A 41980-nucleotide genomic window follows, 5' to 3' on the forward strand; every position below is an offset into this window, starting at 1 on the left:
CACAACGAGACCGCGCGGCTGGGCGACTTGATCCGCAAGGCGAACATCACGCTCGACTGAACCCAAGCCAGCAAGAAAGCAGCGAATGATCATTGACTGTCATGGTCACTACACCACCGCGCCGCGGCGCCTCGAGGAGTTCCGCCTGTCGCAGGCGGCGTTCTTCCACGACCCGGCACGCCTCGCGGCGCTGAAGCCGCCGCAGATCACCGACGACGAGTTGCGCGAAAGCATCGAGACCGGCCAGTTGCGCATCCAGCGCGAACGCGGCGTGGACCTGACGATCTTCTCGCCGCGGGCGGCGGGCATGTCGCACCACATCGGCGACGCGAAGACCGGCGAGGTCTGGTCGCAGCTGTGCAACGAGCTCATCCACCGCATCTGCGCGATGTTCCCGCAGCACTTCGCGGGGGTGTGCCAGTTGCCGCAGTCGCCGGGCGTCCCGGCCGGCAACTGCGTGGCCGAGCTGCGCCGGTGCGTGGAGCAGCTCGGCTTCATCGGCTGCAACCTCAACCCCGATCCCTCGGGCGGCTACTGGAAGGACCCGCCGCTCACCGACCGCAGCTGGTATCCGCTGTACGAGGCGATGGTCGAGCTCGACGTGCCGGCCATGATCCACGTCAGCGCGTCGTGCAACCCGGCCTTCCACACCTCCGGCGCGCACTACCTGAACGGCGACACCTCCGCCTTCATGCAGCTCGTGGAGGGCAATCTGTTCCGCGACTTCCCGACCCTGCGCTTCGTGATCCCGCACGGCGGCGGCGCCGTGCCCTACCACTGGGGCCGGTACCGCGGCCTGGCGCAGGACATGAAGAAGCCGCCGCTGGCCGAGCACCTGATGAACAACGTGTTCTTCGACACCTGCGTGTACCACCAGAAGGGCATCGACCTGCTCACCGGCGTGATCCCGGTGCGCAATGTGCTGTTCGCCTCGGAGATCATCGGCGCGGTGCAGGGCATCGACCCCGAGACCGGCTTCCACTTCGACGACACGCGCCGCTACATCGAGGCCGCCGCGCTGGCGCCCGAGCAGCGCCAGCAGATCTACGAAGGCAATGCGCGGCGCGTGTACGGGCGGCTGGATGCACGGCTGCAGCAGGCCGGGCTGCTCCAGGGCGAATCGGCCGCGTCGCTTACTTGAACTGCTCCGCGGTCACGCCCAGCTTGCGCAGCTTGTCGAACAAGGTCTGCCGCGGGACCGACAGCGCGGACGCCGTGGCCGACTGGTCCCCATGGTGCTTGCGCAGCGCCTCGACGATGACGGCGCGCTCGAAGGACTCGACCTGCTGCGGCAAACCCTGCGGCAAGGCTGCCTCGCTGGCGTGCAGTTGCGTCAGGCGCCCTTCCCCCAGCAGCCCGAGCACGAAACGGTCGGCCACGTTGCGCAACTCGCGCACGTTGCCGGGCCAGGCATAGGCCATCAGGTCGGCCAACTGGGCGCTGCTCAGCACCGGCGCGATCCGCTCGAACCGGCTGGCCGCCAGCAGCGTGAAATGCTCGAACAGCAGCGGGATGTCCTCCCGGCGCTCGCGCAGCGGCGGCAGTTCGATGAAAGCCACGCCGATGCGGTAGTACAGGTCGGCCCTGAACTTCTGCCTGTCGCTGAGTTCCTTCAAGTCGTCCTTGCTCGCCGCCACCACGCGGCAGTCGAAGTGAATGGTCTTGTTGGAGCCGATGCGCTCCACCGAACGCTCCTGCAGCGCTCGCAGCAGCTTGATCTGCACCGCCATCGGCATGCTCTCGATCTCGTCGAGGAACAGCGTGCCGCCATTGGCGTATTCGAACTTGCCCACGCGTACCCGGCTGGCGCTGGTGAAGGCGCCGGGCTCGTGGCCGAAGAGTTCGCTCTCCGCCAGCGACTCGGGCAGGCCGCCGCAATTGAGCGGCACGAAGTGCTGCCGGCGGCGCTTGCTGTAGTCGTGCAGGCAACGCGCCACCAGTTCCTTGCCGGTGCCGGTCTCGCCGTAGATCAGCACGTCGGCGGAGGTCTCGGCCAGCGTCATCACCGTGCGGCGCACCTGCTGCATCTGCGCCGAGCGGCCGATCAGCACGGACTGGATTCCGTTCCAGTTTTCCAGCGCCTCGCGCAGCGTACGCACCTGCAGCGTGAGTTGCCGTCGCTCGATGGCGTGGCGCGTGATGGCCACCAGACGCTCGGTGGTGAAGGGCTTCTCGATGAAGTCGTAGGCACCGTCGCGCATGGCTTCCACGGCCATCGCGATATGGCCGTGGCCCGTCATCAGGATGACGGGCAGCTCGGGGTCGGTCTTGTGCAGTTCATGCAGCCATTCGGTGCCGGTCATGCCGGGCAGGCGCACGTCGCACACCACGACGGCGGCCACGCCGGGGCTGATTCGGTCCCGCGCCCGTTCGACGCTGGAAAACGCTTCGACATCCAGGCCGGCAAGGCTCAGGACCTGGGTCGTGCTGATGCGCACGTCCTCGTCGTCCTCGACCAGCAGCACCCGGATGGCAGGGACATCACTCACTGTTCATCACTCCTGTGGATGGGGTCGTCAGGCTTGCTCGCAGGCAAGTCGATGGCGAAGCATGCGCCGCTCGCCTCCAGGTTGGCCGCGCGCAAGGTACCGCCCATGGCGCGGACCAATTGTGCAGAGATCACGAGCCCCAGGCCCAACCCCGCCCCCGCTGGCTTGCTGGTGACGAAGGGCTCGAACAGTTGCGACAGGATGTCGGGCCTGATGCCGGGGCCGGTGTCGCTCACCTCCAGCAGCACGCGCTCGCCCTGCTGCCTGGCCCGGAGGTGCAGCGTACGACGCGGCGCCTTGTGCATCGCGTCGATGGCGTTGCGCATCAGGTTGACGAGCACGCTGCCCAGGGCCGCCTCGTCCGCCATGACGCCGAGCGTGCCGGGCTGCACCTCGACTTCGACGGCAATGCCCTGGTCCATCAGCGCGTCGGCCAGCATGCCCTGTGCTTCGTCGATGGTGTGCGCCAGGACGACCGGCACGACCGGAAGCTCGCTCTTGTGCGCAAAGGTCTTGAGCTGCGAGGTCAGGCGCGCGAGCCGGTCGACCATGCTGCGGATGCGCTTGAGGTTGCCGCGCACGTCGTCGTAGCTGTTCTTGTCGAGCAGGATCGCCGCGCTTTCCGACAGGGCGCGCATGGCGGTGAGCGGCTGGTTCAACTCGTGCGCCAGGCCGGCCGACATCTGCCCCAGCGCCGCCATCTTGCCCGTGTGCACCAACTCGTCCTGCGCAGCGCGCAGTTGCGCGGTGCGCGCGACCACGGTGGTTTCGAGGCTGTCGTGCGCTGCCTGCAACGCCGCCTGGTTCGCCAGCTTGTGCCGCACCGCGCGACGCCGCTGCCACAGCGCCACGCCGACGAGCAACAGCACCGCCATCGCCAGGCTCGCGGTGATCGCCGCATTGCGGGCAGCCAGGCGCAACGGCGCCATGTCGTCGAACACCACGAGTCGCCACGGCGCGCCGCGCAATGCACGCTCGGACAGGAGCTGGTCCCTGCCATCGAGCGATATCAATTGCACCTCGGGCGCCAGCGCTTCCTTCTGCGTCCATTGCAGCGGGAGGAGGCTCGCTTCGCCGTACGGCCGGGAGCGCTGCACGTCGGCGCGCTGCTGGTCGTCCAGGGGCCGCAGCGGCCTGAACTTCAGGTCTTCCCGCGTCGAGAGGATCACCACCCCGCGCTCGTCGAACAAGGCCACGTCGCCCGGCAGCTTGCGCCACGCGCGCTCGGCCTCCTCGAGGTTGACCTTGACGGCCACCACCCCGCGCGACGACGGCTCTCGGCGCAGTGCGAAGGAAAGGTAGTAGCCAGGCCGCTTGCTGGTGATGCCCACGCCGTAGAAGCGCCCCCTGCCCTGGCTCATCGCATCGATGACGTAGGGCCGGAAGGAAAAGTCCTGGCCGACGGTCGTGCCCGGCTTGTCCCAGTCCGACGCGGCCAGCGAGGTCCCGGTGCTGTCGAGCACGTAGAGCATCTCCGCGCCGGCCGCGGCATTGACGCCATCGAGGTAGTGGTTGACTGAATCGCGCAACCCGGCATCGGACGGCGCGCCGAGCAACGCGGGCACGATGGGCGTCATCTCCAGCAGCGCGGGCAGGTAGTCGAAGCGGGCCAGTTCGGCATCGAGGCCGGTCGCGAGCATGTCGAGCCGGTGGGCAGACGCCTCACGCACGCGAGCCAGGCCGGCCTGCATGGCGAGCTGGTGTCCCGCGAAGGCGGCCAGGGCGACCAGCGCCAGTGCGGCGCACCAACGTGTGAGGCCAAGCCAGAGCCTGCGGTTGCTGCGGGGTGGATCGAGTGGCCGGACCGGCTCCCTGGGCTTCATCGGACCGTTATTGCACAAGCCCGGGCCGTCCGCATCGGTGGCAGCCCGACGCTGGCCAGGATGTGCCGCTGAGAAATCGAACCGAGCAGATCAGCGCTCTCGAAGTCGCTGCCGAACCTTGAGATCACGGCCACCTGCTCACCCGATCCAGGGATCGGCATATTCAGACAGGCGCTTTGGAAGGTGATTGGTCAACGCGCGCCCGCGGGCATGTGCACTTCCGACGCGTCGAGCACCATCTCCGGCTCATCCGCATCAGCCGACGTTTCCCCGTTGAGTTGCTGCGTCAGGCGCCGCGTGTCGAGATCGCCGGTCCACTTGGCGACGACCAGCGTGGCCACGCCGTTGCCGATCAGGTTGGTCAGCGCCCTTGCCTCGGACATGAAGCGGTCGATGCCGAGGATCAGCGCGAGGCCCGCCACCGGCACATGGCCCACGGCCGACAAGGTGGCGGCCAGCACGATGAAGCCGCTGCCGGTGACGCCGGCAGCTCCCTTGGAGGTCAGCAGCAACACGGCCAGCAGCGTGAGTTGCTGGATCCAGGTCATGTCGGTGTTGGTGGCCTGGGCGATGAACACCGCCGCCATCGTGAGGTAGATCGAGGTGCCGTCGAGGTTGAACGAATAGCCGGTGGGAATCACCAGGCCCACCACCGACTTCTTCGCGCCGAGGTTCTCCATCTTGGCCATCATGCGCGGCAGCACCGATTCGCTCGACGAGGTGCCCAGCACGATCAGCAGTTCTTCCTTGATGTAGCGGATGAACTTCCAGATCGAGAAGCCATGGAACCTGGCGATGCTCCCGAGCACCACGAAGATGAACAGCAGGCAGGTGGCATAGAAGGTCGCCATCAGCTGGCCCAGTTGCAGCAGCGAGCCCACGCCGTACTTGCCGATGGTGAAGGCCATCGCGCCGAAGGCACCGATGGGCGCCACCTTCATGATGTAGCCGACGATGGTGAACAGCACGTGCGAGCCCTTCTCGATCACGTCGAATATCAGCGTGCCACGGCCGCCGAACCTGTGCAGCGCAAAGCCGAACATCACGGCGATCAGCAGCACCTGCAGGATCTCGCCCTTGGCGAAGGCATCGACCACCGTGTTGGGGATCACGTTGAGCAGGAAGTCGGTGGTGCTCTGCATCTTGCCCGGGCCGGTGTAGGCCGCGATGCCCTTGGTGTCGAGCTGGCTCACGTCCACGTTCATGCCGGCGCCGGGCCGCACGATGTTGATGATGACGAGGCCCACGAGCAGCGCGATGCTGCTGACGATCTCGAAATACAGCAGCGCCAGGCCGCCGGTCTTGCCGACCTTCTTCATGTCCTCCATGCCGGCGATGCCGACCACCACCGTGCAGAAGATGATCGGCGCGATGATCATCTTGATGAGCTTGATGAAGCCATCGCCGAGCGGCTTCATGGCCGCGCCGGTCTCGGGCCAGAAGTGGCCGAGCAGCACGCCGATGACGATCGCCGTGATGACCTGGAAGTACAGGGACTTGTAGAGGGGTGGCTTGGACTGCGGCTGAGGGGTCACGAAGGTCTCCTGGAATGGTTATGGCCTCGGGCGGCACACTTGCACTGCCGGATTACCAGCAATCGACATGCCACTGCGGTTCGGGGCGGAAATCCGCTGCAACTGGTTGATTCCATTGGGTTTTGGCGGCAAGGCCGTGGCGGCGGCTGCCGACCTTCCGACAGCAGCGCGGCCCGCCCGTCCGAATTGCCGGACCGAGGACCTGGGGCAAACCCTGAGCGTCACAATGCGCCCCGTGGAACTCAACCAACTTCGCTCATTCCTGTCCGTCGCCCGCACCGGTCAACTCGTGCGGGCCTCCGAGCAACTGCACCTGACGCAATCGGCGCTGTCGAAGCAGATCAAGGGCCTCGAGGACGAGCTGGGCGTGCTGCTCTTTGCGCGAACACCGGGCGGCATGGTGTTGACGGGTGCGGGTCGGCGCCTGCTCCCGTTGGCCGCGAAGACCGTCGAAGCGGCGCAGGAGATCGGCGCGCTGGCCAAGTCGATGCGCGGCACCGTGTCGGGCGCGCTGAAGCTGGGCACGATCATCGACCCGGAATCGATCCGGCTCGGTCCCCTGCTCGCGACGCTGCTGGAGCTTTATCCGCATGTGGATGTGTCGCTGGTCCACGGCATCTCCGGCGGCGTGGTGCAGATGCTGCGGGAAAGGCAGGTGGACACCTGCTTCTACCTGGGCACCTTGAAGGACCCGGAGATCGCGGTCCGCCAACTGGCGCTGGAGCACTATGTCGTGGTCGGGCCGGCGGCCTGGGAGACGCAATTGCGTGAGGCCGACTGGCCGGCCCTCGCGGCGATGCCGTGGCTGGCCACGCCGGCCGGCAGTTCGCAGCACGGACTGGTCGACCAGATGTTCGCGGAGCGGGGCCTCGCCTGCCACACCGTGGTCGAGGCGGATCAGGAGGCTTCGATGATCGAACTGGTCCAGACCGGCGTGGCGCTGGGCCTCATGCGCGAGCGCATCGCGGCGCCGGCCTTGCGCAACGGGCAGGCGGTGCTCTGGCCGGGGGTTCGGCTGCCCTGTCCCTTGTCCTTGCTGTACTTGCGCTCGAACGAGGACTCGATGACCTTGCAGGCCCTGCTGGCGGCGGCGCAGGTGGTGTGGCCCGCGGAAGCGGAGGCGTCGGCCTGACGCGCAACCGTCCTTCTTCGACACCACGTTCCGGATGAAGCGGATGGCCGCGCCATCCATCGCCAGGTAGGCATAGGGTTGTGCGCTGCTGTAGATGGCGAAATCGCCCGCGGCCACCGTCTTGGCGCCCTCTTCCAGCGTGATCTGCGCACGGCCTTCGATCACGTAGACCATTTCCTGCCAGCCCTCGGGATCAGGTTCCGCGCAGCGTCAAAATGATCGCCGAGGCTGAAGCGTTCTTTGCAGGTCCTGGCACAAAGTTTCGGCATGGGGCAACCGCGCCTTCTACACGACCGCCGGAGACTCAATTCAGCCGCTCCAGGCGTTTCGCGACACCGAATGCGGCCCCCGACTCACGCCCAAGAACTCATCCCCTTGCGACCACCCGCGCCCCAACCCCAGCAAGCCCCACGCGACCCCGGTCAGCATTGTGCGGTGGTTGTCGACCTCATCAATTTTGTGGAGACTGTCGGTTGACCTCTGGGCCGAGCGGCTCGATAAGCACTGCTCCTGGAGGAGACCCAGCAGTGTCAGAAGAAAAGAAAGTCAACCATCTCAGCATCTTCCTCATCAAGCAGCTATATGCAAACAGCCACCAAGCCCTGAGAACCGAGGCCTGCGCACCACCTGTCGAAGTCGCCATCGGAGGTCACGGCGCGGGACAGCTTTTTGTCAGGAAGAACCCGCCCTCGCCGCCGAAATGGTCGGCGTTGTTCAAGGAATTCATCGATCCGAAGGATCTCGCCGTACCAGGCGTCGCTGCTGCCTTTTTCATAACGATCAACGAACGCTGCTTTGTGCTCGCCTTCGGGCAAGGCGGTCGCTTTCTTCTCAGGGATGACGTGATCGAAGAGCGCTTCGGACTTCTCTGCGCTCTCAACGCCGTTGATCCCAAGACGTTCCGCTGCGTCGATGTTCAGTCGCTGAATGCCATCGAAAGTCACATGCGCATCCAGTCCGGGCAGGAGACGACGCCGGATCAGTTCGGCCTGAGTGTTGAGCAGGACATGCTGAAGGCTATCGTCGGCGCGCCCAAGAACCCGGCCTTCGGCAATCGCATGGCGGGCAGCGATGCCTTGTCCGTTTCGGTGAGGCTCGACCTCTCCGACCTGCCGTATCTGCTCGACCAGTACCGGCAACTTTTCGAGGCCGAGCTGAACGCCGAGGACTATCAATGGGTCAACAACATCTCGACGACCAAGAGCGCGGCTGTCATCGGCGTGCTCGAAACCGCGCTCGAAGCGAAACTCGCCGCAGGCCAGTTTGACGGCGTCTGGTTGTCGATTCCGGAAATCATCGACTGGACGATGGTCAAGGGCTTCATGTACTCGCCACATGGCGGGGGCGTCCTTCACCCGGATATCAACATGCAGGGGTTTCGCGACACGGTCGCAGGGCCCATCACTCTTGAGGTCCTTCGGTCACGCCAGGTCCATTGCGCCGACGCAGACCACAAGAAGGTTTTCAAATCTTGGCCGGTGTTCAAGTGCCTCTATGCGGAGATCGAACTCAACGGCATCACGCATGTTCTCAACGACGGAAAGTGGTTCAGCATCGCCAAAGACTTCGTCGAACGAACGAGCAGCGACTATGCAGCGATTCCGATGTCGAACCTCAAACTGCCCGAGTACAAAGGCGGCGGAGAAGGCGCGTACAACACGGAAGTGGCGGCGCTTCACCCGAACATCTATGACCTGCTCGACGACAAGAAGAAAGTCATGCACGGCGGCGGCCATGGACAGGTCGAAATCTGCGACCTTTTTTCCATCGATCGCGAGTTGATCCACGTCAAGATGTATGGGAAATCCAGCGTCTTGAGCCACTTATTCGCGCAGGGCTTCGTCTCTGGGCAACTCATTCAGATCGATTCGAAATTCCGGGAGAAGGTTCGGGCCCAGCTTGCGCCGACGCACCGTGAACTGCTGAAGATTGATCCGAAGCCTGAGCACGAATCCCTCACTATTACTTACGCGGTTATCAGTGATGCGCCGGGTGCTGATCTGCATCTGCCCTTCTTCTCCAGGGTCAATCCTGTGAACACGCGCAAAGTCCTTCGCGGCTTCGGATTCAAGGTGGAGCTTCTGAAGATCGCCGTGAACGACCTGTATGCGAAGACCGTCAAGATCCCACCGAAAAAGGGAAAGAAAGCGGCGTAGCTCGATCCGATCGGTACTTTCCGCCAGCGGAATTCGGAGCTTACTACTATCGTCAAATTGAGCGACAGGCCATGTCGGCCCGACTCGAGCCAAGAAGCCTCCATGAAACCCGGGGCGATTCATCAAACGATTTTGTCTGCGGACTTCTAACTCGGGCCACTAATTGAGCGTCAATGCCCGCAAGGCCGCGAGTCGCTTGCGTGTGCCGGGGTGCGTCGCAGTGTCGCCGCGCCAGCCGAGGTCCATGAAGGCCGCAACCGCATGCTGGTCCGGCAGGCCCAGGGCGCGCAGTGTGCTCAGGGCAAAGGCGTCGGCTTCGAATTCCTGGCGGTAGGCCATCGCCGATGCGTCGCGGCCCAGGAGGTCCGCCACGGCATCGGTCTGCTGCTGCACGACGGCGCCCGGCACCCATTTCACATAGAGCTGGCTCACCTGCGCCCAGTGGTCGAGCGCCACGTGCCCCAACTCGTGCGCGAGGATGAAGATGCGCTCGCCTTCGGGCAGGTCCGCCAAGGCGATGTTGGCGACCACGATGCGACCCTGCAGCGTCTCGCCCACCATCTCGCCGCGCACGACGCGCAGTTCGACCTTCGACAGCGCGGGACTGTGCAGCCCGCGCAAGAGCTTCTCGAAGGATTCGCGCACCGCCATGGCGCGCGGACTCGTGGCATCGGCCGGCGTCATCGCGTCGAGTTGCTTCTGTTGCGACGACTGCAGGACGCTGACGATGGCCGGTGGTGCGACGTGCGCGTCCTCGCAGCGGGCGGCGCCGCAAGCCAGGACCATCCACATCATCAGCAACCATCGCATGGGTACTCTCCGCAGCGCTCCGGGCGCGGGCGCATGTTTGCTGCACTGCAACAAACATGCCAGCGGTCCGGCGCTTTCCGCACCTGCCTCGCACCGCCGGCGTTGGCGGGATGCGCTGGCTTGCCCTTGCCTGCAGCCGTCATGACAGCGCGGCCACACGCAGTCGTCAACCCTCTGGTTTAGGAGTTTGCGTCGCCCGCTCCTGCCAACGCCGGTTGCGCGGTGACGTCCCCGTCCGCCTGCAGCCGGTGCGCGCCAGTCAAGGCCGCCTAGACTCGGATCCAGCACGCGCGGTGCGTGGCTGCTTTGCATGCTCAAGGAGATCCGGATGACAACGTTCGTCGTGGTTCATGGCGCTTGGTCGGCAGGCTGGGCCTGGAAGAAGATGCGCCCCCTGATGCGCGAACGGGGGCACGCGTTGTTCACGCCCACGCACACGGGGCTGGGCGAGCGCAGCCACCTGGCGCGGCCGGACATCGACCTCGATGCGCACATCGAGGACATCCTCGGCGTGCTCAGGTTCGAAGACCTGCGCGATGTCCATCTCGTCGCCCACAGCTACGGCGGCATGGTGGCCACGGGCGCTGCGGATCGCGCTGCGGAAAGAATCGCGCATCTCACCTACCTCGATGCCTTCGTTCCGAGAGACGGCCAATCCGTAGCGGACCTGGCAGGCGCGGCAGCGCACTCGCGCGTGCAGGCCGCCGCGCGTGACCACGGCGAGGGCTGGCGCATACCGCCCAACCCGATGCCGCCCGACACCAGCCCCGACGACCTCGCGTGGGCCAATCCGCTGCGGATGATGCAGCCGTTGAAGACCTTCGAGCAGCGGCTCCGGCTGACCGGCGCAGTCGAGCAAGTACCGCGGAGCTACATCTATTGCACCCGGCCCGGTCCAGGTGATGTGTTCAAACAGTTCGCGAGCCGGGCGCAGTCGGAAGCGGGCTGGCGCTACTTCGAACTCGATGCCAGCCACAACCCGCACATCACGATGCCGGACACCTTGGCCGCACTGCTGGGCGACATCGCCGGCGGCCCGCACTCGTAGATCGGGAAGCCCGCGCAGCACGTGCCTGGCCGACAGGCGTCGGTGAAGCACGCCAGTCGCCGCCGACACAGTGGTGCTCGCCATGACTGTGGCCGAGTGCGCGAACCTCCAGCGCCATCGAACGGCTACACACCGGCTCGCAAGTCCTTGTCCCCCAAGGCTATTCCGCCCAGGCATGCAGCGCTTGCCGCGATGTCACTCGCCTTTGCCGGCATCCCTTCCTAGACTGCCCGCAGGCCGGTCCACGGCCCTGCGCCGACGGCGAATGTCCAGCCACCCGTGGACCCATACCCCAAATCCAGGAGACATCACTTGACCACGCCAACCCAGCCCGACAGGCGCCCCTTGCTGCGCAGCATGTTCGACGCAGCCGTCGCCGCGGCCCAGCCTGCCCTCTGCCTCCCACCGCATCTGCCGCCGCGCCCGAAGGGCCGCACCATCGTGATCGGCGCGGGCAAGGCTTCGGCGGCCATGGCGCGCGCACTGGAAGACCACTGGGACGGCCCGCTCGAAGGCCTGGTCGTCACCCGCTATGGCTATGCCGTGCCTTGCGAACGCATCGAGATCGTCGAAGCCGCGCATCCCGTCCCCGACGCGGCGGGCTTGCAGGCCACCGAGCGCATCCGACGCCTCGTGACCGGCCTCAGTGCCGACGACCTGGTGATCGCGCTGATCTCCGGCGGCGGCTCTTCGCTGCTGGTCGCGCCCGGCCCGGGGCTCACGCTGGCGGACAAGCAGGCGGTCAACAGCGCCTTGCTCGAATGCGGCGCGAGCATCTCCGAGATGAACTGCGTGCGCCGCCATCTGTCCTCCGCCAAGGGCGGACGGCTGGCGGCAGCCTGTCATCCGGCGCGGGTGCTGACGCTGCTGATCTCCGATGTGCCCGGCGACTCGCCGATGGACATCGCCTCCGGCCCCACCGTCCCTGACACGACCACGAGCGCCGACGCGCTGGCGATCATCGAGCGCTACCGCATCGAGGTGCCGCCTGCGGTGCTTGCCCTCCTCCAGAGCCCTGAATCCGAAAGCGTCAAGCCCGGCGACCCACGCCTTGCGGGCTGCGAGACGCGGATCATCACCGCGCCGCAGATCGCGCTGGAAGCCGCCGCCGAAGTGGCCCGGGCCGCGGGCTACGCCACCTACATCCTGGGCGACAGCCTGGAAGGCGAGGCGCGCGATCTGGGCAAGGCATTCGCCGGCATCGCACGCCAGGTCGCCCTGCGCGGCCAGCCCTTCCCGGCGCCCTGCGTGCTGCTGTCCGGCGGCGAGACGACAGTCACGATCAAGGGCAACGGCCGCGGCGGCCGCAACGTCGAGTTCCTGCTGGCGCTGGGCGTCGCCCTCGACGGACTGCCCGGCGTGCATGCCATCGCCGGCGATACCGACGGTGTCGACGGCATCGAGGAGATAGCAGGAGCCTGCCTCTCGCCCGACACCCTGGCACGCGCCTGGGCCCGCGGCATCCACCCACGCAAGAGCCTGGACAACAACGACGGCCACGGCTTCTTCCAGGCGCTGGGCGACTCCGTCATCACCGGCCCCACCCTCACCAACGTCAACGACTTCCGCGCCATCGTCATCGACGGCGCATCCACCACTGGAAACACATGACCACGCAACGTCCCTGCAACGCCAAGATCGTCGCCACCCTCGGCCCGGCCAGCGCCGACCGTTCCACCATCGAGGCGCTGGTGCGCGCCGGCGCCGATGTGTTCCGGCTCAACTTCAGCCACGGCACGCATGCCGACCACAAGCAGCGGCTGGACCTGATCCGCTCGATCGAGGCCGACATCGGCCGGCCCATCGGCGTGCTGCTCGACCTGCAGGGGCCGAAGCTGCGTGTCGGCACCTTCGCCAACGGTCCGGTCAAGCTGGTGGAAGGCGCGGCTTTCCGCCTGGATCTCGACACCGACAAGCAAGGCGACGCCACCCGCGCCCCGATGCCGCATCCCGAGATCTTCGCGGCGCTGAAGCCCGGCGCGGAACTGCTGCTCGATGACGGCCGGCTGCGGCTCAAGGTCCAGAAATCGGGCAAGGACTTTGCCGATACCACGGTGGTCAACGGCGGCATGCTGTCCGACCGCAAGGGTGTCAACGTTCCGGGCGTGGTGCTGCCGCTGTCGGCACTCACGAAGAAGGACCGGGCCGACCTGGACTTCGGCCTCACGCTGGGCATCGACTGGATCGCGCTGTCTTTCGTGCAGCGCCCGGAGGACATCGTCGAGGTCAAGGAGATCGTGCAGGGACGCGCGGGCATCGTCGCCAAGCTGGAGAAGCCGGCCGCCATCGAGGCGCTGGACGCGATCCTGGCCGAGACCGATGCGGTCATGGTGGCGCGCGGCGACCTCGGCGTGGAAATGCCGGCCGAGCAGGTGCCCGCGATCCAGAAGCGCATCGTGCGCGAATGCCGTCGCCTGGGCAAGCCGGTGATCGTCGCCACGCAGATGCTGGAGTCGATGGTGAGCGCGCCAGTGCCGACGCGCGCCGAGGCCTCGGACGTGGCCACGGCAATCTATGACGGCGCGGACGCAGTGATGCTGTCGGCGGAGTCGGCGTCGGGCAAGTTTCCGGTCGAGGCGGTCGCGATGATGAACCGCATCATCGAGCAGACCGAGGCCGACCCGCAGTACCGCGAAGCGATCGATGCATCGCACACGCGGCCGTCGGCCAACACCGCGGATGCGGTCAGCTGGGCGGCGCGGTCGGTGGCGGGGCTGCTCGACGTCGCGGCAATGGTCGCCTACACCAGCTCGGGCTCGTCGGCGCTGCGCATGGCGCGCGAACGGCCGCGGGCGCCGATCATCGGCATGACGCCGCGCCGCGCAACGGCACGGCGGCTGGCTCTGGTCTGGGGCGTGAACCCGGTGCTCTGCCACGATGTGATGAACGTGACCGAGATGACCGAGGTGGCTGTCGCCACCGCATCGAAGCAGGGCTTTGCGCAGCCGGGTCAGACCATCGTGATCGCGGCCGGCATGCCCTTCGGCGCGCCGGGCACGACCAACCTGCTGCGGATCGCGCAGGTCGAATAGCCGCGCGCAAGGCGACTACGGGCTAACAGCCGTAGTCGTCGTAGCGCCGGCTGCCACGCAGCGCCGTCATGGCAAGCGCGGTCAGCAACGAACTCGCTATGGCGGTGATCCACAGCGCCTTCACCGGTTCGTCGGCCACGAAGCGCGCGCACGACTCGTTGGCGTTGGCCACGCGCTCCTTCCAGTCGACCATCTTCCGGCCGGTCGAATTGACCGCGGCGCGGGCATAGGCCCGGCCGGTGCGCGCGGCATCGGTGGCAACCGTCTTCGCTTCGTCGGCGACATCCGCCGCATCGTCCAGGGCCTTGCTGCCCGCGGCCCTGGCATCCTGCGCCACCGAGCGGATCGAATGGGCGGCGTGACTCGCCACAGCGGCAGTGTTGGTCGCGAAGGCCTGCGCCGCATCGGCGGCGTCGCTGCCGGTCTGCCTTGCATCGTCGGCCAATTGGCCCGGGGTCTTGGTGTCGTCGTATTCCATGTCTTGAGTCCCGCTTTATGGAGGGCTGCCCAGCGCAACCCGAAACTGCAATTTCGCCGCCTGCGCGCGGCCACGGATGTGGGGCTGCGACAAAGACGGGCGTAGGCGAATGCCGGTTGGTTCAATCTGCAGCAATTGCTCCGCCCCGGCACAGCGCGAAGCTTAGCGCTGTCACAGCGACGCGCCCGCCGAAAACGGCAAATCCATTGCCTGACAGGCACTTGCATGCGCTGGCACGCGGTGGCGGCATGCTGGCCCGCGCATTGCGGAGTTGTTCATGCGTTCCTTCCTCAACTTCAACGGAGATGAATTCATGGACATGGCTGAAATGCGCAACCTGGGCATTGCGAACCCCTTCAAGAAGCAGTATGGCAACTACATCGGCGGCCAGTGGGTGGCGCCGATCGACGGGCACTACTTCGACAACCTGACGCCGGTCACGGGCCAGGCCTTCACGAGCATCCCGCGCTCCAACGCGAAGGACATCGAGGCCGCGCTCGACGCCGCGCACAAGGCCAAGGCCGCATGGGGCCGCACCTCGCCCACCGAGCGGGCCAACATCCTGCTCAAGATTGCTGACCGCATGGAGCAGAACCTGCAGACGCTGGCCGTGGCCGAGACGCTGGACAACGGCAAGCCGCTGCGCGAGACCATGGCTGCCGACATCCCGCTGGCCACCGACCACTTCCGCTACTTCGCCTCGTGCATCCGCGCGCAGGAAGGCGGCATCAGCGAAATCGACCACGAGACCTATGCGTACCACTTCCATGAGCCGCTGGGCGTCGTGGGCCAGATCATTCCGTGGAACTTCCCGATCCTCATGGCGGTGTGGAAGCTGGCGCCGGCCCTGGCTGCGGGCAACTGCGTGGTACTGAAGCCGGCGGAACAAACGCCCGCCTCGATCCTGGTCCTGATGGAGATCATCGGCGACCTGCTGCCCCCGGGCGTGCTGAACGTCGTCAACGGCTTCGGCCTGGAATGCGGCAAGCCGCTGGCATCGAGCCCGCGCATTGCCAAGATCGCCTTCACGGGCGAGACGACGACGGGCCGGCTGATCATGCAATACGCCAGCCAGAACATCATCCCTGTGACGCTGGAACTCGGCGGCAAGTCGCCCAACATCTTCTTCGAGGACGTGTTGTCGGCCGACGACGCCTTCTTCGACAAGGCGCTGGAAGGCTTCGCGATGTTCGCGCTGAACCAGGGTGAGGTCTGTACCTGCCCGAGCCGCGCGCTGATCCAGGAATCGATCTACGACCGCTTCATGGAACGTGCGATCAAGCGCGTCGAAGCCATCACGCAAGGCCATCCGCTCGACAGCGGCACCATGCTCGGCGCGCAGGCCTCGCAGGAGCAGATGGAGAAGATCCTTTCCTACATCGACCTGGGCAAGCAGGAAGGCGCGCAATGCCTGACCGGCGGCGAGCGCAACGTGAAGACCGGCGAGTTGGCATCGGGCTACTACATCAAGCCGACTGTGTTCAAGGGCCACAACAAGATGCGCATCTTCCAGGAGGAGATCTTCGGGCCGGTGCTGTCCGTGACGACCTTCAAGACGGAAGAGGAAGCGCTGGAGATCGCCAACGACACGCTCTACGGCCTGGGCGCCGGCGTGTGGAGCCGCGATGGCGCACGCGCCTTCCGCATGGGCCGCGGCATCCAGGCCGGCCGTGTGTGGACCAACTGCTACCACCAGTACCCGGCGCATGCGGCGTTCGGCGGCTACAAGGCGTCCGGCATCGGCCGTGAGAACCACAAGATGATGCTCGACCACTACCAGCAGACCAAGAACCTGCTGGTGAGCTACAGCCCGAACAAGCTGGGTTTCTTCTGATCGAGCCCTTGATCGAGCCCACCATGTCGTCCGATGCGCAACTGACGGAGGCGGCGGCGGCCGCCGTCAGCCGCGTGTCCGTGACGCCGGCCGCGCAGGCGCTCATCGAGCGTCTGCGCGCGGAGCATGGCCCGTTGATGTTCCACCAGTCGGGCGGCTGCTGCGACGGCAGCGCGCCGATGTGCTTCGCGCTGGGCGAATTCATCACGGGCGATGCCGACATCTGCCTCGGCGAGATCGCGCAGACGCCCTTCTACATGAGCCGCTCGCAGTTCGAGTACTGGGAGCACACCCACCTCATCATCGACGCTGTGCCGGGCAACGGCGGGATGTTCTCGCTGGAGCGCCCGACCGGGCTGCGATTTCTGACGCGCTCCCGCTTGTATGAGGACGCGGAGTGGCAGGTGCTGGAGGCGCGGGGGCGGCCGTAGCGCACTGTCCGCACTGTCACTTCGGTCCTTCTGTCTGCCCGACGGAAGGGCCGGCATGAACCCTCTCAGTCCGAGGACAGCGACGCGAGGAATTTCTCGATCGCCGGATTGACCACGTCGGGATGCGTCAGGTTGGCGGCATGACCGGCGCCGGGCACGGTGACGACCTCCGCATTCGGCAACGCCTTCGCCATGGCCATGGCTCGCGACAGTTCGATCGCCTGGTCGGCCTCTCCATGGACGACCAGCGTGGGCACCTTGATCTCCGCCATGCGTTCGCTGATGTCGTCGCGCGTGGCCAGCGTGGTGAAGCATTGCAGCAGGTTCACCGGCAATAGCTGCTTCCACTTGGCACGCCATGGCGCTGCGCCCGACCATCCGTCGCCGAGGATGATGTGCTCGATCACGCCGGCATTGACATCGGTGAGCCCGTTGCGCTGCCAGTCTTCCAGCAGCGCCTGGTGATGTGGCATCTGTGCCGGGTCTTCCTGCATGGCCTGCGTATCGATCAGCACCAGCGCGCTCACGAGGGCCGGATGGGTCAGCGCACAACGCAGCGACAGGTAGCCGCCCTGCGACATGCCCGCGAGCACGGCGCGGCGGATGCCCAGGTGGGCGAGCAAGGCGGCGAGGTCGTTGGCCGAATCGTAGTAAGTGAAAGGCGCGCACTCGTCGGTGGCAGTGCGGCCGTGGCCCCGCTCGTCCCACACGATGCAGCGGTAGCGCGACTTCAACGCAGCCACCTGCGGCTCGAACATGGTGCCGTCCATCAGCAAGCCGTGGGAGAAGACGATGGCGGGGCCGTCACCGCCGCTGTCCTCGAAGTAAAGGTTCTGGCCGTTGACCTGTGCGAAAGGCATGTGTTCTCCTGTGTTGAAGCCCACATTGAGCACAGTCGGCAACAGGCTGTCCATCCGGAGTCACGCGGCTTGCGCGCGCCAGGCGCCTCACGATAAGCAGGGCCGCGTCCTTCGCGTCACGCAGCCTGCCACGCCACGTTCGCGCCCTCGAACATCTTGCGCAGTTGCCCGCTCGTGCCCAACTCGTTCATCGCCGTTTGCAGTGCCTGGGCGAGATCGGTCGCGTCCTTCCTGACGGCCAGCCCCACCGCCCAGCCATCGCGCGGTGCGCGCGGCACGGGGATGGGCCCGATCGCAAAGCGTGCATCGCCGCGCAGCACCGACTCGATCTCCGACGCCATGCCCGCCGCCGCCGCGAAGTCGCCGCGCTGCAGGGCCGTCGCGGCCTCGACGCCATCCTTCCATTGCGTGTCGAGCTGGTTGCGGTAGGCGCCGTTGTCGGCGCCGATCATGAGCCAGCCGGCCAGCGACTGCCCCGGCACTGCGACCCGCGCATCGCCCAGCGCGGAGAGCGTGTCGAGCCGGGGCAATCGATCGAGCCGGCGCGCCAGCACGATGCGCTCCCGGTAGTACGGCGCGAGGATGCTGACCTGCGGCGTCGCTTCGATCAGCGGACGGTCCACCGGCACATGCAGCAGCACGTCGGCCGGGCCGTAGCCGAGGTAGTGGCCCTTCCAGACCATGTTGCGCAGGTCGTCGTTCATGTTCTCGTCGGCATTGAAGGGCAGCAACGAGCCCTTCACGCCCAGCGACTGCCCAAGCGCCTGCGCGATCTGCACGTCGATGCCCTGCCCTGCCACGTGGAACGGCGGCATGTCCTTGTAGATCGCCACGGTGAGCGTGCCGCGTTCGCGGATCTTCTCCAGCGACGCTGCGTACGCGACGCCCGAGACGCCCGAGGCGGCGGCAAGGCCGGCCGCGCCGAGCCAGCGCAGGCAGTCGCGGCGCGACGGTCCTTCGTTTCGATTCATGTCATGTCTCCTTCTGCGAAGGTCACATCGGCTTGTCGCGCCGCGTCTCCAGGTAGGCCTTGATCGACCAGATCGCCTCCTGGTTCATCACTCCCTCGAAGGGCGGCATGTAGACCGCGCCGTTGCGCGTGCGGCCGTGGCGCACGGTGGTGAGGAAATAGTCGTCCATCTCCTTGATGCACGCGGCCTTCTTCGCGGCGTCCTTCAAGGCGGCGCAGTCGTTGTCGATCTTGCGCAGGTCGGGCGCGATGCCGCCCGAGATCGCCTCGATGCCGTGGCAGCGCGCGCAGTTCTGGTTGTAGGCGGAGGTGCCGATCTTGATGGCCGGCGCATTGCCGCGATACGGGTTCTCCGGCTTCCAGTCCTTGCCCAGCTCGGGCAGGCCGGTCGTGTCCACGGCCTGCGGGGTCACGTCGCCATGCGACCAGGCCAGCGTGGCGCCGGCCAGGCAGCCCGCCGCCACGAGCAGCACGCCCGCCTTGCGCAGCGCGTTGCCCCATCGGCCATCCGCATGCTCGACAGCGTCGCGCGCCCGCCCTGCCTTCGAATCGAATCTCGTCATCTGGGTCTCCGTTCAAGTGAAGTGAAAACATGAACGGATGCGCAAACGCCATGCCACGCCAAGGGTGTTGCAGGCGGGAACACAAATTGCGTTGATTGCCCTGCGTGTGGCATCCTGTGTGACGGCCAGCCGGCAAGTGACAGGGAGGGCGGACTCCCTGTGTGCCAGAACGGAACACATGGCCGGCCACGCGATGTATTGCGAACCGGACGACCTGCTCGCCTAGAAGCAGAGGAGACGAATCAATGGTTGAATCCCCCCGCGCGCTGCCCCCGGCGCGCAAGACCTGGTCGACGCCGGCCGCGCTGCCCATCCCCCAGCAGCCGGCCCGCACCGAGCTCATCGAGCAGTGGCATCAGCGCTGCGCCGCGCTGGGCCTCACGCGCATCGAACGGCCGGACTTCGAGCCGCTCATGCGCAGCGATCTCGCCGTGGCGCGGGAACGCAACCAGCGCCTGTTCACGCATGCTGCGCCGGTGATGGAGATGCTGTTCGAGCAGATCGTCGACACCGAAAGCATGATCGTGCTGGCCGATGTGACGGGCACGATCCTCCACTCCGTCGGCGACGACAAGTTCCTGCAGCGCGCCGACAAGGTCGCCCTGATGCCGGGCGTGAACTGGGCCGAGCACTCCAAGGGCACCAACGCCATCGGCACGACGCTGTTCGAAGAGGCGCCCACCGTGGTCCACGGCGGCGAGCACTTCATCCACGCCAACAACTTTCTCACCTGTTCGGCGGCGCCCATCTTCGACCCGCGCGGCAACATGCTCGGCGTGCTCGACGTCACCGGCGACCAGCGCTCCTACCACCAGCACACCATGGGCCTGGTGCGCATGTCGGCCCGCATGATCGAGAACCAGTGGCTGTCGGACGACTACGGCAACCGGCTGCGGCTTCACTTCCACAGCCGCGTGGAGTTCATCGGGACGCTGCTCGAAGGGATCATCGTGGTCGGCGGCGACGGCAAGATCCTCGGCGCCAACCGCAGCGCGCTGGACCAGCTCGACATGAGCAGCGCGGCGCTGCGCATGCACAGCCTGACCAGCCTGTTCGGCACCACCGCCCCGGCCGTGTTCGACCACTTCCGCTCGCCCTTGCCCGCGCCGATGACGCTGTGCCTGTCCAGCGGGCGGCCGTTCCATGTCAACGCCCGGTTCAACGGGCCGCAGCGTTCCATGGTCATGGAGCCGCAGATCACGAGTCCGGTCATCGACGTGCAGGCCCATCGCCGCGATGCCGGGGCCGAGGCCGGCAAGCGCTACGGCACGCTGGCCGGGGACACGGCGCATTCCGCCGACGGCACGCTGTTCTCCGGCCTGCACTACCTGAACACCGGCGACCCGCAGATCGCGACGCTGGTGCAGAAGGTGCAACGCGTGATGAACCGCGACATCCCGCTGCTGATCCTCGGCGAGACCGGTACGGGCAAGGAACTGCTGGCCCGCGCCGTGCACCAGGATTCGAACCGTGCCAAGCAGCCTTTCGTGGCAGTCAACTGCGCATCCATCCCGGAGTCGCTGATCGAGGCCGAACTGTTCGGCTACGAGGACGGCGCCTTCACCGGCGCGCGCCGCAAGGGCGCGGTCGGGCGCATCGTGCAGGCCAACGGCGGCACCCTGTTCCTCGACGAGATCGGCGACATGCCACTGCCCCTGCAGGCCCGCCTGCTGCGCGTGCTGCAGGAGCGCAACGTGACGCCGCTGGGCAGCCTCAAGTCCATTCCGGTGGACATCGCGGTCATCGGCGCGACGCACCGCAAGCTGCGCGAAATGATCGATGCCGGCACTTTCCGCGAAGACCTGTACTACCGCCTGAACGGCCTCGTGGTGCGCTTGCCCGCGCTGCGTGACCGCTGCGACCTCGACGTGGTGGCGCGGCGCATCCTGCTGGCCGAGTGCCCGCACGCCACGCCGGGCATCAGCCCGCAGGTGATGGCGCTGTTCAAGGGCTACGCCTGGCCCGGCAACGTGCGCCAGCTTGCGAACGTGCTGCGCACGGCCTCCGTCATGGCTGCCGGCGAAGGCCAGATCGCGGAGCACCACCTGTCCGATGATTTCCTGGAGGATGTGCAGAGCGCGCGGCATGCGCGCCCTCTTGTGGCTCCTGCGGCCGTGCCCGTGCCGCCAGCTGGCGCCGACGGGGCGCAGGCGCCTCATCAGCCTCATTTGCCTCATCTACAGCATGGCCCCGCGGCTGCCGATGCCCACGGTATTGCGGCCGGTACAGGAATGGCGCCGGTGCAAGCCGTGGCGGAGGCCGCCGTCCCGCGCACCCTGGGCGAAGCAGAAGTCGAACTCATCCGCAAGACGCTCGCGGATGCCAACGGCAACATCTCGGAAGCATCCAAGCGGCTGGGCATCAGCCGCAACACCATCTATCGCAAGCTTCGCTGGGGCAAGTAAGGCGCAGTGCACGCTGTACCGCCATTGCACGGCGGTGTGCCAGCCTGGAGCACTGCCCTGTCCCGCGGGCGCCCGTGGGCGTGCCGGCACCAGGGCAATCACTGATCTTTCTGCAGGGGCTGCGCCGGGCCGCACGGGCATGCGATTTGCGCAATCGACGCGCCCCCGGCAATTCCGCCCGGGGCTACAACGTGCCGCCGAGACGCCGCAGCAAAGACCATGATCACGCCCGATGCGCGCCCCTGCATGTCGCCCCGGCTCCACATGCAGTTCGAGCCCACGCAGGACAGCTGGGTGCTGCTCTTTGCCGAAGGCCCGGTGCAACTCAACGCTCCGGCCGCGGAGATCCTGCAGCGCTGCGACGGCAGGCGCACAGTGGACGAGATCGTCGCCGAGCTGGAGATCGTGTTCGCGCAGGCGCCCTTGCATGACGACGTGGTGGTCTTCCTGAGCCAGGCGCTGCAACGCGGCTGGCTGCAGTAGGCATGGCGAGCCTGCGCTGGCCGTGGACGGCCTGGCTGCTCGCGCTGGTGCTCGGCTTGCTGCTTGGCGCCGCGGGCCCTGCGCAGGCCGGCGTGATGACGCGCGACGACATGCGCAAGGCATTTCCGGCACCGCTCTCCGTGGGCGAGAAAGACACGCAACTGCCGGTGTGGCCCATCTTCAGGCAGGACGTGACCACGCCGATCCTGGCCGGCTACGTCTTCGAATCGATCGACTTCGCGCCCATACCCGGCTTCTCCGGCACGCCGCTCAACCTGCTGGTGGCGCTCGATCCCAAGGGCGCCTTCCTCGACGTGCGCGTGCTCTCGCACCATGAGCCGGTGTTCCTCGAGGGCCTGGGCGAGGCGCCGCTGTTCCGCTTTGCCGACCAGTACAAGGGGCTGTCGCTGCAGCAGAACATCAAGATCGGCTCGAATGCCAACCGTGGCGAGGAGCGCGGCAGCGCCAACGTGTACATCGACGGCGTGGCCAAGGCGACCGCCTCGGTGCGCATCCTGAACCAGAGCCTTCTGTCGTCTGCCCTGCGGGTGGCGCGCGCCAGGCTCGGCTTCGCTGGCGGACAGGACCCGGACCAGGTCGCGCGCGTGCGGCGCGACACCTATGCGCCCATGGACTGGAATGCGCTGCGCAAGGCCGGCCTGGTCCAGCACCTGGCGATCACCCATGGCATGGTGGAGAAGGCCTTCGAGGACAGCGGCGTGGAAGTGCCGGTGGCGGGACGGGAGAACGAGATCTTCTCGACGCTGTACGTCGCGTACCTCAACGCGCCGTCCGTGGGCCGCAACCTGCTCTCCGAGCCGGGCTGGCAGCACCTGCTCGGGCGCATCGACGACGGCGACCATGCCCTGCTCGTGATCGCCTCCGGCCCGTATTCCTTCGTCGGCGACAAGTTCGTGCGTGGCGCGGTGCCCGACCGGCTCACGCTCAAGCAGGGCGACCTGCCCCTGGAGTTGCGCGACCTCGACCTGGACGATCCGCTGAAACTGCCGGCCGACCTGCGCGGCGCGGATGCCAAGGTGTTCCGCGTGATCGGGCCGGCCGGCCTCGACCCGGCGCACACCTTGAACTTCGCGCTGCGCGTGACGCGCGACAAGGGCATGGTCTACCCCGAGCGCATCAGCCGCAGCTTTGCCGTGCCCTACACGCTGCCCGCCGACCAGGTGACGCTGCCGGAGTCGGACAACAAGGGATGGCAGGGCATCTGGCGCGCGCGGGCCTGGGAACTGGCCGTGCTCGCCGCCGCGCTGGTCTTGCTGGGCGTGGTGCTGGCCCGGCCGAAATGGATCGTCGCGACGCCGACGCGGCTCGCGCGCTTTCGCACGGGCTACCTCGTATTCACGCTGGTCTTCATCGGCTGGTTCGCGCAGGGGCAACTTTCGATCGTCAACATCACAGCGCTGGTCCAGGCGCTGGTGGCCCGGCGCGAACTGGCCTTCTTTCTCTACGACCCGATGACGGTCGCGCTGTGGGCCTTCGTCGCGCTGACGCTGGTGGTGTGGGGGCGCGGTACCTTCTGCGGCTGGCTCTGCCCCTTCGGCGCGATGCAGGAGCTGGTGGCGCAGGTGGCGCGCTTCGCGGGCATCCGCCGAATCAAGCTGCACCGCGACCTGGATGCGAAGCTGAAGTGGGTCAAGTACGCGGTGCTCTCGGCGATCGTCGGGCTGGCCGTGGTGTCGCCGACATGGACCGACAGCGCGGTGGAAGTCGAGCCCTTCAAGACCGCGATCACCCTGGGCTTCGTGCGCTCGTGGCCTTTCGTCGCATGGGCCGCCGGGCTGCTGTTGCTCAATGTCTTTCTCTACAAGGGCTTCTGTCGCTACCTGTGCCCGCTGGGCGCCGGGCTCGGCCTGCTCGGCCGCGTGCGCCTGCTGCGCTGGATTCCGCGCCGCAAGGAATGCGGCACGCCCTGCCAGACCTGCCGGCACCGCTGCGAGTACCAGGCCATCCGGCCGAGCGGCGCCATCGTCTACGAGGAATGCTTCCAGTGCCTGGACTGCGTGGCCATCCACGACAGTCCCCAGCGCTGCGCACCGCTCATCGCCAGGGGGCGCGCCCGTGTCATCGCGATCCGTCCGCTGCCTACGCTGGCCGGGAGCGAGGCGTGAAGCGGCGGCAGTGGCTTCGCGCGACCCTGGGGCTGGGTGCGCTCGCGGGGCTCTCCGGCCTGTCGCCGGCGGTGAAGTCGCTGCGCTGGGAGCAACGGGCGATGCTCGGCTTCGGCACCACGCTTTCCTTGCGCGCCGCGCACGAGGATGCGGTCGTGCTCGAGCGTGCGCTCGATGCCGGCATGCAGGCGCTGCGTCGCATCGAAAGCCAGATGAGCCTGTTCCAGCCCGACAGTGCGCTGTCGCGGCTCAATCGCGACGGCACGCTGCATGCGCCACCCGATGAACTGGTCGACATCCTCGATATCGCGCATGCCGTCTCGCGCGACAGCGACGGCGCCTTCGACGTCACGGTGCAACCGCTGTGGCTCGCCTTCGAATCAGCCCGACGCGCAGGACGCTTGCCGACCGCACGCGAGGTGAACGAGGCTCGCGCCAAGGTCGACTGGCGTGCGCTCGACGTCGCCCCCCGTCGTATCCGCTTCGATACACCGGGCATGGCGGCCACGCTGAACGGCATCGCGCAGGGCTATGCGGCCGACCATGTGCGAGCGGTGCTCGCATCGCACGGGATCCGGCATGCACTGGTCGATGCCGGCGAGTTCGCACCGCTTGGCGCCAACAGCAACGCCAGGCCCTGGACGCTCGGCATCGCCGATCCGCACGAGCAGTCCGCGCTGATCGCAAGGCTCATGACGGATGGCCGCTGCATCGCCACCTCCGCCGACAACCTCAGCAGCTTCAGCGCCGACCATCGGCACCACCACATCTTCGACCCGCACACAGGCTATTCGCCATCGGCGCTGTCGTCCGTGACCGTTGTTGCGGACACGGGCGCGATGGCCGATGCGTTGACCAAGGTGTTCTTCGTCGCCGGACCTGCGCAGGCGCGTGTGCTGGCGCATCGGTGGCAGGTCGATGCGCTGTGGGTCGACAAGGCCGGCCGATGGGAGGCCACGCCCGGCCTCCGACTCGAACGGAACATATAGGTCCGCCGAAGCTACGCCAAGCAGGCACCAGTTCACAGTGACATAGCGCACACGCTTTCGTTGCGATTGGACACTGTTCTCGCAAATCGAATCCTCATAGATTCATGACCTCGGGCACACAGCCCCCCATGCCACCTGGAGCAATGTCATGACATCCACCTCACGCACGCGGTTCCGGCCGGCCACCACCCAGCGACCGGCCGCGGACGACCTCGTCTAGCGCCGCAAGCCTCAGCCCCCCAGCCTGGTTGATCCAGGGCATCTCGAGCGAGACGCCCGGGGATCCGTTCGTCCAGCGTTTCCCGAACACGAAGGAGTTGCGTGCCATGAACACAAACGGATGGGACACCATCTCGGTCCTGAACATCGAGCAGGTCAACACCCAGCTCAAGACCCGCCTGGGCGCCCTTGTGATGACCTTCGCCACCTCGTGGCTCGATGGTTTCTCTGGCTCCTACACCGCCACCGGCAACTTCGGACCGTGGTCGATCACAGGGGGATCGGGCTCCGACATCTACCTGACGCTGCCCATCACATCCGGCTCGCTGCAGGCGCAGGGCTCCAGCGCCGCGCCGACCGACATCAGCGGCATGTCGGTCACGGTGATCGTCAACCTCGAATGGGTGCCCGCCGTCGTCACGCCGCAGGGCAAGAGCCTGCAGTTCGCGCTGTCATCGGTGACGGCGCCCGGGGCGACGCGGCAGCCGGGCGGCATCTACGTCAAGTCTGTGACCGATCCCAGAAACACCGGCTTCGGCGCCGAGGTGGGCAGCGGCATTGCCAACGCGCTGCTCGACAACAAGGACAAGATCACCTTCATCTTCGCGCAGACCGGCGTCGTTGATTTATCGACCGCCACCTGGCTCGCACCCAGGCAGTCGACCTACAGCTTCCAACAGCCCGGCGGCGGCAACGCCCAGTACCTGGCGATCCTCAGCGTCGTGGACGACCGCGACATCTCCACGCTCAGTTCCAACATCGATGCCGGGATTGCCTCGACGCAGTACCCGCTCTCCTTCGTCATCTCCGGCGACCTCTTCCTGCAGTACGTGATCCTGCCGTCGCTGACCAAGGCGTTCACCGACGCGAATGCCAGCACCTTCGCGTACGCCAATGGCCAGATCACCGTGGTCCATCCCTTCGACCTCGACAAGGTCAAGTCCGGCGCGATCTGGTACACGCCAAACGTCACTTCGATGGTGGTGACCATCGACGCCAACGCGCTGAAGAACGTCACCAGCGGCAGTGTCTATCTCGACATGCCCAACGCGTACCTGGACTTCTCCGCCACGACCGTCAACGTGCTGACCTACGACCCGGCGAGCAAGGCCTTCGGATTCCTCAAGGACCCGAACCCGACGACCAGCACGAAGGACCGCGTGCCCTGGTACGACTACTTGCTGACCCTGGGCGCCATCGGAGCCGCCATCACGGCCATCGTGCTGGCGGCGGTGGAGTCCGGGCTGGCGGGCAGCCTGGCCGGCTCGGCCCTGGCCGGCAGCCTGTCCGATGCGCCTGCCACCTCGGTGACCTGGCAAGGACTGGGCCAGATCACCATCGCCGCCGGCTCGCTCAACGACTGCTTCCTGCTGCAGGCGAACGTCGCCTGACTCACAACGCCGGTGCGGTCTCGATGCGATCGCCTGGTGTGACCAACCGCTCGTTTGCGGAGCCTTTACTCAACGTCCTGCCAGAGAGGTAACAGATGACCACCACCACCACATCCACCCAATGCGCCGCGAACCCCACGCCGCCCGCGGCGGGGCGCGCGTCGACGAACAACTGGGACACTGCCTTCGCGCTGAACTTCGCGAACGCCAACAAGGCGATCAAGGCGCAGAAGAGCTCGCCACCCTCCTTTGCTGGCACCAAGGCCGGCGGAGGGTTCAGCGGCCCGGCCATCGCCGTCACCGGCACCTTCGGCGACTGGCAACTGAGCGGCGGCAGCGGCTCGCTCGCCGAACTCACGCTGCCCATCTCGGGAACCGCCACGGCGCAGCAGACGCCACCGGTCGCCCTGCCCTTCAACGGCTCGGCGGTCATCCAGATCTCGCTGCAGTACCTGCCCCAGCCCGGCGCGAGCGTGCCGACCAGCAACGCCACCGGCGGCACGACCAATGCGCTCAAGCCCAACCTCACGACGACCGACCCGGTGACGCAGCCGATCGTCTCCATCATCAGCCTCACCCTCAACCCCGAGGCGGCCGATGCCAAGGATGCCGTCCAGGATGTGCTGGAGGCTTGGCTGCTGGCCAACCTCGGCAGCTTCAACCACACCTTCGCGGCCATCGACCTCGGCGCCGTCGCCGACAAGGACCAGTTCCAGTGGCTCAACCCGACGACGGTCGGCTACGGCATCAACAACCCCGTCGGCGCCAAGCCGGATGACTACGTCTTCGGCGTGCTGGCGATGACCGAGGGCCGGACCGGCACCAACCTCGGCCACGACATCTCGCCCAACATCATCCCGACCGGATGCAACGCGGGCTTCCTCATCTCGCAGGAGCGCTTCCTCAACAAGATCATGCTGCCCGGCATCGAGAAGCTGTTCCTCAACGCCAGCAACGCCGACTTCAACGTCACTGCCGACGGCTCCACGATCACCAACGTCAACAAGGTGACCTTCCACGACTTCACGAGCGCGAGCAAGTCCGGCGACACGGTGAACATCACCGGCGCGAACCTCGACGTCGGCAAGTTCACGCTGATCGCCAACGTCACGACCATCTCGATCAACTTCACCGACCTCAACTTCCCGTGGAACGGCGGCGACTACACCGTGCACATGGACTACACCGGGGAGTCGGAGCTCTACATGGACGCGGCCAGGCACTTCCAGGCGTGCACGGTCGGCAAGCCGAGCCTGGCCGTGACGGTCACGCAGTCCTCGGCGTCCAAGTGGACCAACCTCATCGTGGGCATCGTCGAGGGCATTGCCTTTGCCGTGGTGGGTGCGGCCATCGGCGGCGCCCTCGGCCCCGTTGCCGAGGGCGCTGGCGAAGCCATCGAGGAAGGTGGGGCGAGCGCGGCCGAGGCGGTCGAGGACTCCGGCGACGCGCTGAACTTCAGCGGCGACCTGCCGGCGGACGACGACATCACCAACCTCGATGAGGAAAACGCCGAAGCGGACTCCGACGCTTCCGAGGAAGTGGAGAACGCCGACAACGAGTCCTACAAGTCCAAGTTCGAAGGCTTCTTCCGCCGCAACTGGCGAAAGATCCTCGGCATGGCGATCGGTGGCGCGGTGGGTGCCGCGGCGGCGAAGTTGCCCGACATCCTCGAGGCCTATTCCGAGAACGACCTCGCCAACATGCCCACGCTCGACGAGTTCGTCGACTACTCGGTCGCACCGGTCGCGTGGCCGGGCCAGACCGGCTACACGCTGCAGAACCTCTCGCTCAACGAGTCCCTGCAGATGGGTCTCAACGTCCAGATCTCATCCACCTGAGGAGCCATCATGACAAGCATCAGCACGAACAACTGGGACACCGCATTCGGCACCAAGTTCAAGGACGCCAACGCGGCCATCGTCGCCCAGAAGACTTCACCGGCGTCATTCACCGGCAGCCACTCGGTGGTGGGCGGGTCGATCGCCGTGACCGGCACCTTCGGCGACTGGCAACTCAGCGGCGGCTCCGGCTCGCTGTTGCAGATGACCCTTCCCATCACGGCCGGAACGGTGTCCGGCGCGGGCCAGGCGCAAGCGTCGTATGCCGGCAGCGCCGTCATCCAGATCAGCCTGGGCTTCATCCCGCAACCGGGCAACACGGTGAACGACCTCAAGCCGGACGCCCATGCGCCCGCATCGGTGCTCAGCCTCACGCTCGCTTCGGGCCCCGACTCCGCAAGCGACGCCATCAAGGGCGCGCTCGGTGACTGGCTCAACACGAGCCTCGACCAGTTCAACCACGTCTTCGCCGCGGTCGACCTCAGCACCTCGGTCGACACCGGCGACTTCGCCTGGCTCCAGCCGACCTACCTCGGCTACGCGATCTACACGGAGAACTTCGCGAGCGTGGACGACTACCTGTTCGGCGTGCTTGCCATGACCGAGAACAGGACCGGCTCGCGGCTGTCTCCCGAACTCGACCCGGGGATCATTCCCGCCGGGTCGGACGCGGGCTTCCTCATCTCGCCCACCTGCGTCATGCAGCAGATGTTCGAGCCCCATGTCGCGGACCTGTTCAAGGGCGACACGCCGGCCAGCTTCGACTACCTGGACGCCGGCATGACGCTCTACAACACCACCGTCCTGGGGCTGCCCGACTTCACCCTGTCCGACGGCCACAAGGTCACCGACGCGAGCATCAACGCCGATGGCTTCAGCCTGGCGATCGGGTCGGGCTCGGTGGTCATCGCCTTTACCGGACTCACCTTCACCTACAAGCCGGGCTACACGGTCACGGTCGACTACCGGTCGGTCAACGCGATGGCGACCGACAGCGACGGCCACCTCCAGTTGACGCAGACCGGCGCGCCCACGGTGTCGATGAGCATCTCCGAAAGCTCGGGACAGAAGTGGAAGGAGATCTGGGAGGGCATCGGCATCAGCATTGCCGCGGCCATCGTCGGTGCGGTGATCGGCGGCGTGGCAGAGGCCGGCCTCGCGGCACGGGCCGCGGCGAACGCGATCAGTGCCGGCGTGGACGCCAGCGTGGACGGAACCGTGAGCATCGAGCTCAACCCCGTCGTGGCCGCGCTGAGCCCCCAGGAGCAGTTGCAGGCGGACATCGCCGCCCTGAAGTCGGCCGTCACGCAACTGAAGAACGCGGACGCCGCGGTGGGCTTCGCGGGCTTCTTCCGTGCCAACGCGTTCAAGCTGCTCGGCGCCGCGATCGGCGCGGCCATCGGCGGCAGCGTGGGCAGCATCCCCGCGATCCTCGACGGGTACGCCGACGACGACAGGGACCGGATGCCCACACTCGACGATTTCGCGGCCAATGCGATCGGCAGCACGCAATGGGCCCAGGGGACGAGCTACACGCTCACATCGGCGGCGCTGAACACCTCGCTGCAGCTCGGCCTGACGGCGGCGAAGTCCTGACCATGGCTACGCCCGCCTCCACGTACGGCTGGGACATCGTAGTTGCCACGCGCACGAGCGTGGTCAACGCGGGACTGGTCGATCCCGGGCCGCAGCCGTTCGACGAGACGGTTGTCCACGGCGGAACGTCGGTGCATGCCGTCGGCAGCACAGGTCGCTGGCAAGTGACCGTCGGGGGCAGCGGCGCACTGGTCAACTTCGTCGTGCCCTGCGCCACGCTCACGCTCAGCAGCGGGGGCAAGACGGTGCAGTTTGCCGAGGGGCAGTTCGAGGTGCAGGGTCGGCTTGTACTTGCCCCGGCCCGTGGCGGGAGTCGGCAACTCGTGGTCGCGACGGGGCCGGGCGCGCTGACGGTGCTCGTCGCGAGCTTTCCGCAGCCGGGCTTCGAGGCATATCCGCCCTACGCGACCTCGGCGTTGCAGCAATGGCTCGACGCGCAGGCCTCGCTGCCCTACGTGCTGGCAACGGTGGCGCTGCGAGATCCCGCCGCCAGCGGACCGGGCGCCGCGCTGGCGCCTGTCAGCGCCAGCTATGCCTATGCCGACGCGACGGGTGGCGGGGGCGTGCTGGGCGTGCTCGGCAGCGTCACCGACGGAACGACGATCGGCGCGCAACTGCTGCAGGAGGTGTCCCCTGACGCCGTCACGACGACCGATACGGCGCTCCTCGTCAGCGCTGCGGTGCTCCAGCAGCTCGTGAATGGCGCCGCGTCCGCCGTCAAGCTCCCGGGCACTCCGGGGTCCGCCTGCACGGTGCACGACCCCGTCTCGTTCAGCGTCGTCACAAAGGGCACAGCATGACCGCCGCCGCCACCGCCGCACCGACCGCAAGCCCAAGCCCAAGCCCAAGCCCAAGCCCAAGCCCAAGCCCTGCACCAGCCGCCGGCCCCGGCCTGATGGCCGACACCTACGGCTGGGACACCGTCTTCGCCATCCGCGCGGACGACGTCAACGCCGCCATCAAGACCCTCGCGACCTCGCCCAAGACCTTCAGCGCCTCGACCACTGACCCGCACACGCAGGCCACCATCCAGGTGAGCGGCACTTTCTCGGACTGGGCCATCACGCTGGGCGGCAGCGGCAAGCTGCTCCACGTGAGCACGCCGGTCACGTCCCTCGTCGCAGCCGGGACCGTGAATGGCCAGCCGGTGAGCTTCACCTACGGCGCGGGCAGCTTCGAGATCGAGGTGGAACTCGAGTACGTGCCGCACACGGACCCGCCTCCTCCCGGCGCAACGGGCACCTTCCACAAGCTCATCGTCAAGGCCACCCCGCCTGTGCCGCAGCAGCAGGTCGTCACCGTCCTCGGAGGCTACGATTTCGGCAACAGCACCGACCCGCAGCACCTGCCCTTCGCGTCCGTCTCCGACGACGTCATCGCGGCGATGCAGACCTGGTTCAATGCCAACCTCGGCGACTTCGAGCACGTCTTCGCCACCGTCAACCTGGGCCGCGACGCCGACCAGGGCCAGTTCGCCTGGTTGCTTCCGACGTACTCCAGCTACGCCTACATCGACGGCGCAACGCTCGACACGAGCATCCTCGGCATCCTCTGCATGACCGGCGGCCGCGACGGCACAGCGCTGGACCAGGAGGTGTCGCCCAACGCCATCCCGGCCGGTTCGCGGGCCGGCTTCCTCATCGCGCCGGAGCGCTTCGTCAACGAGATGCTGTGGCCGTCGATGCCGCTCGTCTATGCCGGTGCAGCGACGACCGACTTCACACCGCGCAGCGACGGCACCGGCCTGACCCTCGCCAACGGTCCGGTGTCCATCAAGGACATGGTGGATTCCAGCGGCTCGTCGCATACGACCGTGCTGCAGAACTTCGAGCTGTCCACCGCCGATGCCACGCTGACGATCGATGCCACGACGCAGACCGAGGTCTCGCCAGGCATCCAGGCCTATACGCACAACGTCGCGTCGTACACGATGGCGCTGCACCAGGCGAGCCCGACCGTGCAGACGATCTACTACGTGCAGTCCGGCAAGGTGACGGTCGAGCACTGGACCGAGGAGAGCGAGGGCGTGAAGCTCACCAAGATATTCGAGGGCATCGCGGCGGCGCTGATCACCATCGCTGTCGGGGTGCTGACTGACGGTGCGGGCTTCGTCATCGCCGCCGTGGTGATGGGTGTGCTCGCGGGCGTGGCCGCCAAGGTGCCGGACATCATTGCCGATGCCAATACCGACGCCGCGCCGTCGATCAGCCTGCTCACCTTCAATGCGGTCGACCCGCTGCAGTGGAGCGACCAAAAGGACTTCACGCTGGACCAGGTCTCGCTCAACTATTCGCTGCAGATGGGGGGGACGCCGCACTTTGGCGGGGGGGCGTGAAATCCAAGGCCTCGTTCGCCGGGTTGTTCCCGATTACAAATTCCGAGCGTCCATTGCCCTTGGGGTCATTAACGCAACTCAGCAAATTCGGCCGCTACAGAGCGCCCATATCTACATGCAAAACAGGCGTGATGTATGAATACTCTTCGGCTGACGCAAGGTCGAACAAAAACGTTCGACGGAAACTTCAGCCACAATCATCAATGGTAAACCGCATTGCTCCCTTAGAGCCGGCATATGTCGCTACGCCGGGTACTTGCTCCGACATCCTCAGCAAAAAATCGGTCTTTCTACTTCTATTACTTTGGCCACAACTCGAGGATGCGCTCCATTAGCTGCAGTCGAGGCGCAAGTTGCGGACCCGCGCCTGCTTTCACAGGACTTGCCAGACCTCTTCTAAATATATTTGCCATCGCCTCGACCGACTGACGATTCAATCCCTTTTTAATCATATCAATCACCATCGATCGATTTAGAGATTGCGTTCTTGCCACCGTCGCCGCGACCCCTTGTGCAGACGTCCCCTCGCCCCACTTGACGATATCGGCAATTTCTCGGTTTCCAAGCAGTGCCCCTTCCTCGGCCGCCACAGTTTGAGGAGTTGCAATACGGCGCGGAAATCTTGAACGCGGGGCAGCAGAGGCAGACATGCCAATGCCCATCGTCAAAATGAATATTACAGCAGGCAATGTGCCTACAATAAAATTGAAATTGTAGTCATCCATGATTTTGAGTATCGCTTGCTTGGCATCCCAAAGGCGCGGCGCAGACGAAGAATTAATGCTATTCGGAAACAATCGATTTTGCTGACCCACAGTGACTTCTGCACGCGCTGAAATAGCGGCTTCCCTCGACATTCCATAGCCGACAATTTCGGAAATATTAAAATCAATCAGCGCTGCGTCACTGTATTCCAGAATTACCCATGTTGATAGATTGCCATGCTCGCTGCGGTAGGAGATGTCGTAGTAGGCAGCCGTGAAGTTATCCAGATAGCGATCAGAGGAATAAGGGGTGGTCATATTTGAGCTACCATTTGATAAAATATCTGGGCGCCACAAGGCGTTGCAGTCCCCCTGAACGTCGAGGCCGAGCTTGAGGCGTCCGCTTCGGGACGTCACAATGCCGTTGCCTTACGGCATTCAAGCCTATTTATTCCTCGTATTGGTGAAACATGAACATTGGACCTTGCCCCGCACCAACCTCCAACTGGATCGCCATCAGCAATGGTGAGTCATCAGAATTATCTGCCACTGAGGAGATCTGACGTTTGGACGATAAAGAGGCACTATTGCGTTCTGCAGGATGCTGGGAACACTAAGTTTCAGATCTAGAACCATTTTTCCTGAGCTCTTTTTATTCCAGTGCAAAGAAAATAGCTGGTGTGATTTCGCCTTGGGTCGCATGCCCCTAATTCTCGAGTCAACGCTTGATTGGCCGAACCCCGTCGGAGTGTAGGAACTGTCCGCCAATTTCCGAGTATGCTGGCATCGCCAGAATAGCGCTTCTTAACGTTGCTTCTTGAAAAGCGTTCACTCGATTACCAGTCAACAAGGTATCCGCAATCGAAAGCGCCGCCGGCAATGTCCTCCGATCTATCGCGCCGGGGTAGTTGCTCGCCCGAAGCCCGCCAAACCGAAGATAAACCGCCTGCACAATCCATGCCAACATTTCATCATAAATGGTAGCTGCCGCCTTGCCGCGCATATCCGTTCGCACGTGAACGGCCTCATGAATTAAAGCAGACTTATAATACAACGAGCTCGCAACATCAAACTGGACCATTACAACGTCATATTTATGTATCGTTTTGGCAGTCCCCGGATTGAGGGTTGGATCGTGGACGACCAGCACCTGACCGCTTTCAACCACGTGCATCACTTTGTGTAGCGATACAGAATTTATGTGAGCGCCGTGGAAGCGAACATTGATCGGAAAGGCTGCACTACCTCGTAAAACCTGCGCCATCATCGGCCCAACATTCTTAAAGTATCTGCTGACCATCAGACGTTGTTTTAAATAGTCATCCACTTTATTCATGGATCGCTTCCTTTAATACTAGGTCGCTGGCGGCATGAATTGTCATAACATTAATCCCCGTAGAAGCCGTTGCGCGGATAGTCGCAATCGACCGGTGTGGCCTCGAATTTCTTTGAAGAATCGGAACGTTGGCGCTACCGAGTTGCCGGTTCTGCCTCCTTACTGGGTCCGCCTTCCCCGTCCTTGCTTGCGATGCTCCGTAGTGCCGTCGTTTTGCGCGCAGAACCATAGCGTCCTTACCGACACGCGGCGGCCGGGAGCGAGCGTGCGCCAGAACATCAAGTCGGCATTGGTCGGCGGATCGCTTTTGATGCGGAATTGGAATTCACCATGAACACTCCATAAATCCGTGCATTCACCGCGATTCTGCTGAATCTGTCGGCCGATCGATTCCCGGTCCGAGCGCACGTATTCGATCGCGAGTCGAATAGCCAAATTTTTAGAATCCTGTGTACTTGATTCAAGTTACGTGCCCCATCTGTCAAAAATCCGAGCACCCGTTGCGCTTACCGTCACTCACGCAACTCAGCAAGTTCGGCCGTGAACGCACGCGCGTCCATTCGGCGCCCAGCACGTCGCCTTGCTGCGTGACGCGGTCCCCGTCGAGCGACCCTGTCGCAAAGCAGATCGGCGGCGGGCCGAGGTTGCGATCGAAGGTGTAGGTGTTGGTGTCTTCCCGCACCACGTCGGGTGGGGCAGGTGGCGCGAGGTCCAGCACCAGCGAGCCCGGGATGAAGTTGATCGCGTAGCCCTCTTCAGACGTGAACTTGCCATTGATGGCATAGCGTCCTGCAGGGCTGCCGGGGGTGGCCGGCGTGGACAGTGCGCCCTTTATCCCGACACCCGTGTCGCCAAGGATCAAGCCGCTCTCGCCATAGGTCATCGCCGGGAAGGTTTGACCCGCGAACGTCCGCAGGTCGGCAGCGGTCAGTGTGAGGACGGGCTGCTGCGTGTAGATGAAGTGGTCGTCGTTGTTGGAGACAGACACGCCGCACGCGCCCCCGTAGCTGCAGTGGTAGAGGTTGGGCAGGCGCCCCGAACCGGCCAATCCGCCGCGCGTCTCGCCTTCCCACGACTGGGCCCACACCCGCCACGTGCCCCCGGTGATGGCGCTGCCGCTGGTGTTCTGCAAGCGCCCGGCCGTGACCAGGTCGGCCGAGGTCGCGCTGTTGACCTTGCCCGCGAGCGTCATGTCGCCATCGAGGTTGCGCACGCGCACCGTGTCGGCCGACACGCCGGCAACGGTGAGCGCACCCGCATTGGCAAAGTCGAAGCGGCCCGCTGCTCTGCCGGCCACGGTACCGACCTGGTTCGCAGGGTTGTCGAGCAGCACGTCGCCGGTGTCGGAGCTTGCCTGCAGCGAGGCGGCCACGATGGCCTGCGGCGGCGACGTCGGCGCGAGCAGCGACCTGTCGGCCTTTCCGGTCTTGTCGTCTCCTGCGGTGGCTTTGCCGAGACCTCCGCTGTCCGAGGCTTGCGTGACGCTGCCATTGGCGTGCAGGCCGGCGGCGCTGGTCGCGCTGACGTTTCCAGCCAGCATCAGGTCGCCGTGCATCGCGTTGACGTTCAGGTCTGTGGCGGTCAGTCCGCTGCCCGACATGGACTGCTGCGCGTCTGCGACGTTGACCGCGCCGACGGTCAGCGCACCGGCATTCGTGAAGTCGAAGCGACCAGCGGCGCCGCCGGCAACGGCGCTCGTACTGACGCCCGCCGCGTTCAAGCTCACGTCACCGCCGCGCGCGGTGGCCAGCAAGCCATTCGTCACGGTCAGCGTGCCTGTCGATGACTGCGCGATGCCGTTGCCATCGATCGAGAGATCCGTCGCGCTTACAGGTGCATTCAACGCAAGGTTGCCGACGCCGCCGGCTTGCAGGATGGCGGTGCTGGCCGAGGCGACGGGGGCACTGATGTCCAGGTCACCGCCGCTGGTACGAACGCGCACAGCATTGCCCGTCACGCCGCGGCCGGTTTCGAGCAACGGCGCGGCTGGGCCAGCCGGGAGTACGGCAAGTTGTGCCAGCACGCTGACCGGGCCGATCGCCAGCGAGTCGGCGTCGGTGTAGTCGAAGCGCCCCGCTGCGCTGCCGGCAAGCGCAGCGGCGTGATTGACACCTGCGCTCAGGTTCACATCCCCTGTGGTCGAGCGCACCAGCAGGCCTCCTGCAGTGATGCCACCTGCCGCCGTCTGGCTGATGCTGCCATTGGCCAGCAACGCCAGGTTGGCAGGATCGGTCGCGGCGTTGAGGCTGAGGTTGCCGGCGCTGCTCTGGAGCACGGCGTTGGTCCTGGCCGTGACGGCCTGGTCGACCGAGAAATCGCCCGTGAGCGCACGCACGCGCAGCGCGTCGGCGGTGATCCCATTCGCCGATGTCGGCTGCTGCGTGTCGGCCACGGTCACCGCGCCGATGCTCAGCGAACCGGTGTTGTCGAAGTCGAAGCGGCCCGTCGCACCGCCCGCGACCGTCCCGACCTTGTTGACCGCCGTCGTCAATGCAACGTCGCCATTGCGTGCATTGGCGATCAATCCACTGCCGACCGACAGGCTCCCCGTCGTCGCCTGGTCGATGCTGGCTGCATCCAGCGCAAGGTTGCTGGCACTCACCGATGCGTTCAATGCGAGATTGCCGAAGCCGCCGGCTTGCAGGATGGCCGTGCTGGCAGACGTGACGGCGACATTGACATCCAGATCGCCTCCGCTGGTACGAACGCGCACCGCGTTGCCCGTCACGCCGCTGCCGGGTTCAAACAGCGGCGCGGCTGGGCCGGCCCGGAGCAAGGCGGGTTGTGCCAGCACGCTGACCGGGCCGATCGCCAGCGAGTCGGCGTCGGTGTAGTCGAAGCGCCCCGCTGCGCTGCCGGCAAGCGTGTCGGCGTGATTGACGCCGGCGCTCAGATTCACATCGCCTGTGGTCGAGCGCACCAGCAGACCGCCTGCAGTGATGCCACCTGCCGCCGTCTGGCTGATGCTGCCATTGGCCAGCAACGCCAGGTTGGCAGGATCGGTCGCGGCGTTGAGGCTCAGGTTGCCGGCGTTGCTCTGGAGCACGGCGTTGCTCCTGGCCGTGACGGCCTGATCGACCGAGAAATCGCCCGTGAGCGCACGCACGCGCAGCGCGTCGGCGGTGATCCCATTCGCCGATGTCGGCTGCTGCGTGTCGGCCACGGTCACCGCGCCGATGCTCAGCGAACCGGTGTTGTCGAAGTCGAAGCGGCCCGTCGCACCGCCCGCGACCGTCCCGACCTTGTTGACCGCCGTCGTCAATGCAACGTCGCCATTGCGTGCATTGGCGATCAATCCACTGCCGACCGACAGGCTCCCCGTCGTCGCCTGGTCGATGCTGGCTGCATCCAGCGCAAGGTTGCTGGCACTCACCGGTGCGTTCAATGCGAGGCTGCCAGAACCACCTGCTTGAAGAATGCCTGTGGCGGTGACGACGACATCGGAATCGACGCTCAACGCGCCCTCGACCGTACGCACCCGCACGGCATTGGCCGCCAGGCCATCGGCCGAGAAGAACTGCTGCTGCGGCCCCGGGCCGACGATCGAGAGTTCCGTTGGCGTGTCGGTGCCACGTCCCACCTGCACGCCGACCTGGTCGATCGACAGCGGGTCGGCGTTGGTGAAGTCGAAACGCCCGCCCGCGACGCCGCCCACCGCATTGACGTGGTTCGTTGCCGCACTGAGGTTCACGTCGCCTGTGTTCGCTTCTGCCACAAGAACGTTGGCCGTGATGCCACCCGCGCTTGCCTGGTTGATGTTCCCGAGCGCCGCCAATCCCACGCCGGGCGCATTGACCGGCGCGTTCAGGTTCAGGTCGCCCGTGGAGGCCACGAGCATCGCGCTGGTGCCTCCGGTGACGGCTTGGCCGACGGTGAGACCACTCCCCTGTGCCAGTACATCTACGATGTCCGCGCTGATCCCGTTGCCGACGATGGGCTGCTGTGGATCGCTGCTGGCCACTTTGCCGATGGTGACGGCGCCCGCGCCGGAGAAGTCGAAGCGATTGGTTGCGCTGCCGGCGACGGTGAGGACGTTGTTGGTGGCCGCGTTGAGCGTCACGCTGCCGTTCTGGGCAATGGCCAGCACGCGGTCGGACGTGATGCCGCCGGCTGAGCCTTGGGCGATGCCATTCGCGCCCAGCAACGACACGTCGTTGGCCACCACCGGAGCGGCAAGGACCACGCTTCCCCCGCTGCTGCGCACGACCGCGGCGCCCCCGGCGGTCACGCCTGCAATCTGCGCCCGCGTGCCGTCGGCGAGCGTGTAGCCGACCGTGCCCACGCTCAATGTGCCGGTGTTGGTGAATTCGAGATTGGCCGCGACGTTGGCCGCCAACGTGTTCACTGCATTGCCGGGGTTCGTCAACACCACGTTATTGGCTGCACGCAGAAGGGCCGGCGAGAAGACCGCAAGGCTGTCCGCCGTAATGCTCCCCGTTTGCGTGATGGTGCCGCCGGCCCCTCCGATCAGTGCGAGCGAGCCCCCATTGAGGTTCATGTCGCTATTCACCTGGAGGCTGCCGAACGGCCCTGTCTGAAAGGTGAGATTGCGCGGCGCTGGCAATGTGATCGGGCCAACGACCTGGACGCCGGTGACTCCGGGATTCGCTCCGTCTTGCGAGCCGAACGAGATGTTCGGCGCGGCCAGCTGGTTCAATTCGGCTTGCGAGATGACGAAGGTATCGGTGCGATCGGCGCCCCCAAGCGTGATGAAACCATCGGCCTGGTTGCGCCGCACGTGGATGGCGCCAGATTCGCTTCTGACCGGCGCGCCGATGTCGATTGCGTCGACGGTCGACTGCGATTGAGCCGAGAGGGTGATATTGCCCGACTTCGTCGTCACCGCCGGGGGCGTTACGCCCCGCGCATCTGGCACGAGGGTGATGCCAGCTATCGGTACCGAGTCCGAAGTCACCGTTCCGGTAATGGCGACATTGCCGGTGGTAGTGCTGATGCTGCTGCCATTCTCGGTCCGGACGCCGCCGATGCCGACGGCGTTCTCGCCAGTCGGTTGGCGGCCAGTTCCGCGGAGGCTGACAGAGCCGCTGCCCGAACTGATTTGGAAGTTGTTGAGTTCCAGGCCGTATTCGGTGGCGATAGGGACTGGAGGGGGAGCGAAAACAAGAACGGCAATGCCGGTGATGGGACCTCCGGTATCGCCGGGAATGGTCGGCGGTGGCGGTGGCGGTGGCGGTGTGAAGCGGCTTCCAGTGCCATCCAGGCTGACCTGCCCGCCGTCGGTCGTGATGCGACCGTTCGACAAGGTGATACCCGCCGCGCCACCCGAATCGCCCTTCATGGTGACGGATCCGGTGCTGGCCGCGATGTCGACACCGGCCATCAGGATGCCAGGGCCGGTTGACGAAGTGCCCGTCCACGCGACGTTTCCTTCACTGGTCGTGATGCTGCCTCCCGTCATCGAAATACCTGCGCCGCTTCCCGAAGTTCCCACCCACCCGACGTTTCCGCCATTGGTTGTGATTGTCCCGCCCGTCATCGAAATACCCGCGCCGAATGCCGAAGTGCCCGAAAAATCGACGCCTCCGCCGTTTGTCGCGATGCTGCCGTCCGTCATCGAAATACCCCCGGCGCGAGATGACGAGGCCGTCAACTGGACATGCCCGCGGTTGGTCCCGATCTCGCCGCCGTAATTGATTGAGCCACCCCCGAACTTCAGGTCCGTCGTGGCCATGTTGACGTTCAGCAGTGCGCCGCCGCTCGACTTGATGGAAGTGCTGGCTGGAAACTCAATGTTGTTGTTCGCAATGAACTGCAGCGTCCGCCCCTGTGAACCGGCATAGTCGATCGCCGCGTTAGGCTGAAAAGTAATGTTTCCGGCCGCGTTCGCGGTGTTGCCCGTGGTGATCGTCACATCGTTGTTGACCAAGGCAGCGGCTATGTCGAAGGCAAAGACATCTGAGTCCACTGCAGGGCCGGCCGGCGGGAATGGATCGGCGGGCTGGTAGGTGCAAGCGCTTGCGCCACAGGGGAACTCTCCCCCGACAAAGGTGCCCGGCCAAATCGTGATGTTGCCCGGATCCAGCAGCCACTCGCCCACCTTCCCTGTGGCCGCGCTGGTGTCGACCTTCAAGCCCCCAAGATCGACGCTTCCCCCCGAGGTTTCGACAAACCCGCCATTGCCCCCGTTCGGGCCGCCACGCGCACTGATCGGCCCGCGCGCCTGCAGCGTGCCGTCGCCAAACACCCCCACCTTGCCCCCATCCCCCTTGTCCATCGCATCACTGCGCATGCTCGAAGTCGCCAGCACCACCGCCGCATCGCTCGCATGCACCCGGATGCTCCCGCCCCCGGCGCTGCCGCTCGCATCGATCAGCGCGCCCTCATCCACCAGCACCCGTCCGCCATCGACACTGACGCTCCCGCCCTTCAGCCCCGCCTGCGCGCCGGTCGCATCGAGCGTGCCGGCCACACGCACATCGTTGCCGCTGCCGCCGCCCAGGATGATCTCGCCGTTGCGCTCGACCAGCGAGTGCGCCTGCACGGTGCCCTGCTGGTTCACCACCCACTGCGACGGCGTGCTGCCCACGGCCAGCATGGCCACGCGTCCGCCGTCGGCCGTGAGCGTGGCGCCCGCCGCGTTCTCTGCCAAAGCGTTGGTCGCCTTCACGTCGGTCGACACACGAAAGGTGGTGAGTCCGTCGCCCGCGAAATCGATCGCGACCTGCCGGCCCGAGACCAGGCCGATGGTTCCGCTGGCCACGTTGATGTCGCCCTCGTTGCGCACCGTCTCGCCCATCAGTGCCACGGTGCCGCCCTTGCTCGCATGGATGCTGCCCGCATTGACGACACTCGCATGATTTCCATCGGCGCGCTCGAACACCAGTTGCTTGCCTGCCATGAAGTTGTCGTTGCCGATGTCGAGCGTGGACGCCACGAGACCGCCCGTGTTGACGACCGATCCCTTGCTGAACAGCACCCCGTTCGGGTTGACCAGGAACACCTGCCCGTTGGCATTGAGCCGACCAGCGATGGTGGACGCATCGGGCCCCACCACGCGATTGAGCAGCACGCTCGCCGGTCCCGGCTGCGCGATGTTGACGATGCCGCCCGCGCCGATGGAAAAGCTGTTCCATTGCGCCATCGCACGGACCGTGGACTGCATGATGTTCATCGTGCCGATGCCCGGCTGGCTCATGGTGACCCCGCCTCCGATCGCCTTGAAGCCGGTGGGCAGCGTCTGTGCAAACGCGGGCGCAAGACCCGCGGCCAGCAGGCAGACGACGATCGGTCTCAGGCGGACCCCACGGGCATCGCAACCGCGGCGGAACACATCGAGGCGAGTGGTCATGGGATGCCTGCCTTTCGGTGAGGGTCAGAAACTCTTCTGCGCCTGCACGAAGAGCCGCGGGTTGTGCCCGCCGCCGTCGGTGATGGCG

Annotated in this window: 30 protein-coding genes (1 of these 30 cut by a window edge); 18 read left to right on the plus strand and 12 right to left on the minus strand. The window is 65.8% G+C overall.

What is annotated here, in order from left to right:
- Window positions 1-60 carry the 3' portion of a tripartite tricarboxylate transporter substrate binding protein gene (locus HB681_RS16605; RefSeq protein ID WP_213955947.1) on the plus strand. Its footprint begins 933 nt before the window's first position, so only the last 60 of its 993 coding nucleotides appear in the window; its start codon lies beyond the left edge, outside the window; the stop codon is at window positions 58-60.
- A 25-nt stretch (window positions 61-85) separates the two neighbouring features.
- Window positions 86-1141 (plus strand): amidohydrolase family protein, encoded by a 1056-nt coding sequence (locus tag HB681_RS16610; protein WP_213955948.1) that lies wholly within the window; start codon window positions 86-88, stop codon window positions 1139-1141.
- Here HB681_RS16610 and HB681_RS16615 read toward each other — a convergent pair.
- The 3 genes from HB681_RS16615 to HB681_RS16625 form a co-directional block, all read right to left on the minus strand.
- Entirely contained in the window at window positions 1134-2489 is a 1356-nt protein-coding gene (locus HB681_RS16615) for a sigma 54-interacting transcriptional regulator (protein WP_213955949.1), read from the minus strand. The genes HB681_RS16610 and HB681_RS16615 overlap by 8 nt on opposite strands.
- The gene (locus HB681_RS16620; protein ID WP_213955950.1) at window positions 2486-4312 is read right to left on the minus strand and encodes an ATP-binding protein; all 1827 of its coding nucleotides are present in this window, start codon (window positions 4310-4312) and stop codon (window positions 2486-2488) included. Before HB681_RS16620 ends, HB681_RS16615 begins: the two co-directional genes overlap by 4 nt.
- Before the next feature lie 191 nt (window positions 4313-4503).
- Window positions 4504-5847 (minus strand): dicarboxylate/amino acid:cation symporter, encoded by a 1344-nt coding sequence (locus HB681_RS16625; RefSeq protein ID WP_213955951.1) that lies wholly within the window; start codon window positions 5845-5847, stop codon window positions 4504-4506.
- Window positions 5848-6082: 235 nt separating this feature from the next.
- Here HB681_RS16625 and HB681_RS16630 point away from each other — a divergent pair, with 235 nt between their 5' ends.
- Complete coding sequence (locus HB681_RS16630; protein WP_213955952.1) at window positions 6083-6979, plus strand: LysR family transcriptional regulator; 897 nt, start codon at window positions 6083-6085, stop codon at window positions 6977-6979.
- A gap of 527 nt (window positions 6980-7506) precedes the next feature.
- Entirely contained in the window at window positions 7507-9135 is a 1629-nt protein-coding gene (locus tag HB681_RS16635; RefSeq protein WP_213955953.1) for a TIGR04141 family sporadically distributed protein, read from the plus strand.
- Window positions 9136-9294: 159 nt separating this feature from the next.
- Here HB681_RS16635 and HB681_RS16640 read toward each other — a convergent pair whose 3' ends face one another.
- Window positions 9295-9945 (minus strand): M48 family metalloprotease, encoded by a 651-nt coding sequence (locus tag HB681_RS16640; RefSeq protein ID WP_213955954.1) that lies wholly within the window; start codon window positions 9943-9945, stop codon window positions 9295-9297.
- 328 nt (window positions 9946-10273) lie between these two features.
- On the opposite strand from HB681_RS16640, the gene HB681_RS16645 reads away from it, so the two are divergent.
- The 3 genes from HB681_RS16645 to pyk all read left to right on the plus strand — a co-directional run bounded on the left by HB681_RS16645 (window position 10274) and on the right by pyk (window position 14025).
- Complete coding sequence (locus HB681_RS16645) at window positions 10274-10993, plus strand: alpha/beta fold hydrolase (protein WP_213955955.1); 720 nt, start codon at window positions 10274-10276, stop codon at window positions 10991-10993.
- Between the two features lie 357 nt (window positions 10994-11350).
- A complete protein-coding gene (locus tag HB681_RS16650; RefSeq protein ID WP_213955990.1) occupies window positions 11351-12604 on the plus strand; it encodes a glycerate kinase in 1254 nt (417 codons plus the stop codon).
- Window positions 12601-14025 carry a pyruvate kinase gene (gene pyk, locus HB681_RS16655; RefSeq protein WP_213955956.1) on the plus strand — a complete coding sequence of 475 codons (1425 nt, stop codon included), beginning with the start codon at window positions 12601-12603 and terminating at the stop codon, window positions 14023-14025. Before HB681_RS16650 ends, pyk begins: the two co-directional genes overlap by 4 nt.
- A 22-nt stretch (window positions 14026-14047) precedes the next feature.
- Here pyk and HB681_RS16660 read toward each other — a convergent pair whose 3' ends face one another.
- A complete protein-coding gene (locus HB681_RS16660; RefSeq protein ID WP_213955957.1) occupies window positions 14048-14503 on the minus strand; it encodes a hypothetical protein in 456 nt (151 codons plus the stop codon).
- 313 nt (window positions 14504-14816) lie between these two features.
- On the opposite strand from HB681_RS16660, the gene adh reads away from it, so the two are divergent.
- Window positions 14817-16337: an aldehyde dehydrogenase gene (gene adh, locus HB681_RS16665; protein ID WP_213955991.1), complete on the plus strand. Its 1521-nt coding sequence runs from the start codon at window positions 14817-14819 to the stop codon at window positions 16335-16337.
- A gap of 23 nt (window positions 16338-16360) precedes the next feature.
- Complete coding sequence (locus tag HB681_RS16670) at window positions 16361-16768, plus strand: DUF779 domain-containing protein (RefSeq protein ID WP_213955992.1); 408 nt, start codon at window positions 16361-16363, stop codon at window positions 16766-16768.
- 65 nt (window positions 16769-16833) lie between these two features.
- Here HB681_RS16670 and HB681_RS16675 read toward each other — a convergent pair whose 3' ends face one another.
- The 3 genes from HB681_RS16675 to pedF form a co-directional block, all read right to left on the minus strand.
- Window positions 16834-17628, minus strand: coding sequence for an alpha/beta hydrolase (locus HB681_RS16675; protein WP_213955958.1), 795 nt, complete (start codon window positions 17626-17628; stop codon window positions 16834-16836).
- Between the two features lie 116 nt (window positions 17629-17744).
- The gene (locus HB681_RS16680) at window positions 17745-18599 is read right to left on the minus strand and encodes a transporter substrate-binding domain-containing protein (RefSeq protein ID WP_213955959.1); all 855 of its coding nucleotides are present in this window, start codon (window positions 18597-18599) and stop codon (window positions 17745-17747) included.
- A gap of 22 nt (window positions 18600-18621) precedes the next feature.
- Window positions 18622-19161 (minus strand): cytochrome c-550 PedF, encoded by a 540-nt coding sequence (gene pedF / locus HB681_RS16685; RefSeq protein WP_213955960.1) that lies wholly within the window; start codon window positions 19159-19161, stop codon window positions 18622-18624.
- Window positions 19162-19406: 245 nt separating this feature from the next.
- On the opposite strand from pedF, the gene HB681_RS16690 reads away from it, so the two are divergent.
- The 9 genes from HB681_RS16690 (at window position 19407) to HB681_RS16730 (ending at window position 32543) form a co-directional block, all read left to right on the plus strand.
- Window positions 19407-21566 carry a sigma-54-dependent Fis family transcriptional regulator gene (locus tag HB681_RS16690; RefSeq protein ID WP_213955961.1) on the plus strand — a complete coding sequence of 720 codons (2160 nt, stop codon included), beginning with the start codon at window positions 19407-19409 and terminating at the stop codon, window positions 21564-21566.
- Window positions 21567-21785: 219 nt separating this feature from the next.
- Window positions 21786-22049 carry a pyrroloquinoline quinone biosynthesis peptide chaperone PqqD gene (gene pqqD, locus HB681_RS16695; protein ID WP_213955962.1) on the plus strand — a complete coding sequence of 88 codons (264 nt, stop codon included), beginning with the start codon at window positions 21786-21788 and terminating at the stop codon, window positions 22047-22049.
- Window positions 22050-22051: 2 nt separating this feature from the next.
- Complete coding sequence (locus HB681_RS16700) at window positions 22052-24175, plus strand: 4Fe-4S binding protein (RefSeq protein WP_213955963.1); 2124 nt, start codon at window positions 22052-22054, stop codon at window positions 24173-24175.
- Entirely contained in the window at window positions 24172-25164 is a 993-nt protein-coding gene (locus HB681_RS16705; RefSeq protein ID WP_213955964.1) for an FAD:protein FMN transferase, read from the plus strand. The genes HB681_RS16700 and HB681_RS16705 overlap by 4 nt, the downstream gene beginning before the upstream one ends.
- Before the next feature lie 326 nt (window positions 25165-25490).
- Window positions 25491-26774, plus strand: coding sequence for a TULIP family P47-like protein (locus tag HB681_RS16710; RefSeq protein WP_213955965.1), 1284 nt, complete (start codon window positions 25491-25493; stop codon window positions 26772-26774).
- Window positions 26775-26869: 95 nt separating this feature from the next.
- Complete coding sequence (locus HB681_RS16715) at window positions 26870-28612, plus strand: TULIP family P47-like protein (protein WP_213955966.1); 1743 nt, start codon at window positions 26870-26872, stop codon at window positions 28610-28612.
- A 9-nt stretch (window positions 28613-28621) separates the two neighbouring features.
- Window positions 28622-30208, plus strand: a complete 1587-nt coding sequence (locus HB681_RS16720; RefSeq protein WP_213955967.1) for a TULIP family P47-like protein — start codon at window positions 28622-28624, stop codon at window positions 30206-30208.
- A gap of 2 nt (window positions 30209-30210) precedes the next feature.
- A complete protein-coding gene (locus HB681_RS16725; RefSeq protein WP_213955968.1) occupies window positions 30211-31008 on the plus strand; it encodes a TULIP family P47-like protein in 798 nt (265 codons plus the stop codon).
- Between the two features lie 95 nt (window positions 31009-31103).
- Window positions 31104-32543, plus strand: a complete 1440-nt coding sequence (locus HB681_RS16730; RefSeq protein ID WP_213955969.1) for a TULIP family P47-like protein — start codon at window positions 31104-31106, stop codon at window positions 32541-32543.
- Between the two features lie 299 nt (window positions 32544-32842).
- Here the strand turns inward: HB681_RS16730 and HB681_RS16735 are convergent, their stop codons facing one another.
- The 4 genes from HB681_RS16735 to HB681_RS16750 all read right to left on the minus strand — a co-directional run bounded on the left by HB681_RS16735 (window position 32843) and on the right by HB681_RS16750 (window position 41892).
- Window positions 32843-33565, minus strand: coding sequence for a hypothetical protein (locus tag HB681_RS16735; protein ID WP_213955970.1), 723 nt, complete (start codon window positions 33563-33565; stop codon window positions 32843-32845).
- A gap of 400 nt (window positions 33566-33965) precedes the next feature.
- Window positions 33966-34583 carry a hypothetical protein gene (locus HB681_RS16740; protein ID WP_213955971.1) on the minus strand — a complete coding sequence of 206 codons (618 nt, stop codon included), beginning with the start codon at window positions 34581-34583 and terminating at the stop codon, window positions 33966-33968.
- A gap of 159 nt (window positions 34584-34742) precedes the next feature.
- Complete coding sequence (locus HB681_RS16745; protein ID WP_213955972.1) at window positions 34743-35018, minus strand: hypothetical protein; 276 nt, start codon at window positions 35016-35018, stop codon at window positions 34743-34745.
- A 46-nt stretch (window positions 35019-35064) separates the two neighbouring features.
- On the minus strand, window positions 35065-41892 hold the full coding sequence (locus HB681_RS16750; protein ID WP_213955973.1) for a filamentous hemagglutinin N-terminal domain-containing protein: 6828 nt from the start codon (window positions 41890-41892) through the stop codon (window positions 35065-35067).
- Window positions 41893-41980 lie beyond the last annotated feature (88 nt).

The sequence above is a fragment of the Variovorax sp. dw_954 genome, assembly GCF_018449755.1.
Classification (GTDB): domain Bacteria; phylum Pseudomonadota; class Gammaproteobacteria; order Burkholderiales; family Burkholderiaceae_C; genus Variovorax.

What these genes read in the sequence shown, in the direction of transcription:
- HB681_RS16620 (WP_213955950.1), bottom strand. Translation starts at nt 4,312, where the DNA reads ATGAAGCCCAGGGAGCCGGTCCGGCCACTCGATCCACCCCGCAGCAAC.
- HB681_RS16750 (WP_213955973.1), bottom strand. Translation starts at nt 41,892, where the DNA reads ATGACCACTCGCCTCGATGTGTTCCGCCGCGGTTGCGATGCCCGTGGG.
- adh (WP_213955991.1), top strand. Translation starts at nt 14,817, where the DNA reads ATGGACATGGCTGAAATGCGCAACCTGGGCATTGCGAACCCCTTCAAG.
- HB681_RS16640 (WP_213955954.1), bottom strand. Translation starts at nt 9,945, where the DNA reads ATGCGATGGTTGCTGATGATGTGGATGGTCCTGGCTTGCGGCGCCGCC.
- HB681_RS16735 (WP_213955970.1), bottom strand. Translation starts at nt 33,565, where the DNA reads ATGACCACCCCTTATTCCTCTGATCGCTATCTGGATAACTTCACGGCT.
- HB681_RS16700 (WP_213955963.1), top strand. Translation starts at nt 22,052, where the DNA reads ATGGCGAGCCTGCGCTGGCCGTGGACGGCCTGGCTGCTCGCGCTGGTG.
- HB681_RS16680 (WP_213955959.1), bottom strand. Translation starts at nt 18,599, where the DNA reads ATGAATCGAAACGAAGGACCGTCGCGCCGCGACTGCCTGCGCTGGCTC.
- pqqD (WP_213955962.1), top strand. Translation starts at nt 21,786, where the DNA reads ATGATCACGCCCGATGCGCGCCCCTGCATGTCGCCCCGGCTCCACATG.
- HB681_RS16730 (WP_213955969.1), top strand. Translation starts at nt 31,104, where the DNA reads ATGGCCGACACCTACGGCTGGGACACCGTCTTCGCCATCCGCGCGGAC.
- HB681_RS16645 (WP_213955955.1), top strand. Translation starts at nt 10,274, where the DNA reads ATGACAACGTTCGTCGTGGTTCATGGCGCTTGGTCGGCAGGCTGGGCC.
- HB681_RS16710 (WP_213955965.1), top strand. Translation starts at nt 25,491, where the DNA reads ATGAACACAAACGGATGGGACACCATCTCGGTCCTGAACATCGAGCAG.
- HB681_RS16660 (WP_213955957.1), bottom strand. Translation starts at nt 14,503, where the DNA reads ATGGAATACGACGACACCAAGACCCCGGGCCAATTGGCCGACGATGCA.
- HB681_RS16675 (WP_213955958.1), bottom strand. Translation starts at nt 17,628, where the DNA reads ATGCCTTTCGCACAGGTCAACGGCCAGAACCTTTACTTCGAGGACAGC.
- HB681_RS16690 (WP_213955961.1), top strand. Translation starts at nt 19,407, where the DNA reads ATGGTTGAATCCCCCCGCGCGCTGCCCCCGGCGCGCAAGACCTGGTCG.
- HB681_RS16740 (WP_213955971.1), bottom strand. Translation starts at nt 34,583, where the DNA reads ATGAATAAAGTGGATGACTATTTAAAACAACGTCTGATGGTCAGCAGA.
- pyk (WP_213955956.1), top strand. Translation starts at nt 12,601, where the DNA reads ATGACCACGCAACGTCCCTGCAACGCCAAGATCGTCGCCACCCTCGGC.
- HB681_RS16720 (WP_213955967.1), top strand. Translation starts at nt 28,622, where the DNA reads ATGACAAGCATCAGCACGAACAACTGGGACACCGCATTCGGCACCAAG.
- HB681_RS16650 (WP_213955990.1), top strand. Translation starts at nt 11,351, where the DNA reads ATGTTCGACGCAGCCGTCGCCGCGGCCCAGCCTGCCCTCTGCCTCCCA.
- HB681_RS16670 (WP_213955992.1), top strand. Translation starts at nt 16,361, where the DNA reads ATGTCGTCCGATGCGCAACTGACGGAGGCGGCGGCGGCCGCCGTCAGC.
- HB681_RS16610 (WP_213955948.1), top strand. Translation starts at nt 86, where the DNA reads ATGATCATTGACTGTCATGGTCACTACACCACCGCGCCGCGGCGCCTC.
- HB681_RS16725 (WP_213955968.1), top strand. Translation starts at nt 30,211, where the DNA reads ATGGCTACGCCCGCCTCCACGTACGGCTGGGACATCGTAGTTGCCACG.
- pedF (WP_213955960.1), bottom strand. Translation starts at nt 19,161, where the DNA reads ATGACGAGATTCGATTCGAAGGCAGGGCGGGCGCGCGACGCTGTCGAG.
- HB681_RS16715 (WP_213955966.1), top strand. Translation starts at nt 26,870, where the DNA reads ATGACCACCACCACCACATCCACCCAATGCGCCGCGAACCCCACGCCG.